53 protein-coding genes and 1 other RNA gene (2 of these 54 cut by a window edge) are annotated in these 57,671 nt (G+C 39.5%); 32 read left to right on the top strand and 22 right to left on the bottom strand.

Translation table 11 applies throughout. The features are described from left to right. The 3 genes from BLQ18_RS11305 to BLQ18_RS11295 all read left to right on the top strand — a co-directional run. On the top strand, positions 1–163 hold the final stretch of the coding sequence (locus tag BLQ18_RS11305; RefSeq protein WP_090297560.1) for a MarC family protein. Its footprint begins 452 nt before the window's first position; 163 of the gene's 615 nt are visible here — the last part of the coding sequence; its start codon lies off the left edge, out of view; the stop codon is at positions 161–163. Between the two features lie 201 nt (positions 164–364). Further along, on the top strand, positions 365–1,192 hold the full coding sequence (locus BLQ18_RS11300) for a TolB-like translocation protein (RefSeq protein WP_090295714.1): 828 nt from the start codon (positions 365–367) through the stop codon (positions 1,190–1,192). Between the two features lie 650 nt (positions 1,193–1,842). Then, the gene (locus BLQ18_RS11295) at positions 1,843–2,487 is read left to right on the top strand and encodes a response regulator transcription factor (RefSeq protein ID WP_090295711.1); all 645 of its coding nucleotides are present in this window, start codon (positions 1,843–1,845) and stop codon (positions 2,485–2,487) included. A gap of 75 nt (positions 2,488–2,562) precedes the next feature. Here BLQ18_RS11295 and dnaK read toward each other — a convergent pair whose 3' ends face one another. Further along, the gene (gene dnaK / locus BLQ18_RS11290; RefSeq protein WP_090295707.1) at positions 2,563–4,476 is read right to left on the bottom strand and encodes a molecular chaperone DnaK; all 1,914 of its coding nucleotides are present in this window, start codon (positions 4,474–4,476) and stop codon (positions 2,563–2,565) included. 234 nt (positions 4,477–4,710) lie between these two features. Between dnaK and BLQ18_RS11285 the strand changes: the two genes are divergently transcribed. Further along, positions 4,711–6,135 carry an L-serine ammonia-lyase gene (locus BLQ18_RS11285; RefSeq protein ID WP_090295704.1) on the top strand — a complete coding sequence of 475 codons (1,425 nt, stop codon included), beginning with the start codon at positions 4,711–4,713 and terminating at the stop codon, positions 6,133–6,135. On the opposite strand, the gene BLQ18_RS11280 is transcribed toward BLQ18_RS11285, so the two are convergent. After that, complete coding sequence (locus BLQ18_RS11280) at positions 6,132–6,611, bottom strand: nuclear transport factor 2 family protein (RefSeq protein ID WP_090297557.1); 480 nt, start codon at positions 6,609–6,611, stop codon at positions 6,132–6,134. The genes BLQ18_RS11285 and BLQ18_RS11280 overlap by 4 nt on opposite strands. Before the next feature lie 70 nt (positions 6,612–6,681). Here BLQ18_RS11280 and panB point away from each other — a divergent pair, with 70 nt between their 5' ends. Both panB and BLQ18_RS11270 read left to right on the top strand, forming a co-directional pair. Beyond that, positions 6,682–7,500, top strand: coding sequence for a 3-methyl-2-oxobutanoate hydroxymethyltransferase (gene panB, locus BLQ18_RS11275; RefSeq protein WP_090295699.1), 819 nt, complete (start codon positions 6,682–6,684; stop codon positions 7,498–7,500). A 20-nt stretch (positions 7,501–7,520) separates the two neighbouring features. Next, on the top strand, positions 7,521–8,225 hold the full coding sequence (locus tag BLQ18_RS11270) for an RluA family pseudouridine synthase (protein ID WP_090297555.1): 705 nt from the start codon (positions 7,521–7,523) through the stop codon (positions 8,223–8,225). Here BLQ18_RS11270 and BLQ18_RS11265 read toward each other — a convergent pair. Next, complete coding sequence (locus BLQ18_RS11265) at positions 8,215–9,759, bottom strand: hypothetical protein (protein WP_090295694.1); 1,545 nt, start codon at positions 9,757–9,759, stop codon at positions 8,215–8,217. The genes BLQ18_RS11270 and BLQ18_RS11265 overlap by 11 nt on opposite strands. 146 nt (positions 9,760–9,905) lie before the next feature. On the opposite strand from BLQ18_RS11265, the gene BLQ18_RS11260 reads away from it, so the two are divergent. Together BLQ18_RS11260 and leuB are read left to right on the top strand one after the other, a co-directional pair. Next, the gene (locus BLQ18_RS11260) at positions 9,906–11,078 is read left to right on the top strand and encodes a 2-isopropylmalate synthase (RefSeq protein WP_090295689.1); all 1,173 of its coding nucleotides are present in this window, start codon (positions 9,906–9,908) and stop codon (positions 11,076–11,078) included. 15 nt (positions 11,079–11,093) lie between these two features. After that, complete coding sequence (leuB, locus tag BLQ18_RS11255; protein ID WP_090295685.1) at positions 11,094–12,212, top strand: 3-isopropylmalate dehydrogenase; 1,119 nt, start codon at positions 11,094–11,096, stop codon at positions 12,210–12,212. A 6-nt stretch (positions 12,213–12,218) separates the two neighbouring features. On the opposite strand, the gene BLQ18_RS11250 is transcribed toward leuB, so the two are convergent. Beyond that, positions 12,219–13,454, bottom strand: coding sequence for a peroxiredoxin family protein (locus tag BLQ18_RS11250; protein WP_090295680.1), 1,236 nt, complete (start codon positions 13,452–13,454; stop codon positions 12,219–12,221). 129 nt (positions 13,455–13,583) lie between these two features. On the opposite strand from BLQ18_RS11250, the gene pheT reads away from it, so the two are divergent. Then, positions 13,584–15,989, top strand: a complete 2,406-nt coding sequence (gene pheT, locus BLQ18_RS11245) for a phenylalanine--tRNA ligase subunit beta (protein ID WP_090295677.1) — start codon at positions 13,584–13,586, stop codon at positions 15,987–15,989. A gap of 6 nt (positions 15,990–15,995) precedes the next feature. Here pheT and BLQ18_RS11240 read toward each other — a convergent pair whose 3' ends face one another. Further along, positions 15,996–16,541: a fasciclin domain-containing protein gene (locus BLQ18_RS11240; protein ID WP_090295673.1), complete on the bottom strand. Its 546-nt coding sequence runs from the start codon at positions 16,539–16,541 to the stop codon at positions 15,996–15,998. A gap of 206 nt (positions 16,542–16,747) precedes the next feature. On the opposite strand from BLQ18_RS11240, the gene BLQ18_RS11235 reads away from it, so the two are divergent. After that, the gene (locus tag BLQ18_RS11235; RefSeq protein ID WP_090295670.1) at positions 16,748–17,464 is read left to right on the top strand and encodes a hypothetical protein; all 717 of its coding nucleotides are present in this window, start codon (positions 16,748–16,750) and stop codon (positions 17,462–17,464) included. On the opposite strand, the gene BLQ18_RS11230 is transcribed toward BLQ18_RS11235, so the two are convergent. Then, positions 17,461–19,089 (bottom strand): ABC-F family ATP-binding cassette domain-containing protein, encoded by a 1,629-nt coding sequence (locus tag BLQ18_RS11230; protein ID WP_090295666.1) that lies wholly within the window; start codon positions 19,087–19,089, stop codon positions 17,461–17,463. The genes BLQ18_RS11235 and BLQ18_RS11230 overlap by 4 nt on opposite strands. 173 nt (positions 19,090–19,262) lie before the next feature. Here BLQ18_RS11230 and BLQ18_RS11225 point away from each other — a divergent pair, with 173 nt between their 5' ends. Continuing rightward, positions 19,263–20,651 (top strand): transaldolase, encoded by a 1,389-nt coding sequence (locus tag BLQ18_RS11225; RefSeq protein ID WP_245668110.1) that lies wholly within the window; start codon positions 19,263–19,265, stop codon positions 20,649–20,651. 71 nt (positions 20,652–20,722) lie between these two features. Here the strand turns inward: BLQ18_RS11225 and fsa are convergent, their stop codons facing one another. The 3 genes from fsa to ffs form a co-directional block, all read right to left on the bottom strand. Next, positions 20,723–21,379 (bottom strand): fructose-6-phosphate aldolase, encoded by a 657-nt coding sequence (gene fsa / locus BLQ18_RS11220; RefSeq protein WP_090295658.1) that lies wholly within the window; start codon positions 21,377–21,379, stop codon positions 20,723–20,725. Between the two features lie 36 nt (positions 21,380–21,415). Next, positions 21,416–22,225, bottom strand: coding sequence for an SDR family oxidoreductase (locus BLQ18_RS11215; protein ID WP_090297552.1), 810 nt, complete (start codon positions 22,223–22,225; stop codon positions 21,416–21,418). A gap of 24 nt (positions 22,226–22,249) precedes the next feature. Continuing rightward, positions 22,250–22,348, bottom strand: an RNA gene (gene ffs, locus BLQ18_RS11210) — signal recognition particle sRNA small type. Positions 22,349–22,446: 98 nt separating this feature from the next. Here ffs and BLQ18_RS11205 point away from each other — a divergent pair. The 7 genes from BLQ18_RS11205 (at position 22,447) to BLQ18_RS11175 (ending at position 29,262) form a co-directional block, all read left to right on the top strand. Further along, positions 22,447–23,490, top strand: coding sequence for a glutaminyl-peptide cyclotransferase (locus tag BLQ18_RS11205; protein ID WP_090295653.1), 1,044 nt, complete (start codon positions 22,447–22,449; stop codon positions 23,488–23,490). Next, a complete protein-coding gene (locus BLQ18_RS11200) occupies positions 23,490–23,882 on the top strand; it encodes an acyl-CoA thioesterase (RefSeq protein ID WP_090295649.1) in 393 nt (130 codons plus the stop codon). Before BLQ18_RS11205 ends, BLQ18_RS11200 begins: the two co-directional genes overlap by 1 nt. Positions 23,883–24,292: 410 nt before the next feature. After that, on the top strand, positions 24,293–25,027 hold the full coding sequence (locus BLQ18_RS11195) for a LytR/AlgR family response regulator transcription factor (protein WP_090295646.1): 735 nt from the start codon (positions 24,293–24,295) through the stop codon (positions 25,025–25,027). Between the two features lie 138 nt (positions 25,028–25,165). Further along, a complete protein-coding gene (locus tag BLQ18_RS17020; protein WP_175443751.1) occupies positions 25,166–25,339 on the top strand; it encodes a hypothetical protein in 174 nt (57 codons plus the stop codon). Positions 25,340–25,650: 311 nt separating this feature from the next. Then, positions 25,651–27,729, top strand: a complete 2,079-nt coding sequence (locus BLQ18_RS11185; protein ID WP_090295640.1) for a tetratricopeptide repeat-containing sensor histidine kinase — start codon at positions 25,651–25,653, stop codon at positions 27,727–27,729. Between the two features lie 29 nt (positions 27,730–27,758). Next, positions 27,759–28,427: a response regulator gene (locus tag BLQ18_RS11180; protein WP_090295636.1), complete on the top strand. Its 669-nt coding sequence runs from the start codon at positions 27,759–27,761 to the stop codon at positions 28,425–28,427. Between the two features lie 148 nt (positions 28,428–28,575). Further along, the gene (locus tag BLQ18_RS11175) at positions 28,576–29,262 is read left to right on the top strand and encodes a hypothetical protein (RefSeq protein WP_139150387.1); all 687 of its coding nucleotides are present in this window, start codon (positions 28,576–28,578) and stop codon (positions 29,260–29,262) included. 20 nt (positions 29,263–29,282) lie between these two features. Here the strand turns inward: BLQ18_RS11175 and glyA are convergent, their stop codons facing one another. Further along, a complete protein-coding gene (gene glyA, locus BLQ18_RS11170) occupies positions 29,283–30,557 on the bottom strand; it encodes a serine hydroxymethyltransferase (protein WP_090295628.1) in 1,275 nt (424 codons plus the stop codon). Between the two features lie 247 nt (positions 30,558–30,804). Here glyA and BLQ18_RS11165 point away from each other — a divergent pair, with 247 nt between their 5' ends. Beyond that, positions 30,805–31,989, top strand: a complete 1,185-nt coding sequence (locus tag BLQ18_RS11165) for a hypothetical protein (RefSeq protein WP_090297549.1) — start codon at positions 30,805–30,807, stop codon at positions 31,987–31,989. Between the two features lie 148 nt (positions 31,990–32,137). Here BLQ18_RS11165 and ytxJ read toward each other — a convergent pair whose 3' ends face one another. Beyond that, on the bottom strand, positions 32,138–32,527 hold the full coding sequence (ytxJ, locus tag BLQ18_RS11160; protein WP_090295625.1) for a bacillithiol system redox-active protein YtxJ: 390 nt from the start codon (positions 32,525–32,527) through the stop codon (positions 32,138–32,140). A 142-nt stretch (positions 32,528–32,669) separates the two neighbouring features. Between ytxJ and clpB the strand changes: the two genes are divergently transcribed. Both clpB and BLQ18_RS11150 read left to right on the top strand, forming a co-directional pair. Next, the gene (gene clpB, locus BLQ18_RS11155; RefSeq protein WP_090295621.1) at positions 32,670–35,270 is read left to right on the top strand and encodes an ATP-dependent chaperone ClpB; all 2,601 of its coding nucleotides are present in this window, start codon (positions 32,670–32,672) and stop codon (positions 35,268–35,270) included. 119 nt (positions 35,271–35,389) lie between these two features. After that, positions 35,390–35,986: a TetR/AcrR family transcriptional regulator gene (locus tag BLQ18_RS11150; protein ID WP_090295618.1), complete on the top strand. Its 597-nt coding sequence runs from the start codon at positions 35,390–35,392 to the stop codon at positions 35,984–35,986. A gap of 576 nt (positions 35,987–36,562) precedes the next feature. Here BLQ18_RS11150 and BLQ18_RS11145 read toward each other — a convergent pair. Then, on the bottom strand, positions 36,563–38,026 hold the full coding sequence (locus BLQ18_RS11145; protein WP_090295615.1) for a PorP/SprF family type IX secretion system membrane protein: 1,464 nt from the start codon (positions 38,024–38,026) through the stop codon (positions 36,563–36,565). A gap of 67 nt (positions 38,027–38,093) precedes the next feature. On the opposite strand from BLQ18_RS11145, the gene BLQ18_RS11140 reads away from it, so the two are divergent. Next, on the top strand, positions 38,094–38,612 hold the full coding sequence (locus tag BLQ18_RS11140; RefSeq protein ID WP_090295612.1) for a SixA phosphatase family protein: 519 nt from the start codon (positions 38,094–38,096) through the stop codon (positions 38,610–38,612). 1 nt (position 38,613) lies between these two features. Here BLQ18_RS11140 and BLQ18_RS11135 read toward each other — a convergent pair whose 3' ends face one another. Beyond that, positions 38,614–39,357 carry a DUF6503 family protein gene (locus tag BLQ18_RS11135; RefSeq protein ID WP_090295609.1) on the bottom strand — a complete coding sequence of 248 codons (744 nt, stop codon included), beginning with the start codon at positions 39,355–39,357 and terminating at the stop codon, positions 38,614–38,616. 82 nt (positions 39,358–39,439) lie between these two features. On the opposite strand from BLQ18_RS11135, the gene smpB reads away from it, so the two are divergent. Next, a complete protein-coding gene (smpB, locus tag BLQ18_RS11130; protein WP_090295606.1) occupies positions 39,440–39,901 on the top strand; it encodes an SsrA-binding protein SmpB in 462 nt (153 codons plus the stop codon). On the opposite strand, the gene BLQ18_RS11125 is transcribed toward smpB, so the two are convergent. Further along, complete coding sequence (locus BLQ18_RS11125) at positions 39,898–40,539, bottom strand: protein-L-isoaspartate(D-aspartate) O-methyltransferase (protein ID WP_090297546.1); 642 nt, start codon at positions 40,537–40,539, stop codon at positions 39,898–39,900. The two genes, smpB and BLQ18_RS11125, sit on opposite strands and share 4 nt — an antisense overlap. A gap of 114 nt (positions 40,540–40,653) precedes the next feature. On the opposite strand from BLQ18_RS11125, the gene BLQ18_RS11120 reads away from it, so the two are divergent. From BLQ18_RS11120 to BLQ18_RS11080, 9 genes are all read left to right on the top strand, one after another. Beyond that, entirely contained in the window at positions 40,654–41,619 is a 966-nt protein-coding gene (locus BLQ18_RS11120; RefSeq protein ID WP_090295603.1) for a Gfo/Idh/MocA family protein, read from the top strand. 94 nt (positions 41,620–41,713) lie between these two features. After that, positions 41,714–42,601: a 3-hydroxybutyryl-CoA dehydrogenase gene (locus tag BLQ18_RS11115; RefSeq protein ID WP_090295600.1), complete on the top strand. Its 888-nt coding sequence runs from the start codon at positions 41,714–41,716 to the stop codon at positions 42,599–42,601. 6 nt (positions 42,602–42,607) lie between these two features. Further along, complete coding sequence (locus BLQ18_RS11110; protein WP_090295596.1) at positions 42,608–43,843, top strand: DUF1015 domain-containing protein; 1,236 nt, start codon at positions 42,608–42,610, stop codon at positions 43,841–43,843. A gap of 3 nt (positions 43,844–43,846) precedes the next feature. Further along, positions 43,847–44,506: a YggS family pyridoxal phosphate-dependent enzyme gene (locus BLQ18_RS11105; protein WP_090295593.1), complete on the top strand. Its 660-nt coding sequence runs from the start codon at positions 43,847–43,849 to the stop codon at positions 44,504–44,506. Positions 44,507–44,519: 13 nt separating this feature from the next. Next, positions 44,520–45,845 carry an exonuclease domain-containing protein gene (locus BLQ18_RS11100; protein WP_090295590.1) on the top strand — a complete coding sequence of 442 codons (1,326 nt, stop codon included), beginning with the start codon at positions 44,520–44,522 and terminating at the stop codon, positions 45,843–45,845. Positions 45,846–45,866: 21 nt separating this feature from the next. Beyond that, on the top strand, positions 45,867–46,703 hold the full coding sequence (locus BLQ18_RS11095) for an ion transporter (protein ID WP_090295587.1): 837 nt from the start codon (positions 45,867–45,869) through the stop codon (positions 46,701–46,703). Beyond that, positions 46,700–47,614 carry a tRNA (adenosine(37)-N6)-dimethylallyltransferase MiaA gene (miaA, locus tag BLQ18_RS11090; protein WP_090295585.1) on the top strand — a complete coding sequence of 305 codons (915 nt, stop codon included), beginning with the start codon at positions 46,700–46,702 and terminating at the stop codon, positions 47,612–47,614. The genes BLQ18_RS11095 and miaA overlap by 4 nt, the downstream gene beginning before the upstream one ends. Continuing rightward, entirely contained in the window at positions 47,614–48,105 is a 492-nt protein-coding gene (locus BLQ18_RS11085; RefSeq protein ID WP_090295581.1) for a gluconokinase, read from the top strand. The genes miaA and BLQ18_RS11085 overlap by 1 nt, the downstream gene beginning before the upstream one ends. A gap of 2 nt (positions 48,106–48,107) precedes the next feature. Further along, positions 48,108–49,439 (top strand): GntP family permease, encoded by a 1,332-nt coding sequence (locus BLQ18_RS11080; RefSeq protein WP_090295577.1) that lies wholly within the window; start codon positions 48,108–48,110, stop codon positions 49,437–49,439. A 46-nt stretch (positions 49,440–49,485) separates the two neighbouring features. Here BLQ18_RS11080 and BLQ18_RS11075 read toward each other — a convergent pair whose 3' ends face one another. The 8 genes from BLQ18_RS11075 to porD all read right to left on the bottom strand — a co-directional run. Next, the gene (locus BLQ18_RS11075) at positions 49,486–50,199 is read right to left on the bottom strand and encodes a response regulator transcription factor (protein ID WP_090295574.1); all 714 of its coding nucleotides are present in this window, start codon (positions 50,197–50,199) and stop codon (positions 49,486–49,488) included. A gap of 8 nt (positions 50,200–50,207) precedes the next feature. Beyond that, positions 50,208–51,791: a sensor histidine kinase gene (locus BLQ18_RS11070; protein WP_090295571.1), complete on the bottom strand. Its 1,584-nt coding sequence runs from the start codon at positions 51,789–51,791 to the stop codon at positions 50,208–50,210. A 64-nt stretch (positions 51,792–51,855) separates the two neighbouring features. Beyond that, positions 51,856–52,449, bottom strand: coding sequence for a dephospho-CoA kinase (coaE, locus tag BLQ18_RS11065; RefSeq protein WP_090295568.1), 594 nt, complete (start codon positions 52,447–52,449; stop codon positions 51,856–51,858). Then, positions 52,446–53,402 (bottom strand): CdaR family protein, encoded by a 957-nt coding sequence (locus BLQ18_RS11060; RefSeq protein ID WP_090295565.1) that lies wholly within the window; start codon positions 53,400–53,402, stop codon positions 52,446–52,448. The genes coaE and BLQ18_RS11060 overlap by 4 nt, the downstream gene beginning before the upstream one ends. 2 nt (positions 53,403–53,404) lie before the next feature. Next, positions 53,405–54,412 (bottom strand): glycosyltransferase family 2 protein, encoded by a 1,008-nt coding sequence (locus BLQ18_RS11055; protein WP_090295562.1) that lies wholly within the window; start codon positions 54,410–54,412, stop codon positions 53,405–53,407. 55 nt (positions 54,413–54,467) lie between these two features. Continuing rightward, positions 54,468–55,280, bottom strand: a complete 813-nt coding sequence (locus tag BLQ18_RS11050; protein WP_090295558.1) for an enoyl-ACP reductase FabI — start codon at positions 55,278–55,280, stop codon at positions 54,468–54,470. A 59-nt stretch (positions 55,281–55,339) separates the two neighbouring features. Beyond that, the gene (gene recN / locus BLQ18_RS11045; RefSeq protein WP_090295554.1) at positions 55,340–56,992 is read right to left on the bottom strand and encodes a DNA repair protein RecN; all 1,653 of its coding nucleotides are present in this window, start codon (positions 56,990–56,992) and stop codon (positions 55,340–55,342) included. 46 nt (positions 56,993–57,038) lie between these two features. Then, on the bottom strand, positions 57,039–57,671 hold the 3' portion of the coding sequence (gene porD / locus BLQ18_RS11040; RefSeq protein WP_090295551.1) for a type IX secretion system protein PorD. Its footprint extends 258 nt past the window's final position; 633 of the gene's 891 nt are visible here — the last part of the coding sequence; the start codon falls outside the window, past its right edge; it ends in the stop codon at positions 57,039–57,041.

Here is a 57,671-nt window from a genome sequence, read left to right as displayed (position 1 = left end):
TCTTATAACCATGTCTATTCTACTTGCAGCCAATTTGGTACAAAAGCGTATCGGAGAATATGGTATTACCGTTATTAGTAAGGTTATGGGGCTGATTTTGGCCGCTTATGCCGTTCAAAGCATCTTAAGTGGTCTCAAGGATTTCTTCGTGGTGCTGAAATAACCCATCTCTATTTTCAAGTTAAAATGCACAAAAAGAGCGTTTAACGGTATTTTCAACACTGACTATGTGTTAATTGCCGAAAAAATATTCGATAAACTGCACTTTTTACTCGTTAAAATCAAAAACCTATGAAAAATTCATAAGTAATCTGGATAAAACTTTTTGATCTTTGACATGTATTAACCCCCAAATCTATACATCATGAAAAGTTCAATTGTTTACAGCTTACTTTTATCAGGAATACTAATGGCCTCTCAATCTGTTTTGGGGCAAATGGCGAAAGAATTGATAGACCCTACCATCAGTGGCAACATTTCAACCACTGAAGGTTATGTACCATCTATGTCAGTTACAAAAGATGGAAAAACGGCTTACTTCAGCAAAGGAACAATGCAAAAACCCTTAACTGGTTTGTTTTCCAAAAAAGAAATGGTTTACGAAATCTACCGAGTGGAAAATATCAACGGAGAATGGAAAAATGAAACCAAATTGGCCGTATGTCCTACGCATTATTCAGCCAAACACCCTACTATTTCTGGGGATGGCACAAGATTGTTCTTTGCTTCCAACATGAAAGGAAGTTATGGAAAATACGATATTTATGTAGCCGATATCAAAGCTGATGGCTCCTTGGGCGTATCCAAAAACTTGGGTCCAAAAGTGAACACCAAAGAAGATGAACTATACCCAAGCATTTATAACGAAACCTTGTTGTTCTTTGCCTCAGAGGGAAGAGATGGATTCGGAGGATTGGACCTTTACGCTACGCAGGTAGTTAAGAACACCCTAACTCCTTCTGTGAACTTGGGCGACCACATAAATAGCAGCAGTAATGAGTATGCTATCCAGTTGAGTCCCGAAAAAAAGATGGGTTTCGTGGTGAGTAACAGAGGTTTTAACAATACCATATCACAATATACTGTAGCCTACGGACGTTCAAAGAAACAGAACGATTACAACAATGTTGCCGAAAGAGATACAGATTTACAATATGAATATGTTGATGCTTCTTTCGAAGATCAACAGTAAAAACTATAATCGGTCAACTACCTGAATTGTCATCAATTTGTTTCATAGCCGAATTTTCGAAACACTAATGACCATGATAAGAAAGACAGGGGGAACTGACAGTCTATCATAAAGCGGGTTGTATTATTTCAATCTGACCGATTTACCAAGAATAGGATGCTGATGGGACGGCATCCTATTTTTTTTGTTTAATAATTTGAAAAACAATTATTTACACCCCACATCTTCTCTTCTACTCTTTTTTCAGGTTTTTTACAAAAGTGCAGTTGAACGAAAATCACTACAAAAACTTCACTCGGTTGGGAAAAAATTCTAATTTGACTCTTGAAATAATACAATCCCAAATCTATTAGTTATGAAACAAACCTACATTTCCCAGAAAAAAAGCGTCCCGATACCCAATTAGACGCATCCTTACATCCGAGGAGACAGACCTCAACTAAACAACAATTTTGTACTTAATCCCAATTTGGGATTAGACCCAGCATGAAGCTATTTCAACTGGAATTCAACACCTATGATTTTGCCCCATCAAGATCTGTTGAATTTCATTAAAAAAATTGGTTTCCTGACTGGGACAAGGGTTCCCATACCCTGTTTTAACCTACTTATAATTATAAAAACTAGTAATCCCCCAAATCTTTCTTATCATGGATACTAACATTTTAAAAATTGCCATCATCGACAACGATGAGGCATTGACCCCTATTTACCGTCAGTATTTTGACGGTGTTGACAACTACGAACTGTACGGAATCTATAAATCCGTACACGCACTTTTATCAGAATTTGGTCGCTCCTACCCCGACATCATTCTTTGTGAATCAGTACTCAATGGCATATCAGGCATTGATGGTCTGGAGTATTTCCACAAGAAGAATCCAAACCTCAAGGTGCTGATGATGAGCCAGAAAAACGATTTTAAATTGATCAAAGAAGCCTTTAAAAAAGGAGCTAGTGGTTATTTATTAAAACCATTGACCAAGGAAAGGCTGTTTCAATCCATAGAGGAAGTGAACCAACACGGAGTAGCTTTGGAATTGGATGTGGCCAAAAAAATCATCAGTTCGTTCCAGACCAAAACGTTTGACTCTTTTTCTAGAAAAGAAAATGAAATCATTGAACTACTCACCCAGGGTTTCACCTACAAAATGATTGCCGATAGGCTTTGTGTGACACCCAGTGCCGTAAACTTTCACATTCAGAACATTTATGTAAAACTCAATGTGAATTCAAAAGCCGAAGCGCTTCAAAAATTAAAGGAAATGGAATTGAGACAGCTCAATGCCGCTTAACACCATTGAACTAAAAATAAAAAGCCCCGACATAAGTCGGGGCTTTTTTGTTGTTGATTATAATTGGAATATCAATTATTTCACTTCTTCAAAGTCAACATCTTCCACATTATCTCCTTCGGCAGCTCCACCTCCAGCAGCACTTTCAGCGCCAGAAGCTGTATCAGCTCCATTCGCTTGAGCCTCTGCTTGGGCTTTGTACATTTCCTCGGAAGCCACTTTCCAAGCTTCGTTGATTTTTTCTAAAGCAGGTTCAATTACTGCAAGGTCCTTGCTTTCAAAAGCTGTTTTCAATTCTGCCAAAGCATCTTCGATTGGCTTTTTCTTGTCATCGGACAATTTATCGCCAAACTCGCTCAATTGCTTTTCCGTTTGGAAAATCATGGCGTCCGCTTCGTTCAATTTATCGGCTGTTTCTTTCGCTTTTTTATCAGATTCCGCATTGGCTTCAGCCTCAGCTTTCATCTTTTTGATTTCCTCTTCGGTCAATCCAGAAGAAGCCTCGATACGGATATCTTGGGATTTTCCAGTGGCTTTGTCCGTAGCCGAAACCTTAATGATACCGTTGGCATCAATATCAAAGGTCACTTCAATTTGAGGCGTACCTCTTGGTGCTGGTGGAATACCATCCAAGTGGAACCTACCAATAGTTTTGTTATCAGCTGCCATTGGGCGCTCTCCTTGCAACACGTGGATTTCAACTGATGGTTGATTATCCGCTGCAGTAGAGAATACCTGTGACTTCTTGGTCGGGATGGTTGTGTTTGACTCAATCAATCGGGTCAATACACCTCCCATAGTTTCAATACCCAAAGAAAGTGGGGTAACATCCAACAAAAGCACATCTTTTACGTCTCCTGTCAATACACCACCTTGAATTGCAGCACCAACGGCCACAACCTCATCTGGGTTAACTCCTTTAGATGGTTTTTTACCGAAGAATTTCTCAACGGCTTCCTGTACCGCAGGGATACGTGTAGAACCACCTACCAAGATGATCTCGTCAATATCGCTTTTTGAAAGACCTGCAGATTTCAATGCAGCCTCACAAGGAGCTATTGTTCTTTTTACCAAATCCTCGATCAATTGCTCAAACTTGGATCTAGACAAAGTTCTTACCAAGTGCTTAGGTCCAGAAGCAGTAGCAGTAACGTATGGCAAGTTAATTTCCGTTTGGGTAGAGGATGAAAGCTCAATTTTGGCTTTTTCAGCAGCTTCTCTCAAACGTTGAAGCGCCATCGCATCTTTACGAAGATCCATATCCTCATCTTTTTGGAACTCTTCAGCCAACCAATCGATAATCTTTTGGTCAACATCATCACCACCCAAGTGGGTATCTCCATCAGTGGCCAATACTTCGAATACACCATCACCCAATTCCAAAATAGAAACGTCGTGCGTACCACCACCAAAGTCAAATACTACGATTTTTTGGTCTGTATCTTTTTTGTCCAAACCGTAAGCCAAAGAGGCAGCGGTTGGCTCGTTGATAATTCTTTCTACAGTAAGACCAGCGATTTCACCAGCTTCTTTGGTAGCTTGTCTTTGTGAATCGTTAAAGTAAGCAGGAACTGTAATTACAGCTCTTGTTACATCCTGACCTAAGTAGTCTTCTGCTGTTTTCTTCATTTTTTGAAGAATCATGGCAGAAAGTTCTTGTGGAGTGTACAAACGACCATCAATATCTACTCTTGGTGTATCGTTATCTCCTTTAACCACTTTATAAGGTACCCTTTCGGCCTCTCTACTGGATTCTGAGTATTTGTTACCCATAAATCTTTTGATAGAGTAAATTGTTTTGTGAGGGTTGGTTACTGCCTGTCTTTTTGCAGGGTCACCGACCTTAATCTCCCCGCCTTCCACAAATGCAATCATGGATGGAGTGGTTCGTTTACCTTCGGCGTTTGGAATTACCACAGGTTCGTTACCTTCCATTACAGAGACACAGGAGTTGGTCGTACCCAAGTCAATACCTATAATCTTGCTCATTGTATCTAAAGTTATATCTGTTTAAAAATCTATTTCGTTTACGGTCTATGAAATGTCAATGATTATGCCATCCGTTAGAATATGACAAGGTGTCAGTGTGTTGAATTTATTTCAAAACAAAAGCCCTTAAAGCCCTGATGTTCAATAAAGCGTTAAAAAAGACATGCACTATTTCGTAAATTCTCAATAAAATAATTCGGCAGGTCGTTATATTTGAAACCATAATTATGTGCCATGGAATGTATCAGCGTTTTTGATATGCTTAAAATTGGAGTTGGTCCTTCCAGCTCCCATACTTTGGGCCCTTGGCGGGCTGCCGAACGTTGGATTACCGAATTGAAGGAACAAGGTGATTTTAATGCCGTACAATCCATTTCCGTATCACTCTACGGCTCCCTTTCATTAACAGGAAAAGGACATGCCACAGATATTGCTGTAGTGATGGGATTGATGGGCACGGACCCAGAAACCGTAGCTATTGACAGTATTGATCCTAGCATTGACCAATTAAAAAAGGACAAGACCCTAAATTTTGGAGGAGAACAAGACATTCCGTTTTCATTTGAATCGGATATCACCTTTAAAAAGGAGTTTTTGCCCTTCCATGCCAACGGAATTCAGTTTGAGGCAAAATTGGAAAGTGGTAAAACAACTACTGAAACCTATTATTCCATCGGAGGTGGTTTTGTGGTAAAAGAGGAACGACTTCATGCCAAAGAAAACAAAGAGACATTTAAAACCTTTCCCCATCCCGTAAAGACTGGGGATGAACTTTTACTGCATTGCAATGCCCAAAACAAAACCATTTCCAAAATTGTCATGGAAAATGAGCTTTCATTACGTTCAGAAGCCGAAATAAATGCAGGGATATCACGTATTTGGAACACCATGCTCGAATGCATGTATGTGGGCTGTCATACCGAAGGAAAATTACCTGGTGGATTGAATGTAAAGCGTCGTGCTTTTGAAATGCACCAAAAATTAAAAGGCGAAGTTCCCTATTCCAATCCGCAAGAATGGTTAGAGAGCATTCGTGACACCGAGGTGAGATTTCGTCAAATTATCAAATGGGTAAGCTGTTTTGCCTTGAGCGTGAACGAGGTTAATGCCTCTTTGGGAAGAGTTGTTACCGCACCGACAAACGGTAGTGCAGGAGTAATTCCTGCCGTTTTAATGTATTATATGGTCATCGAAAACCACGATGCCAATTTTGATGATGTAAAACAATTCTTGTTGGTCGCCAGCGAAGTAGGAAGCATCTTTAAAAAAGGCGCTACGATTTCGGCTGCCATGGGTGGTTGTCAGGCAGAAATTGGGGTTTCTTCAGCCATGGCCGCTGCAGGACTCACCGAATTGATGGGTGGTTCCCCAGAACAAGTTTTGATTGCTGCCGAAATAGCCATGGAACACCATTTAGGGCTGACTTGTGATCCGATTGGTGGATTGGTGCAAGTTCCCTGCATTGAACGCAATGCCATGGGTGCCATTAAAGCTATCAACGCGGCAGAATTGGCATTGGATACCGACCCAAAAGATTGTAAAGTACCATTGGACAAAGTGGTCAATACCATGTGGGAAACCGCAAAGGATATGAATTCCAAATACAAGGAAACTTCCGAAGGTGGTTTGGCCGTAGGTGTATTTTTAAGTGATTGCTAGTCCAAACAGCCCGCTTTACCCCTTGTATCTATTAAATAGATAATCTTCCACTCGCCATCAAAATTCACAAGTTGAAAGGAGTTGATACCGCAATGGCTGAATTCATCATTCAACCAAAACTCGTAGCCTACCCAGGCATTGGCCATGGTTCGATCCACTTGAATCGAAAAAGAAGTAAGTCGTTCCTCAAATTTTGTGGTTTCTGGAATACCTACAATGGATTTTAAAAATCCAGAAAACTCTTCGTTTCTAAATCGGGTTTTGCCCTCCGCATCACGCCCTGTGGTTTGCAGCACAACATGGTCCGCCACTGTTTGTTTGATCAACAATGAATCTTGCTTGTGAAATCCATCAAAAAAAGCTTCGATCACTTTTTTAACGGCTTCCTTTTCTTCTTCCATAGAAGCATTTGGACCTTGAGCATGCACCTGTGCAGCAATGGCTAATAAAAACAAACAACTCAACAATTTTCTCATGGTATTCCTCTTTTGATTGAAGGCCAATTTAAACAAATCTGCTTACTTTTAGCCAGCAAATAATTTTACAATGTCAACAGCTAAAAAAGAATATAAGAGGGTAACGGTAAAATCATTGGTGGAAATGAAGCAGACTGGAGAGAAAATCAGCATGCTCACCGCTTACGATTATTCCATGGCCAAAATTGTGGATGCCGCTAATGTGGATGCCATTTTGGTGGGTGATTCGGCCAGTAATGTGATGGCAGGTCACGAAACTACACTCCCCATAACCCTTGATCAAATGATCTACCATGCCTCCTCAGTTGTTAGAGCCGCCAAACGAGCTTTGGTGGTGGTTGATATTCCTTTTGGGAGTTATCAAGGGGATTCCAAAGAAGCGCTCCGCTCTGCGATACGAATTATGAAAGAAAGTGGTGCTCATGCCGTGAAAGTTGAAGGTGGTGAGGAAATCAAAATTTCCATTAGTAGAATTTTGGAGGCTGGAATTCCTGTGATGGGACACTTGGGACTTACCCCGCAGTCCATTTATAAATTCGGAACCTATACCGTTCGTGCCAAGGAAGAAGAGGAAGCCGATAAACTTAAGTCAGATGCCAAACTTTTGGAAGAATTGGGCTGTTTTGCCATTGTGTTAGAAAAAATCCCAGCCAAATTGGCCAAAGAAGTGGCAGAAAGTGTTTCTATACCTGTAATTGGTATTGGTGCAGGTGGCGGTGTTGATGGTCAAGTTTTGGTGGTACACGATATGTTGGGGATGACCCACGAATTCCACCCTAGATTTTTACGACGCTATTTGAATCTGTATGATGAGATGAGCAATGCCATTTCGCAATATGTGGATGATGTAAAAAGTAGTGATTTTCCGAATGAAGACGAATCGTACTAATTAACAATAAGCAATTGTCAATTACCAATTCCAATCATTCCACACCTACCAATCTTCAAGTTTTATTTGAGGACAATCACCTTATTGCCGTCAACAAACGCGTGGGTGATATTGTCCAAGGCGACAAAACAGGAGATGACCCATTGAGTGAGGTCGTAAAACAATACATCAAGGAGAAATACAACAAACCTGGCAATGTGTATTTGGGTGTGGTGCACAGATTGGACCGTCCTACTTCAGGAATTGTTTTGTTTGCAAAAACTTCAAAAGCACTACCTCGACTCAACAAAATGTTTGCACAAGGCGAAACTAAAAAAATGTATTGGGCGGTGGTCAAAAATGCACCTGAGACCGAAAGCGGTACTTTGACCCATTGGTTGATTCGAAATCCAAAGCAAAATAAATCTTATGCGCATCTAAAAGAGGTTCCCAACAGCAAAAAGGCGGTTTTGGATTATCGAGTGATCAAAAAACTGGATAACTTTTATTTGTTGGAAATCGACCTGAAAACAGGAAGACATCATCAAATTCGGGCGCAATTGGCAGCCATAGGTTGCCACATTAAAGGGGATCTAAAATATGGAGCAGACCGAAGCAACAAAGACGGTGGGATACATTTACATGCCCGAAGTCTAGAGATTGAACATCCTGTAAAAAAGGAAACCATCCAATTTGAAGCCCCCACTCCAAATGACCCAATTTGGAATGCTTGCTCTAACGGGTAAGCGCCAAAGCTTTCTCGCGAATAATTTGTCCCACAGGCTTGTTTTCCAAATGACTTTCAAGCCAAGAAAGAATATCTAAATATAAGAACGCCCTCTTTTCATAGGGATGGTGTTCGTACTTCTTCAGTTCGTTGTACAGCTTCTGGAATTCATTTCTAAGATCCGTCGGATATATTTCTCCAAGATTCCTTAGAAACTTGATCATTTCTTTTTGAACCTCATGTAAGTCGTTCATTTTCAATAAGAACTTGTAGGTGCTTTTAAGCTGTACTTCCAAATGATAATCCATTCCAGCTTCGTAATGCGCCACTAAACTCAATACCCGTGCAAAGCACATTAAGTCCTCGCGCATTTTTAAATTCTTGTTGGAAATAATTTTCTTGAGGTAAAATATACAGTTCTTGTTGTCGCCATTTCCAAAATACAAGCAAGCGATTTTGTAATACAACAACATCACGTGGTGCTCATCAATACGCTGTTTATGTTTTTTAATGCCATACTCGATAATGTTCACCAAATAAATGCCCTTATCAAAAGTGCCCTCCAAAAAGTGGAGGTTCAATCGATTGGTGTTGATGTACAAAAACGCCAAAGATGATATATTGTCATTTTTAGGGAATTCAGAGCTATCCACCACCGTTTCCATTCGCTCCAACGTATCCCTAAATTGAGAGGCATATTTCACAAAAAACAAAGACTCCAATAAATAATGGTTTCCTTTTAGAAAAAATACGGGGTTGAGTGGAATCATCGGCTCGTTTTCATAAAACAAATCCACCCATTTACTCGCATAGCGATAGGCTGACAAAAAGTCTTGAATCAATAAGCTGTACCACAAATAGGCCTTGTACAACCACAATTTTTCACGGAACCCCAGTTTATCGATATCATAATCGGGCAAATGTTTTTCAAAGTAGGTTTTCACCTTGTCCAAATCCTCATCGCTACGGGCATAGCCCACTTTCAACATCATGCTATACAATTGCAATGAAAGGTTGGACAACTTACTCGTCATCACATTTTGCGCAGAAAGTTCTTTGGCCTGTACCGCCAATTCATCGGCGCGATCAGGAATACTTCGGGTAATGTATTGGGTTTCGATAACCTTTTCCAACTCTACGATTTCGTAGGCCACATTCTTTTCTTCATTTTCAATGGCGTAGCTCTTCGCCTTATCCAAAATCTTTAAGCTTTGTTTGTACAAGCCTTTTTGATAAAGTATCGTGGCAAAATCAAGTTGCTCTCGAATCTGAATACGAACATTCTGATTCACGGGATTCAAACGAAGACTCACCAAAATCTGTTTGTACAAATGTGCTTTTAAATTGGAAAGTTGCGCCTTTTTTACAATGCCACTTTCAAGAATTTGACGCTCATCATAATTCTTCATCTTGTCCAATAAATTGAAAAGCGCTAAAAATTTCGCATCCGTGTTCACCCCCAATCGGCCAACATAGAGCTTAAATTGTCGTTTCTCAGATTTGGAAAGCGATTTTACCAATACAAACAAAGCATCCTTATGGGCATTTGTCATCGTAAAAAATATTATTTAAAATGCTGTTTTACAGTGTTTTGTTTTACACCAACAGCTATTTAACGTTGTAACGAATTTCTATTTACCTTTATATTTCCGCTTCACATTTCTATTTTCGTAAGTCATAGAACAAACAGGTAAATATAATGGGTAAAGATAAGGTACAAATTTTTGACACAACACTAAGAGATGGAGAACAAGTCCCAGGATGTAAACTGGACACAGAACAGAAATTGGTAATCGCCAATCGACTGGATGAACTTGGTGTTGATGTTATCGAAGCAGGGTTTCCTATTTCGAGCCCTGGTGACTTTAAATCGGTCCATGAAATCGCAAAATTGGTCAAAAATGCAACGGTTTGTGGATTGACCCGTGCCGTGAAAAAAGACATTGAAGTTGCTGCGGAAGCTATTAAAATTGCCAAAAAACCAAGAATCCACACAGGGATTGGAACTTCAGAATCCCATATTAAATACAAATTCAATTCCACCCAAGATAAAATTATCGAACGAGCCGTTGAGGCCGTTGCTTATGCCAAAACTTTTGTGGAGGATGTTGAGTTCTACGCGGAAGATGCTGGTAGAACCGACAATGAGTTTTTAGCTAGGGTTTGTGAAGCAGTTGTTGCCGCAGGTGCTACCGTTTTGAACATTCCAGATACTACGGGCTATTGTTTGCCTGAAGAGTATGGTGCAAAAATGAAGTACCTAAAGGAAAATGTAAAAGGTATTGACAAAGCCATTCTTTCTTGCCACTGTCATAACGACCTTGGATTGGCCACGGCCAACTCCATTGCAGGTGTTGTGAATGGTGCCCGCCAAATTGAATGTACCATTAATGGTATTGGTGAGCGTGCTGGGAATACTGCTTTGGAAGAAGTGGTAATGATCCTAAGACAACACCCTTACTTGAATTTGGATACCAACATCAACAGTCAATTGTTGTGGGATACAAGTCAGATGGTTTCCCAGAAAATGGGAATGCCCGTTCAGCCGAATAAGGCGATTGTAGGATCCAATGCATTTGCACACAGCTCTGGAATTCACCAAGATGGTGTGATCAAGCAAAGGGAAACTTACGAAATCATCGACCCAAAAGATGTCGGTGTAAGTGAATCTTCTATTGTTTTGACAGCTAGAAGTGGTCGTGCTGCATTGGCGTATCGCGCCAAAAAGGTAGGTTACGAACTGACCAAGATCCAATTGGATTCTGTTTACGAGAACTTTTTGAAATATGCTGACCGCAAAAAAGAAATTGTGGACGAAGATATTCATGAAATTGTGGAGACCAGCAACATCAACATGAAAGATTTGGCTTAAACCTTTATTGCGCGTATGAATCTAAACATTGCATTGCTTGGCGGAGATGGCATTGGACCTGAGGTGTTGAACCAAGCAGTTAAATGTTTACAAGCAGTAGAGGAAACTTTCAATCACAGTTTTGTATTTAAAAAGGCCGATGTAGGGGCCATTGCCATTGATAAAACTGGTATGCCATTACCAGAAAAAACTTTGCGACTGTGCAGAGAGGCTGACGCAGTATTGTTCGGGGCCATTGGCGACCTAAAATATGACAATGATACCAATGCAAAGGTGAGACCAGAGCAAGGATTATTGCAATTGCGGAAAGAATTAGGGCTTTACACCAATATTCGTCCTGTTTTTTCCCATCCTACCCTTTTAAAAAATTCCCCTTTAAAAAAGGAAATTGTTAGAGGAACCGATTTTGTAATTTATCGGGAACTGACCAGCGGAATTTATTTTGGGGAGAAAAAATTGAATGAAGAAGGTACCATTGCTTCTGACCTTTGTGAATATACCGAAGCAGAAATTAGCCGTGTTGCCCATTTGGCCTTTAAGGCCGCCAAATCCCGTAAAAAGAAACTTACTTTAGTAGATCAATCCAATGTGTTGGAATCATCCCGACTTTGGAGAAAAGTGGTTACACGAATCAGCGAAAGTTATCCCGAAGTTACTTTGGATTGTCTGTTTGCGGATAACGCTGCCATGCAAATTATCCTTACCCCTGCAAAGTTTGATGTAATATTGACAGGAAATATGTTCGGTGATATTCTTTCCGATGAAGGAAGTGTGATCAGTGGTTCCATTGGATTATTGCCTTCTGCCTGTATTGGTGATGAAAATGCCCTTTTTGAGCCTATACACGGTTCGTATCCTCAAGCAAAAGGGAAAAACATTGCCAATCCTATCGCTTCCATTCTATCTGCAGCTATGCTATTGGAACATTTTGGTTTGAACGAGGAAGCCTATGCTGTGAAAATGGCTGTGGGTAAATCACTTAGAAAAAAAGTTGTTACTCCAGATTTAAAAAAAGGCAGCAAGTATGGCACGAATGAGGTCGGTGATTTTATAGCCCACAATATTGTGGATATTGAAGATGATTTCAATACCAATGATGAAAACATCGATTTAGGAAGATCAACAATTATCTAGAAACTTCTAACCTATTTCTTGCCCAGTCAATTCTTCGATGGTTTGATTGAATTTCACCTTGAATTCCTCAAATTTTTCACCCGTAGCAGGACCATTGAATCCTGTATGAATCTTACGCACTTCCCCATTTTTATCAATGTAAATGGTAGTTGGATAAGACAAAATGTGATTCAACATGGGCAGTTTATCATTGGCCAATTGCTTGTTTGAAGTTCCGTATTGCGCCAATAATATTGGGTAGGGCACATCTTCCCTTTCTTTAAGTCTTTTAATTCCTTCAAAAGCTTTTTCTTCAGTTTTGGCATATTCAAACGCCAAGCCTACCATTTCCAAATCCAAATCTGGATGCTTTTTTAAATAATCCACATAAAAACGGGTCTCATCCAAACAATTGGTGCACCAGGTGCCCATAATCTGCACCAATACTACCTTATCCTTAAACCTTGGGTTGGACATGTCCATTTTCGTGCCCGAAGGATCAGGGAAAGAAAAGTCGAATTTATCATAGCCCTCCCTTAAAAAGGTCAATTGGTCAGAATCAGGAAGTTCGAATGCCTCGTTTCTGGCACCTAAAAACTCTTGTACACTATGCTTACCAGAGTAAAACTTGCCGTCAAGTGTGCTATCGGTGACTTTAGCTAAGAACAAAAACACATGGGAGCCATCAAAAGCGGAAAGTTTCATGCTGTCGCCAGAAACAACACCGTCCAAGTAGCGGTAATCCCCTGTGTTGGTTCGGAACGTCCCTTTTATTTCATTCCCATTTTGCATAAAAATGCCTTTGGCAGGATATTCCCCTTCTGTGTTTACATTAAAATAGGTTTCCCAAATTCCCGAAATATTCACTTTGGCATCTTCCTTAACCACAAAGCGATCTTTTACACCAAAATTAGCTTCAAAGGGCACTCTTCGCTCTTTTCCTTCCTCAATAAACTCTCCTTTAATTTGGTTTTGAGTAAATGTACCTGAAATATGTCCTTCAAAAATAGGCATCCGAATATCAATGGAATCTCCATTAAATGTAAATTCATCCACGACCACCTCTTCTTCGTCATTGTACATTTTCATAACATAACTTCCTTCGCCTGTTTTGGTCACCGTAAACTGAAAAGGCAACTTTTGAGATTCGGATACTTCTATTTCTCCCAACCAATCCCCTTCGGCCAATTCTATTTTACCTTCATTTTTACATGAGATTAAAACCGTGAATAAACAGGTGATAGCCAACCAAATATGTTTCATATAATGAAAGATTTTTCCTAAAAGTAGCAAATCCGATTTAAAACTAACAAAAGCATACGCCCTAAGGTCGTTTTAAACGTTGAATCTGTTCCCCTATTGTTATATATTTGTCCCCTCTAAAAATGGGGTATGAAGATTTCTTACAACTGGTTGAAGCAATTTTTGCAAATTGATTGGGATGCACAAAAAACAGGTGAACTTTTAACGGATTTAGGTCTGGAAGTTGAAGGCATCACCAATTTTGAATCGGTGAAAGGCGGTTTAAAAGGAATTGTGGTAGGCCATGTATTGACTTGCGAGCAACACCCCAATGCGGACCGATTAAAATTAACCACCGTGGATGTGGGGCAAGAAACCCCGCTGCAAATTGTTTGTGGTGCCCCAAATGTTGCCGCTGGACAAAAAGTACCCGTTGCAACCATCGGAACTACCCTTTATACGGCTGAAGGTGAATCTTGGGTCATTAAAAAAGGGAAAATTCGCGGGGAGGAAAGCCAAGGGATGATTTGTGCCGAGGACGAAATCGGAATTGGTAGCAGTCATGATGGTATTATGGTGCTCAATGAAGAGTTGGTTCCTGGAACACCCTGTTCCAATGTTTTTGATGTTGAAAATGACCAAGTTTTTGAAATAGGGCTTACGCCTAACCGCGCAGACGCCATGAGTCATTTTGGTGTAGCCAGGGATTTGAAAGCTGGATTGGAGCAAAAAGAAATTTCAAAAGAATTAGTTACTCCATCAACAAGTAATTTTTCCATCGATAACCGCTCTTTAAAAATTGATGTAGAGGTAATGGACGCCGATTTGGCGCCAAGATATTGTGGTGTTACCATTAGCAATATTATTGTACAGGATTCTCCAGATTGGTTAAAGAATAGATTAAAAGCGATTGGGTTATCCCCTATTAACAATGTCGTGGATGTAACCAACTACGTGTTGCACGAATTGGGTCAGCCATTGCATGCTTTTGATGCTGCTAAAATAAAAGGAAACAAAGTTGAGGTGAAAACCTTGCCAACGGGCACTAAGTTTACAACATTGGATGATGTGGAACGCGAACTGCACGAAGACGACCTTATGATTTGTGATGCCGAAAAACCCATGTGTATTGCTGGGGTTTTTGGTGGAATCAATAGTGGGGTAACAGAACATACAACGTCCATTTTCTTGGAAAGTGCCTATTTTGACCCAGTATCCATTAGAAAAACAGCCAAGCGCCACGGATTAAATACGGATGCCTCTTTCCGTTTTGAGCGTGGAATTGATATCGATGTAACCAAATATGCCCTTAAAAGGGCAGCTTTGTTGATCAGAGAAATTGCAGGCGGATATGTTACTTCGGAAATCGTGGATCTGTTCCCAGTAAAACCAAAAGAGAGACAAGTCTTTCTAACCTTCGATAAAATAAATTCGTTGATCGGACAAGAAATCCCAAGGGACACCATAAAGTCCATTTTGTCCTCTTTGGAGATCAAAATCAATAATGTAACAGAATCTGGTTTGGGACTTACCATTCCACATTACCGTGTGGATGTTACCCGCGAAGTGGATGTTATCGAAGAGATTCTAAGGGTTTACGGATATAACAATATCGACTTTAAAGAAAAACTGAACGCATCCATTGCCAAAACATCGAGGTTCGAAAACCTGCGTGTGCAGCACGTTACAGGAAACACCTTGGCTGCCATGGGCTTTTTTGAAATCATGACCAATAGTTTAGTGTCTGCTGATTTTAAAACTGAGGATGCCGTTGAAATGTTGAACCCATTAAGTTCCGATTTATCTGTATTGCGAACTTCCATGTTGCAATCAGGTCTTCAATCCGTGAGCTATAACCACAACAGACAGAAAAACGACCTTAAATTGTTTGAATTTGGTAAAACCTACCACAAAAGCAATGAAGGCCATGACGAGAAACAACACCTTTCCGTTTTTATTACAGGTGACCACAACAGTGACAGCTGGACAGTTGCTTCAAGAAAAACAGACTTTTTCTTTTTAAAAGGAATTGTTGAAAATGTTTTGGAGCGCTTGGGTATCAACAATTATGAAACAAGTCCGTTGTCGGATGCTTCTTTTGCCGAAGGCCTACAATGCACCTTGAAGAATAAACCTTTGGTTTCCTTTGGACTAGTAAGCAAAAGTGAACTGAAGAATTTCGATATTAAACAAGAGGTGTTTTTTGCTGATTTTGATTGGGATGCAATTTTAGCTTCCATCAGCACTACCAACGTAGTCTTCAAGGAAATTCCAAAATTCCCTGAAGTAACTCGTGATTTTGCGCTGTTGTTGGATGAGTCAACTTCATTCCAAAAAGTATATGACATTGCTTGGAAAACAGAGAAAAAGCTCTTGAAGAAGGTGAATTTATTCGATGTTTATAAAGGCAAAAACCTTCCTGAAGGTAAAAAATCATATGCCGTAAGTTTCACCTTAATGGACAAAACCAAAACCTTGACAGACAAGCAAATCGATAAGATAATGGGTAAACTGCTTTCCCAATATCAAAACGAATTGGGAGCGGAACTTCGCTAATTATAATTACATCTGAGCAGGTAAAATAACGCTATCTATCTCGTGGATAATGCCGTCATTTTTTAGATTTCGGTCTGCGGTAGTAATCTTTGCCCTGTTTCCAACGGGGTCGGTCAGGACGATATCATAACCTTCCATGTGGGCTGTTAACTTTTTACCTTGAACCGTAGTAAAACTGGCCGTACCATTTCCTCTGCACATGGCGCGAAGTATTCTACTGGCAGTTAGCTGACCTGCAACAATGTGATACGTTAACAGTGTTTTTAATGCGGTCTTGTCTTCGGCATTGATGAGTTCGGTGATTTTATCACTGGAAAAACGCTCAAAAGCAGCATCAGAAGGTGCAAAAATGGTCAAAGGACCAGAGTTGTTCAACAATTCCCCAAGTTCGGAAGCCCTTACTGCCTCTGCCAAAATAGAATGATGGGCAATGTCACCAGACTCGGACAATAACGCCTTATCCGTATTGTTGGACTGCGCAAAAGTGACTACAGAAGAGGTGAAAAATAGGGCAAAAAGTGCCTTGGTAATGAGGGAATTGGTTGGTTTCATGTAATCTTTGGGACCTGACTTTTAGTATAATTATACGATTAACTGCCAAAAACTTCGATAAGATACATCATTTTCTTAAAATCCGACACATATTTTCATTAACAAATTTCTTTTAACAAAACCTTAACATTAAGCTTTTATGACATTTGTCAGGAATGAAAAATTCAATTCATTAAATTTGAGAGAATTACTAAGAAAAAGAAACGATGCTAGGGAAAACAAACATTGAAAATATACTTCGCAAGGCACGGAATAAAAATGGTGATGAGGCAGAAATATTGACTCAGGTTGAGGAAATTCTTCGACAAGACCAGCTTATAGAGGAAAAGATTTCGGAAACTCTTGGTTCAAAAAACAATTCACAGCGCAACAACTTTGATTTTGACCTCTTAGAGACATCCAACATCTTCCATATCGACCAAATCAAACAAATCTGCATCGATTATCGATTACGATTCTTGGACAGCTCTTATTTTAAAGGTGAAATTCCGCAAGAGGCCATTTCCAAAATCAAACATTTAGAAGCTGCCCATAATACAACTGTGCAAGGATTTAAAATTATGGCCCCCTCCCGCCTATTTCGATTGGAAGACAAAGATGACCCTTTGTTGTTTGCGCCTATTGGCAACGATTACTTTTACCTGATCCATAAATGGGGCAACGACCTTCACCCGTTGCGCAGATTGTTTGCCTGGCCCTTTAAAAACATCGTAAACCTCGGACTTGTGGTTCTTGCCATCAGTTATTTGGTAACGCTTATGGTACCTGAAGGGCTTTTCTCCAAAAAAAGCACCACAGCAGAGTTTTGGATCATCTACTTCTTCATGTTCAAATGCTTGGCATCCATAGTAATTTTCTACGGATTCGCATTGGGCAAGAACTTTAATCCCGCTATTTGGAAAAGCAAGTATTTTAATGCCTAGGCTGTAACCGAGTACATTTTTTCGCGCTGCTCCTTAATGGACTTGTCAGACATGTAGTCGTCAAAAGTCAAGTAACGATCGATGGTTCCGTTTGGCGTTAACTCAATGATTCTATTGGCCACCGTGTTCACAAACTCATGATCGTGGGTGGTCAACAATACTGTTCCTTTAAAGTTTTTCAAGGAGTTGTTGAAGGCCGTAATACTTTCCAAGTCCAAGTGGTTGGTAGGCTCGTCCAACAATAATACATTGGCTCTAAGCATCATCATTCGGCTTAGCATACAACGTACCTTTTCACCTCCCGATAGTACCGTACACTTTTTCAATGCCTCTTCCCCACTGAACAACATTTTACCCAAGAATCCACGGATGTACACTTCTTCCCTTTCTTCTTCAGTTTTGGCCCATTGGCGCAGCCAATCCACCAAATTAATATCGTCTTTAAAGTACTCAGCATTATCGGCTGGCAAGTAGGATTGACCTGTGGTTACACCCCATTGATAGGAACCGCTATCTGCTTTTGCTTTTCCATTTACAATATCATAAAAGGCTGTGGTAGCACGGGAATCTTTAGATAAAATAGCCACTTTATCTCCTTTTGCCAAGTTGATATTCACATCTTTAAACAACAAATCGCCATCTTCGGAGGTTGCAGAAAGCTTTTCTACATTTAAAATTTGGTCACCAGCTTCACGATCACGATCAAAAATAATGGCTGGATATCTTCTACTGGATGGTTTAATGTCCTCCACTTTAAGCTTGTCCAACATCTTTTTACGAGAAGTGGCCTGCTTACTCTTTGCAACGTTGGCACTAAATCGCATGATGAACTCTTGTAGTTCCTTTGCTTTTTCCTCTGCCTTTTTGTTTTGTTGCGCTCTCTGGCGGGCAGCCAATTGACTACTCTCATACCAGAATGTATAGTTACCTGAGAACAGGTTAATTTTACCAAAGTCGATATCCGCAATACTGGTACAAACGGCATCTAAAAAGTGCCTGTCGTGAGAAACAACGATTACCGTGTTTTCGTAATTGGCCAAAAAGTTTTCCAACCAGCTTATGGTTTCATAATCCAAGTCGTTGGTAGGCTCATCCATGATCAACACATCTGGATTTCCGAACAAGGCCTGCGCCAAAAGCACACGCACCTTTAATTTGGAATCCATATCGGCCATATTGGTGTAATGTAAGTCTTCGGTAATGCCCAAGTTGGACAACATCGCTGCTGCATTACTATCGGCGTTCCAACCGTTCATTTCTTCAAAAGCAACCTGAAGCTCTCCAATTTTTTCCGCATTTTCATCGGTGTAATCCGCATAAAGTGCATCAATCTCCTTTTTTATCTTGAAAAGAGGCTTGTTACCCATCACCACAGTCTCCAAAACAGGAAATTCATCATAGGCGTTGTGGTTCTGCTCCAAGATGGACATACGCTTACCTGGCTCCAAGTGCACATGACCCGAAGTGGCATCGATTTGTCCAGATAATATTTTTAAGAAAGTAGATTTTCCTGCACCATTGGCGCCAATGATTCCATAACAGTTTCCTTGAGTGAAAGTTACGTTCACTTCATCAAACAAAACCCTTTTGCCAAACTGAACAGATAAATTGGATACTGATAACATGTAAGTTGCTTTATTTTTTTGCAAAAGTAGCTAAATACCTTTCGGATTTCTAATTAATAAGCACATAAATTGGTCGGTGTTTTGTTACGCTTTAACAAGTTTTAACGACCCGTTAACAAAGTTGGCTTAACGGTATGCTTACATTTGGTAGCCTAATGGAAGGTTTCCCTCATATGGTAAGATTATTACTCAGCTTCACCTTACTATCCATTCTTTCTTGCTCTGATCGAACAGCAGAGCAATCATCCGTTGTTTTTGGTGGTGAAATCGTTAATCCGACCAGTGATTATGTGGTACTCTACCACAACGATACTTATGTGGATTCTGTAAAACTGGACAAAAACAATCGCTTTACTTTTGATTTAAAAGGCATTGAGGAAGGACTTTACCATTTTGACCACACTCCTGAACTTCAGTATGTATATTTGAAAGAAGGTGATAGCCTTTTAGCGCGTTTGAATACCGTTGAATTTGATGAATCTTTAGTGTATTCTGGAGAGGGAAGCGATATCAACAACTTCTTGATTGAATTGTTTTTGATTCAAGAGAAAGATGAACCAATTGTACAGGATTTTTACAAATTGGACCCTGAAGTTTTCAGCAAAAAAATAGATTCACTACACGCTATACAAATCAACCATTTAAAAGATTTTGAGCCTGAGAATTTCCTTTCTCCAAAGGAATATACCATGGCCAAAGCATCCATTGATTACAACACTTATATTATTAAGGAAAAGTATCCGTATTACCACAAAAAAGAAACAGGCGAGGAAGCATTCCATAATCTACCCGATTCTTTTTACAGTTATTGGAACGATGTGGATTTCGACAACAGGGACCTTACCTATTTGAAGCCCTATTTCGATTTTATGAAATGGCACTTCGGAAACTTGTCTTATGTGTATTGCTCGGATAATTGTTCGGAAGAACAGAAAAAGGTAGGTGGCGACCGTTTGCACTTCAACAACCACAAATTGGCAATGGTGGACAGCGTAGTGCAACAAACCGAACTTCGCGATATCTTGTTTAGAAACATCGCCATGGATTACTTGCTTAAGGTGCACAATCCAAGCGATGAAGCTATTGTTTTTATAGATAAGTTCCGAAACCTATCCAAAAATGAGGCACACAAAGAGGAAATAGACCTTTTATATAAAGGCATCAAAAACCTGCAGCCGAATACCACCATCCCCAACTTGTCCCTTAGGGATATGGATAACAACGAGCTTTCCATTAAACAGGTGACCAATAAAAAGAAGAATACCGTATTCTATTTTTGGACCGCTGCTCAGGAAAGACACTTCCGCAAGGTGAGCCAGCAAATTGCTGAGTTGGAAAAGAAATATCCAGACTACAACTTTGTGGGCATCAATTTAAGAACCAGTTACCCACAGTGGCAAGATTTGATGAAAGAGTACAGCTTGGATAAAGAAAAGCAGTACTATGGCGAGAATTTCAAAGAAATTCAAATGGCCATGATCATAGACGGGCTCAACAAGTGTGTGATCACTAAAGATTCTGTTGTGGTTGATGGTTTTGCCAACCTTTACACTTCCCTTTAATAGTTAATTTTTAGGCATAAAAAAACCCTGAATTTTCATCCAGGGCTTTCATATTATTTAAAATCCTATTCTTAAGAATTTCCTTTTGCGTAATCTTCCAAGAACTTGGCCAAACCAATATCGGTCAATGGGTGTTTCAACAAACCATCGATAGAAGACAATGGACCTGTCATAACATCTGCACCTAATTTAGCACAATCGATAACGTGCATGGTGTGACGAATGGATGCTGCCAAGATTTGAGTTTCAAATCCGTAGTTGTCATAGATCAATCTGATTTCAGAAATCAAGTTCAAACCGTCAGTTGAAATATCGTCCAATCTACCCAAGAATGGAGACACATAGTTGGCACCAGCTTTAGCTGCCAACAATGCCTGTCCTGGAGAGAATACTAAAGTACAGTTGGTACGAATACCGTTATCTGAAAAATATTTCAATGCTTTTACCCCATCTTTGATCATAGGAACTTTTACAACGATTTGCTCATGCAATTCAGCAAGCTCCTCCCCTTCTTTCACCATTCCAGCAAAATCAGTAGAAACCACTTCAGCAGAAACATCACCATCTACGATGTTACAGATGTCTACATAGTGCTTTAAGATATTATCTTTTCCAGTAATACCTTCTTTTGCCATCAACGATGGGTTGGTTGTTACACCATCCAAAACACCCAACTCCTGAGCTTCTTTAATTTGATCAAGATTGGCTGTATCAATAAAAAACTTCATTTCTAACTATTTAAGTGATTCTTTAGAAGTGTAAAATTACAACTTATAATGGTTGAGGAGCAACTTTTCGTAGACTTTATCGGGTAACAAACTCTTCAATTTTAGTGAAAATTTCTGCATAAAAGCTCCTACTGGGTTATGTACTTTAGGATTGTTTTGCTGAATAATAGCAAAAACCTTTTCCGCGACTTGAATGGGATTTCCACCTGTATCCACATCATTATTGATGGCATCCAAGGTCTGGGCATACTTGTCCTCATAGGCAGAACCATCAAGAACAGGAGCATGATATCGCCCAGCTGCAATATTTGTCACAAAATCTCCAGGGGCAACATTGGTTACTTTCACCCCAAACTCTTTCACTTCCATACGTAGTGCTTCAGTAATCAGGCCCAAAGCACCTTTGGTGGCGGAATAAAACCCACGGTAAGGCAATCCCATATACCCTGCAATAGAAGTCACATTAATAATAAGTCCACTGCCCTGTTTTCGCATTTGGGGCAGAACAGCCTTCATCACATGAATGGGACCATGGAAATTGGTATCAAAAACATTAAGTATCTCTTCGTGTGGTGTTTCTTCAATAGGACCTGTGATACCCACCCCTGCGTTATTGATCAACACATCCAACCTGCCTTCTTTGGCAATAACTTCTGAAACGGCTTTTTGAATGCTTTCTACATCTTTAACATCCAATTGAACCAAATCAAAAGCATCAAAATTGGGGTAGTTTTTTGGGTTTCGCGTAGTACCGTAGACAGTAAATCCTTTTTCGGTCAAAAATGTTCCAATGGATTTACCAATACCTGAAGAACCGCCTGTGATCAGTACAACTTTTTTATCCATGATCATCTGATTTTTGGGTACAAAAAAAGGCAAGCTACCTACATCGCACCGCTACGACCGTATACCCTTGCTGCGTTCCCGCCCTGGGGGATTCTACAGGAGCTGGTCGTGTAGGACTTGCCGACTGCAAATATACGACCTTTTAAATTTGTCGCAATCCCAATTCATTCTTAATTTCACAGATTCATGAACAATCCGTTATGACACAAGCATTACGAACGATGACGAAATTATTTTCTTTTTTAGGACTCTTAATTTTCTTTTTGGGATGCGGTGGCAGTGCCGATCCTGCCAAAAATTTTGCCATTCAATTGGAGAACAAAACCTTACAGCAAAATGATCAGGTAGGAATAGCGTTCCAAAACAAAAAAAATATCGAAATTTCCGACCTACATTATTATATAGATGGAAAGGAATTGCCTGTAAAAAATGGTAAAATCACTATGAATCTACCCACTTTAGGAAACAAAACATTAACTGCTAAGTTCAAAATAGAAGATCAAACGGTAGAAATTGAGAAAAAAATAAAGGTATTGGCCTCCACTTCCCCCGAAGTGTACACTTATGAAGTTATAAACACCTACCCTCACGACCCCAAGGCCTATACGCAAGGATTGGAGTTTCATAATGGAGTACTTTATGAGAGTACAGGAAAAAAGGGAGCTTCCTCTATTCGAAAGGTAAACTTTGAAACTGGTGAAGTACTTCAAAAAATTGATATGGAAAATACCGTTTTTGGAGAAGGCATTACTATAATGAACGATAAACTTTATCAACTCACTTGGCAAAGTGGTTTTGGTTATGTGTATGACATCAACACTTTCGAAAAAATCAAAAACTTCACCTATGGTAAAAGCAAAGAAGGCTGGGGACTCTGCAACGATGGTGAAAAGATTTATAAAAGTGATGGAACCGAAAAAATTTGGTTGCTAGATCCAGAAACTTTGGACGAAAAAGGACATATTGAAACCGTAACCAACAAATCCATATTCAATAAGGCGAACGAACTGGAATATGTTACCGGTAAATTATACGCCAATGTATACCAAAACCAAAGTATGATGATCATTGATGCATCTTCAGGGGTTATTGAAGGTGTAATCAACTTTGGCGGCCTAGAGAGTCAAGTGGACAAAGGTCCTGAATGGGACAAAGTCAATTCGGTGCTCAATGGTGTAGCCTACCACCCAGAACGAGAAACCTTTTTTGTGACAGGTAAAAACTGGAACAAACTTTTTGAGGTGAAAATCAAAAAGAAATATTGATGCATACGTATTCGGAATCCTTTGATGTAGCGCCCTCCGATTTGGACGAACTCAACCATGTAAACAATATAAGGTATGTGGAATGGATTCAGGATATCAGCAAAAAACATTGGCATAAAGCTACCACCGAAGACATAAGACAATCTATGATCTGGGTGGTGCGCAATCACAATATTTCTTACCAAAAATCTGCTGTTTTGGGCGATACCATCCAAATTGAAACCTATATCGCAGAAAACAAGGGGCCTATTTCCACCCGAGTTGTGGAAATCAAGAACAAAAACACGGGGGATTTGTTGGTAAAAGGCACCACGGATTGGTGTTTATTGGACGCCAAAACCTTCCGCCCAAAAAGAGTTCCAGAAGAGGTAGCAGCGCTATTTATGTCATAATCACACAGCTTAAACAGCGCCTAATTAACCGAATTACTGCATTTAATCGAATAATAACCACTTATTCGATGTACGGTCACCCTCCTATTTTGATACTAACCGTGGTTCCATTAATATAGAGGTCAACCGAAAATCAAAAAGCCCAACTAAATGCAGAAAACTTCCCTTTTAACCCTGTCTATTCCTTAATTGGAAAATCTAAGTTGAACTACCTCTCAACTGGTAAATTGGTACGCATATTTTTTAAAACCAGACGGAGTCTCTTTCTTAGATATTGATAGACATTAACGAATTTTTATTAAAAATTGTAGGAAAATCAACTGTTTTCGGGATATTCCCCCAGTTTTTTTAAGGGAAAACTGCAATGAGTTTTTTGGAGGCGTTAGTAACTTGCAATCAGCAAATTGCACATGGATTATAGCTATAACATCATCGACTCCAACGCGACCTCAAAATTACAACTACAGTTGTATTTGGAGGAGTATGAAGATTTGGTGTGTGCAGGTGTGGCATCCAATCCAAATGATGGGTTAAATTCCATTTTAAAGTACAATCCAGATTTGGTTCTGATCAACTTGTCTGAAAATGGCATGGAATATTTTCAGATGGTGACCGAATTGAACCAGTATTTACCAAAGCAACCCCTTATAATAGGGTATGCAAAAACCAAAAGCTACGCCTACAATGCCATTAAAAGCGGCTTTTTCGATTATTGGATTTTGCCTCACAACGAGTTCGATATCCGCAAGACCATTTTCCGTTTGCGCAAAAACCATCCAAAGCAAGATGTTCCATCTACCATTTGTCTTAAATCTTATAATGATTATAGGTATTTGGACACCAAAAACATTCTTTATTTAAAGTCGGACAATAACACTACCGATTTCTTTATGAAAGATGGCAGTGTGATCAGTGCTTTTAAAACCTTGAAATCTTTCGAGAAGAAATTACCCGAAGGATTTATCCGTGTGCACCAAAGTTATATACTTAATAGTAGGTACGTTTCCCGAATCAATTACGGAAAATCCATTTGTACCCTAAACCACGGAAAAGAAGAAGAACTCCCCTTCTCCAAAACCTATAAAGACCGCATCGATGCGCTCAAGGATTTACTCTCCAAAACCGCAGTAAGAGCGGTTAATTAGCAGAATTCTATCAGATTACCGCAAAATTCTTGCAGAATCCATACGAATACTAAAGACTTTTTTCTAGGCTGTTGCACCTTTTAGTGGCTATATACTTTAGCTGCATAAACCAAATAATAACACCCTAAAACTACTATTATGAAAAAAGTATTTACCATTCTTGCCCTAGCCCTTATGACTGTTGGATTCTACTCTTGTGAAGCAGAAACTGATGTACAGGACACTGAAGCAATGTTCGAGCAATTGACCATCGATCAAAATGCCAGTGATGATGATGATTTGGAAGTTGATGGACGTGGTAGTGAGAATTAATCCAAGTAAAACACATTTGAAATCTTTTTTGCCCTTTTTAGTTATTTTGGTACTTCTTTTTAATTTAAAAGATGAGACCAATATTGAATCAACTAATGACAATCTCAAATTGAGTTTACTGGAAGGCATAAAGAATCACACTATTGAAAATCAAATCAAAGTCCGAAGTATAAAAAATAGCTTGTTGCGTTTACAACAAAGCGCAAGTGACACTCGGCAACTTTAAAAACACAACCTTACAGAACACAGCCCCAAACCTATAAGTTTTGGGGCTTTTTTGTTACTTTGGATAAAAAACAAGAAAAGCTTAATTGAAAAAAGGAATTTACATACTTATTCTATGCTGTTTTTGGGCCTGTTCCAAACCAGAAAAAACTGAAGCAGTTGTTGCGGATTCTAAGGTTGATTCCATTCAAGCTTTGATAAAAATTGCCAAAAAAGCCAAAGAATTGTCACTTGAAGATCGGAAAGCCTATTTAATTGAAGCGGAATCAACGGCAAATACCTTAACAAACGACACTCTAAAATTAAAAGGCCTCTCTGAAGTTTCATTGATATATTTCCAATTTAAAGATTCCTCAAATTTTAGACGAAGTAACGCCCGCATAGCAGACTTGGCCGAAAGAGCTAAAATTCCAGAATATTCAGGTTACTCAAATTGGGATTTGGCCACTTTCCTAGAACGCTACGGCGTTATGGATAGCGCCTATTTCAATTATCAAAAAGCCCTAACCCATTTTGAACAAATGCCCATCGATTCCACGTCTAGCTCTTTAAGGGCGCGAATGCTGTATGGAATGGGTCGAATGCAGGACTCCTATCAAGATTATTTAGGGGCCGAAATCAATGTAACTGAAGCAATAAAAATATTTGATGACCTAGAGGACAACTTAAGATTATACAATTCTTATAGCTTAATGGGGGTTCTAGCCAAAGGATTGGGTAATAGTCAAAAATCGCTGGAAGCTTACCAAATAGCTCAAGATTACCTAAATAAATATGACGGCGATAACAAATCAAAAATAATTTGGCAAAATAGGCATAATATAGCCAGTGTGTATTTTAATGAAAAAGATTACGCCCAAGCTAAAATTTTATTTGAAGAAATTATAAAAAACAAAGATTCAAGCAATAAGGCCACCTATGAAAAGGCTTTGGGCAGTTTAGCGTATTCCATTTTAAAATTGGATAACAATGTTGATGGAGCAGAAGCTTTGTTACAAGAGGCTTATTCGGTTAATAAAGAACGAGATGATCACCAGGATTTAGCTCGTATCCATCAGTTTTATGCCGAAGTTTTGGCCGCCAAAGGAGATACGGCCAAAGCTATTGAAGTTGCAAAAGAATCGAAAGCCATTGCCTTGGAAACGTTTAACAATGAAAGATCATTGGAAGCATTAAAATTATTGACCAATTTAGATACGGCCCATGCTGCAGCCTACGCCAATGAATATTATGCACTGGATGCGTTGATCAATGAAGAAGAGCGTACAAAACGGAATAAATTTGCACGAATAAGCTTCGAAACCGATCAGGTAATCGAGGCCAACCAAGCACTTACCGAAGAAACAGAAGCTTGGGCAAGTGCTGTTTCGGGCTTGGTTGTTTTTGGATTGACCTTTACCGTAATCGTCGCCCTTTACATAAATAACAACCGTTTGCGCAACAGGCAAATACAACAGGCCTCCAACCAAGAAATTTATAATTTGCTGCTTTCACAACAAGGAAAGTTTGAGGAAGGCAGACAATTGGAGCAAAAACGCATTTCGGAAGAATTGCACGATGGTATTTTGGGTGAAATGCTCGGTATTCGCCTCATATTGGGCGGTTTGAACGGGCGCACCGATGAAGCATCCATAGACCAACGTGCCGAATTGATCGAAAAATTACGCGGCGTGGAAGAGGAAGTACGGACAATTTCGCACGAGTTGAACAATTCTTCCTACGAAAAATTTCATAATTTTATCGTGTCTTTGGAGGATATGATAGACGATGTTGAAAAGTCTTCTGGTATGAAATGTTCCTTTTCGTACGACAAAAAAGTACCATGGGACCGTTTGCTGGGCGACATTAAAATTAATGCCTATCGGGTAATCCAAGAAGCATTGAAAAATTGTGTAAAACATGCGAAGAGCAAACATGTTTCAATTACATTTTTGGCCATTGGAGACGATTTAAAGTTAACCATTGCCGACGATGGAGTTGGATTTGATGTGAACCGAGGCCGCAAAGGAATTGGTATTCGAAACATTATTTCCAGAACCAAAAAACTGAAAGGTAAATTGGATATTGACAGTGAAAAAGGCAAAGGAACCTCAATTTCAATTTTGATTCCTACCCAATTTGTCAACTCCAATGTTTCAGAAAGCAAAGAACCTATAAATGCCTAATTCTTACTTATAATAACATTACTCAAATCATGGATACACTTAGAATTTTAGCCATTGATGATCATGAAATTACCATGCTCGGTTATAAATTTATTTTGGAGAGTCTGAAAATTGAGGGGTACAATATTATTGTGGATACAGCCAACTCTTATGATGATGGTAAAAAATTGATTGAAGAATCTGCCAACTCCTTTAATTATGACATTTTGTTTTTGGATGTGCAGTTATTCGATCCAAACGAAGACCAGCCCTATACTGGGGAAGATTTAGGCATTCTGGCCCGAAAAATTGTCCCCGAAACCAAAATTGCCTTTATGTCGTCCTTTAGCGACAACTTTAGGATCAACAGTATCTTAAAATCAGTTGACCCAGATGGATATTTGGTTAAAACGGATATAGATCCAAAAACCTTGGAAGATGCGGTGAGAACCATGATCACCACACCACCTTACTACTCCTCAAAAGCATTGGGCGCCATTAGAAAAAAGATGGCCAACGATTTGGAAATCGACGAAAAAGACAAACAAATTCTTTATCATCTTTCCAAAGGAACCAAAAACAAAGATTTGGAAAAATTCATTCGTCTTTCTGCGTCATCTATCGAGAATAGAAAAAGGGCTTTAAAATCGCTTTTTGGCACCGAAAATGAGAATGATATGGCCTTGATCATTGCTGCAAAAAACCGCGGTTTTATTTAAATCCAATCACAAGGAAAGAGGCGAAATTCGATTTTAATAGTAGGTTTTACGCCTATTCTTACTAAAAACCTTACAAACTACTAAAAAACCCCAGAATTTTTAAGGATTGCCTGCAATCCCAAAAAAAAGATTCGTTTTAATTTTATGTGTGAAAAGAAAATTACTATTTATCTCACACATGTCTTCTTTCAACAAAAAAAATAGCAAGCTGGGATTTACCACTCCAAAGACCTTTGAGGCGGCCATCGGATTGGACGAATTTATCAATAGACTGGAACGTGATTTTTTTGGTACTGTACGATTAAATTGCAAATACGATGCATTAAGCAATAAGGTGGATATGGTTATTTATATCCACTTGAACTTTCAGCTATTAGATTGTTTGCGCCATTTTAACAACGGTGATTGGGTAGAAGTTGCTATCCCAAAAGATAATAGTATAGCTTGTAATCTAGATAAATCTCTTCGGGAACTCAATGCGAAAAATGGCATTAAGTTCGACATCTCCGAACTTTCATTGCACTTCGAGGAAACCACGGTAATTGTTTCCAGACTGTACGAAAGGAGTATAGCAAAGCAAATGGGTAAAATAATCTCAGTAATTGGACAGCATTATGTGTATTTCACCAAAGGTCTGACCGAAATGCCATATGAGATTTTCGTACCTGTTTTTGAGGATGATATGCCCATTGCAGGCAACCAACTCAAGAAGAATAAATCAGGGTATTTTGATTATTGGGGCCTTTATTATGATTATGAGCACCAACACCAAGCCATGATCTATTCACTTCGCAAGAAAAAATTATATCAAGAGGATTTATTCCTATTTGAATAAAAATATAGCCAAAAGCAATACTAAGCACTGAACAAAGGTCGCGATTTCATTAAATCGTTGACCTTTTGTTTTATCTCGGCAATTTTTTCCTCGTTCTCAGCATCTTTGATCACCTCGTCGATAAACCCAACAATGGTTTCCATGTCAGCTTCTTTAAGACCTCTAGTGGTGATGGCAGAAGTTCCAAAACGAATACCTGATGTAATAAACGGTGATTTATCATCAAAAGGAACCATATTCTTGTTGGCCGTGATAGCTGCAAGTTCCAATGCTTTTTCTGCATCTTTACCTGTGATGTCCTTATTTCTAAGATCGATCAACATCATGTGGTTATCGGTTCCACCAGAAATTACTTTGTAATCCAAAGCCATAAATGCTTTGGCCATGGCCTCGGCATTTTTCTTCACTTGGATCATATAATGCAAGTAATCATCAGAAAGTGCTTCACCAAAAGCCACAGCTTTGGCTGCGATGATATGCTCCAACGGACCTCCTTGGTTTCCTGGGAAAACAGCCAAATCCAACAAAGCGGACATTTTTCTCAAGTTTCCGTTCTTCAATTTGATGCCAAAAGGATTTTCAAAGTCTTTCCCCATCAAAATAAGACCTCCACGAGGACCTCTCAATGTTTTGTGGGTCGTTGTGGTTACAATATGGCAATGTGGAATTGGATCGCTCAAAATACCCTTGGCAATTAAACCTGCAGGGTGAGAAATATCGGCTACCAATAAAGCTCCTACACTGTCTGCGATTTCACGGAAACGTTTAAAATCCATATCACGTGAATATGCAGAAGCACCCGCAATGATCAATTTTGGTTGTTCCTTTTCGGCAATCTCTTGGATTTTATCGTAGTTCAACATACCAGTCTCCTCTTCTACCCCATAAAAAACAGGATTGTAGAGTTTTCCAGAAAAGTTCACGGGAGAACCGTGTGTCAAGTGTCCTCCATGAGATAGATCAAAACCTAAAATGGTATCTCCAGGTTGCAAACAAGCATGGTACACCGATGCATTGGCTTGGGAACCTGAGTGAGGCTGCACGTTGGCATATTCGGCACCAAAAAGTTCCTTGGCACGATCAATGGCCAACTGCTCCACTTGATCTACAACTTCACAACCACCATAATAGCGTTTTCCAGGATATCCCTCCGCATATTTATTGGTCAAAACAGAGCCTGCGGCTTCCATTACCTGCGGACTGGTAAAGTTTTCCGAAGCTATCAGTTCAATACCTTCAATCTGTCTTTCTTTCTCCTCCGCTATCAGTTCAAAAATCTTGTGGTCTCGTTGCATTCCTTTTTGTTTAATGAGCGGTAAAATTACAAATACAAAGGGGATTTAATGCAATAAATTTTTGATTCAAGCCCAATTTTATCAAACAGAAATTAACAATTATGTGATTGATTAAAAACTTTTTAAACACCCATAAATCAAGGCTTTTCATCCATTATATACTACCAATTGTCTTTTTTCGTTTATAGGATAGGAAAATTTGGCACAGCTATTGAATTCCACAAATCGAACCATAAAATTGACCGTTATGAAAAAACTTCTACTCTTAACCGCAATTGTGATACTTGGCGCCTGTGGTGGCGTTAAGAAAACCCAAGAGGCCATTAACACGGGCAACTATGCCTCGGCCATGAACAAGGCCATTAAGAATTTGGCCGATAACAAGACCAAAAAAGGGAATCAGGAATACATCTACCTTTTGGAAGAGGCCTTTGCCAAGAACACCGAACGTGAGCAACAGCAAATCGCTTTTCTTCAAAATGATGGGAATCCAGCAAATCTGGAAACCATTTACAATAAATATCAGCAATTAAAGCAAACCCAAGAGCGCATTAAGCCTTTGCTTCCACTATATATTGTTGAAGAAGGTAGAAATGCCAATTTCAATTTTGTGAACTACGACAACAAAATTTTGAACACCAAGGACGACCTGTCCGAGCATTTGTATGGCAACGCATTGAATCTTTTGGCTTCAGCTAAATACAAAACCGACTACCGCACAGCTTATGAGGATTTGAAATATTTGCAGGAAATCAATCCTGGTTACCGTGAAACCGTAGCCAAAATGGATGAGGCCTATAATAAAGGTTTGGAGTTTGTGCGTGTTGATATTGCCAACCAGACCCAACAAATTATCCCTGAGCGTTTGGAATCGGAACTTTTGGATTTCAATGCCTTTGGAATTGACAATTTTTGGTTGCAATACCACACCAATCCGTTAGCCAATGTTGATTATGATTACGCAATGAATGTGGATTTTATGGAAATCAACATTTCACCAGAACGTATCAACGAAACCCAAATCATTAAAGAAAGACAGGTGAAAGATGGTTGGGAATACCTGTTGGATGCCAATGGCAATGCCGTAAAAGATAGTTTGGGCAACAATATTAAAGTGGACAAAATGAGAACGGTTCAAGCCAAATTCTATCAGTTTACACAAACCAAAACTGCACAGATTGGTGCTAAGGTGAGTTTTACCGATTTAAGGACCAAACAAGAAATCAACTCCTACCCTTTATCCAGCAATTTTGTGTTCGAACACATCTTTGCCAACTATCAAGGGGATAAAAGAGCATTGGAGAACGACCTTTTATTGTATTTGGATGCAAGGGAAGTGCCCTTTCCATCAAACGAACAAATGGTTTACGATGCAGGAACAGACTTAAAAAATAGACTTAAGAGCATCGTCTCACAATATCAATTTAATTAAGATTGCCTGTTCGAGCGGCGGTTCCTGAGCGGAGTCGAAGGAAGCCGAAAGAGTAGCAAAATGTCATTAGTTCTCGACTGCCTGCCAGCCGTAGGCGGGCATTCCAACTGAAATAAAAATCAAGGCCCTGATGAAAGTCAGGGTTTTTTTATTGGTAGTCTTTTAAATCGACATTGGAAATTGCCCCATGTGAAGTATGGAACACCACTCCCCCATCTTTTACAATCAAAAGTTGAGGAGATTCGTGGATCACATTAAATGTTTCGGCAATAGCACTTGAAATATCTCGATGGTCCTGAATCCTCAAAAAATAAAGGTCACATTCAGTAACCATATCATACGAACCCGTGAACATTTTCAAGACCATGCTACTAATGCCACAGGTGACCGAATGCTTGTAGATCACTTGGGTTCTCTCTTTTGATTTTTCTTTTATTTCTTCCAATTGCTCCAAAGATTCCAATGGAATCCATGGCAATTCGTTCTTTTCTTGTACTGTTTTCTCTTTCTTTCCGAAAACACTGTCAAATATTCCCATAACGCAAATTTACAGGATAAGTCGGGAAGATAAAATAAACTTACAACTGACGAAATGTCTTGTGTTTTAAGGGTTTTAGCGACATTTTGACTGTTACCTGTATATGGTAAGATTGTTGACATTCTAGAGAAAAACAAAGACTATGAACTTTAATAATTTTACCATAAAATCACAGGAGGCCATTCAAAGGGCCCAACAGTTGGCCCAAGAATTTGGGCATCAACAAATAGAGAACGAGCACTTGTTCAAGGCTATTGGAGAAGTAGATGAAAATGTGCTTCCATTCATTCTTAAAAAATTGAATGTAAACACCAACCTGCTCCAACAAATCTTGGATAAAGAACTACAGAGCTTTTCCAAAGTTTCTGGAGGAGACATTATGCTTTCCAGAGAGGCAGGCAAAACCGTAAACGAAGCGAGTATTATTGCCAAAAACCTAGGGGATGAATATGTTTCCATCGAGCATTTGATTATGGCCATATTCAAATCCAAGAGTAAGATTGCGCAAATACTCAAAGACCAAGGTGTTACTGAAAAAGACCTTAAAGCAGCCATTGAAGAACTGCGCAAAGGCGGTAAGGTAACCTCCCAAAGTGCGGAAGAAACTTATAATTCCTTGGATAAATACGCCAACAATCTCAATAGAATGGCCGACAGTGGCAAATTGGACCCAGTAATTGGTCGTGATGAAGAAATTCGTCGAGTGTTGCAAATTTTATCCCGTAGAACTAAGAACAACCCCATGTTGGTAGGTGAACCTGGTGTAGGTAAAACTGCCATAGCCGAGGGCTTGGCACACAGAATTGTGCAAGGTGATGTTCCTGAAAACCTAAAGGATAAAATCATTTATTCTTTGGATATGGGTGCCTTGATCGCTGGTGCCAAGTATAAAGGGGAATTTGAAGAGCGGTTAAAAGCTGTTATCAAAGAAGTAACCTCATCTGATGGAAACATTGTACTGTTTATTGATGAGATTCACACTTTGGTCGGTGCAGGTGGTGGACAAGGTGCCATGGATGCCGCAAACATCCTAAAACCTGCCTTGGCAAGAGGAGAATTGAGAGCCATTGGCGCAACAACTTTGGACGAGTACCAAAAATATTTTGAAAAGGACAAAGCATTGGAGCGTAGGTTTCAAAAAGTAATGGTGGATGAGCCCGATACCGAGAGTGCCATCTCCATTTTGAGAGGTATCAAGGAAAAATATGAGGCCCACCACAAAGTGCGTATTAAAGATGAGGCTGTAATCGGTGCCGTAGAACTTTCACAACGCTACATTACCAACCGATTTTTGCCCGATAAGGCCATTGACCTTATGGACGAAGCCGCTTCCAAACTTCGAATGGAAATCAACTCCAAACCTGAAGAATTGGATGTTTTGGACAGAAGAATAATGCAGTTGGAGATTGAAACAGAGGCCATTAAACGAGAAAATGACAAGGATAAATTGAAAACCTTGAACTTGGATCTGGCTAACCTGAAAGAAGAGCGCAATGAGATCTTTGCAAAGTGGGAAAGTGAAAAAACGGTGGTGGACAATATCCAAAAAACCAAAGAGGATATCGAAAATTACAAGTTGGAAGCTGAACGTGCCGAACGTAACGGTGATTATGGAAAAGTAGCGGAGCTTCGATATGGGAAAATCAAGGAAGCCCAAGAAAACTTGGATAAATTACAGGATGAATTGGCCGCACAGCAAACCGCTGGTACTTTGATCAAAGAAGAAGTAACCTACGAGGATATTGCAGAGGTGGTTGCAAAATGGACAGGAATCCCCGTAAACAAAATGATGCAGAGTGAACGGGAAAAACTGTTGAAATTAGAAAACGTGTTACATCAACGTGTGGTAGGGCAAGATGAGGCCATTATTGCAGTGTCCGATGCTATCCGTAGGAGCCGAGCAGGACTTCAAGATGAGAAAAAACCTATTGGTTCCTTCCTTTTCTTGGGTACAACAGGGGTTGGTAAAACCGAGTTGGCTAAAACCTTGGCCGCATACCTGTTCGATGATGAAAATGCCATCACCAGAATAGATATGAGCGAATACCAAGAGCGTCACTCCGTAAGTCGATTGGTTGGTGCACCTCCAGGATATGTAGGATACGATGAGGGTGGACAGTTGACTGAAGCAGTGCGCAGAAAACCCTACTCCGTGATTCTGTTGGATGAAATTGAAAAAGCCCACCCAGATACCTTCAACATTTTGTTGCAAGTATTGGATGAAGGTCGATTAACAGACAACAAAGGTCGGGTGGCAGATTTCAAAAACTCCATTATTATTATGACCAGCAATATGGGTAGTCACATTATTCAAGAAAAGTTTGAAAACTTGGTGGATATTGAAAGTGCTTCCGAAGCTGCAAGGGTTGAAGTAATGGGCTTATTAAAACAAACCATTCGCCCTGAATTCTTGAACAGGATAGACGACATCATCATGTTTGCTCCATTGAACAAGGAAGATATCAGGAATATTGTGGAACTTCAACTTAACGGATTGAAGAAAATGTTGACCAAACAGCACATTACTCTGGAGGCAACCCAAGAAGCTATAGATTACCTAGCAAAAAAGGGGTATGACCCTCAATATGGTGCAAGGCCTGTGAAACGTTTGATTCAAAAAGAAGTGTTGAACAGTCTGTCCAAAGAGTTGTTGGCGGGCAATATAAAATCCGACAGCATCGTACTCTTGGATTCTTTCGATGATGAATTGGTCTTTAGAAACCAAAGTGAATTGGTAGAATAACGTAAAATCAATACAAATAAAGCCCTTACTGTGTTAAAGTAAGGGCTTTTACTTTTTTTGATACCGTACAGTATCCATTTTTTTTTATATTCGGAAAACCAACACCAACCCTTTTTAAAATGACCAAGAAAGCTGAAAGAACCACGGCTTATATTATTGAAACCGTGGCGCCACTCTTTAACAAGTTTGGCTATGTGGGCACCAGCATGAGCGATCTTACCGAAGCAACTGGTTTAACCAAGGGTGCCATTTACGGAAATTTTGAGAACAAGGAGGCATTGGCGCTTTCTGCCTTTGAATACAATCGCAACCTTTTGCTCAAAACCATCGATACAAAACTTGACATTGGCGTTACTGCCCTCGACAAGCTTTTTTCACTTCTCGAATTTTATAAACAGTACGACATTTTCACACTCCCTTTAGGTGGATGCCCTATTTTAAATGTAGGGGTGGATGCCCAAGCCAATAATACCCAATTGGCTGCGGCAGCAAAAGAAACCATTAAAGATATAGAGGGTAAAATTGCTTTGGTATTGGAAAATGGAGCAAAAGCAAACGAAATCCACCTTTCAGTTCCGCCATTACAGTTTGCCAAACAATTCTACACCATGATCCAAGGAGCAATTGCCATGAGCACCATGACCAGAGACCGAAAGTATTTGATCAACACCATGACGTATTTGGAATATTTGCTCAAGCAGGAGATTAAGAAATAACCTGTGTTTTTGGATTGTTGGATTATTAGATGGCTGGATTTTTAGAGTTTAGATGTCTGATTTTTGAAATTGGTTATTTGTTTTTCGTTGATGGTTGATGCATAGTAGCCAGTAGTCAGTAGTCAGTAGTCAGTAGTCAGTAGTCAGTAGTCAGTAAAAAAAATGATTACTGAACATTGTTAATTGTTTATTGCTCATTGTTAATTGTTTATTCGTTTTTCGTTTATGGATCATAGTTGACAGTTATTCATTCTTCACACTTTGTACCTTGTACTTCCAACTTAAAACTTACCACTTAGGGCTAATAACTTGATTGTTGGATTGTTGGAATTCAGAAGTCTTGTGTCTTGTTTCTTGGTTCTTGGTTCTTGATAATTGTGAATTGCTTATTGAGAAAAGATTCTTCACGTTGTTCAGAATGACATGCGTTTATTGATTCGTTTTTCGTTGATGATTGTTCGCACTTTGCACTTCTCACTTTGTACTTCCCACTTCGTACTTCCCACTTTTAACTTTCCACTTTCACCATAGTAAGATTTCTCGACTGCGCTCGAAATGCCCCAACCTTTCACCTTTTCACTTTTCACTTAATACCCTAAAAATCCAAGTTTTATCAGGATACTTTCCAAAGAATTTGCTATCCCTAGCTTTTCGGGCTTCATCCATGGTGTTATAGCGCTCCAAATACACATAATTGTATTTGTTTAGGCTTCGGTAAAACGATTTAGGCTCCAATCCTTTGTCTTTAAGTGACTTCATGAAGCTCTGGAAATACTTTTGGGTACCATACACATTGGCAATCAAATAAAAACCTGGCGCCAATCCATCCTCACTTTCAACTTCCTCATATTTTTCATTGACCTGAAGTACCACTTTCTCATTTTGCAAAGCTGCAATGCTATCTTGTTTCCGTTGCATTTCCTCCTCCAAAGCCAATTTACGTTGCTCCACTTGTGCTAAAGAATCTTTCTCTCGCTGTAATTGGGTCAATCGTTGTTGTTCCAAAGCTTCTTGTTCGTATCTTGCAGCTTCAGCCTGAGCAAGTCTTTCTTGTTCTGCCTGTGCTTCCGCTTTAGCTAGTTCCTCCGCATCAGTATCTACCTCCACTTCCACTTCCTCCACAACTTCTTTTTCTTTAGGTTTGAAATTATAAGATAGTAGTATTTCAAAGGTTGAATCTTCATCTTTTAAGTCTGCACCTGTGCCAAACTCAATTAATCCACCTATTGAAAATGAATTTGAAATAGTGGCTCCTATTCCTCCAGACATTCCGTAAAAAGAATTATACCCTCCTTGTACCCAAAATTTGGAAGTAGAAAACAACCCGTTCAATCCAAATTGTGTGTCACCAATAGGTACGGATTTCACGTAAACTACTGGTCGAATAAAACTATCCCCGAGTCCGTTAGAAATATAAATGGGGAAATCGTTGCTCAATGTTCCCGTAATCATTTTAAAATACTCGGCAGAATCGTTCTCCAGTCCAGATACATTAAATCCGAATGCATTTTCAAAAGCTAAACCCACATTGAATTGATTGATCAATAATCGAAATCCAGGCGAAAAAGTCACTTTAAAACCCTCATATCCTTCCAATTCTGAATCTGGAATACCATCAATGGGCACAAATTGTTCATCAGCAACAGTTTGCTGAAATGCAAAAAGATTCAGCCCAGCCATTAACTGAACATTTTCATCTAACTGAAAAACATTGGCGAAATTGAAGTTTGCCCCTGAATATAAAAACGTTCCTGTGTTATGTTGTAGAAAACCCAGACCCGCCACAGCACTGGTGTTGAGTTGATGAGTGTAATTGACAAAAGTACTGGTAGGGTCACCATCAATGGATTGCCACTGCCAACGTGTCCAAATAGCAATTGCATTAGGACGATTCCAATCGAGCGCATAGGTCGGATTCCACAAACTGGCATTGAATTGCGTTAAGTTATGTTGCCGAAAATCGGATGGTAAAACTACTTCTTGTCCCCAAATCTTTGCACTAAAGGCTAGTGCACAAATGCATACCAAATACTTTAGCATACGATAAAATGAAAATTAAACGTTACTTTTAAATCAAATTAAACACGGGAACCTTTAGAATAAAACTATGCGAACCATCAAACCTCTAATTGCGCTTGCAATTATACTCGTTGGTAGCGTCAGCTGCAAAAAAGATACGAAAATTGATCCAGTAATATCCACTTTCTATTTTATAAGACATGCTGAAAAGGACCGTACTGACCCCGAAAATCCAGATCCAGAACTAAATCAAGATGGATTGAACCGTGCCATAAAATGGGCCGAAGTATTTGATCCCATTGCATTGGATATGATTTATTCCACCAATTACGAGCGCACCACCATGACAGCTGCTCCTACTTCCATAAAAAAAGATATTGATGTTAAATTCTATGACCCAAGGAATTTTGATGCCGAGGCATTTAAACTGGAGCATGAAGGTCAAAACGTTTTGGTAGTGGGTCACAGCAACACCACTCCAGATGTGGTAAACAAAATGATCGGTATTGAAAAGTACAATTCCATGGACGATAATGACAACGGAAGTTTATTTATCGTTCGGGTGATTGATGGAGTGCCCACCGATATTCGCCTGAAAATAGACTAGATCAATATTTTTCAACTTTAATATCCTCCAATTCAACTTTGGAAAGCAGTTCCAATTCACCTTGGTTGAAAAGCTGACCAATTTCTAGAATTTCTGTACCTTCTGATTTGGGTTTGTAGTTTTCATAATCCACAAAGCGAATACCATTTACAAAGCGCTCATTATAGGCTTTTCGGAATCGTTGACCGCCACCATTCACATGAAAGTCATAGGCCAAGTATTCAGGTTTAAACGATTCCATATCAAACCAATATACATAAGTGTCTTCGAAGTCATCCCCACCACCTTGTTGATCAAATGTCACCTTAACTTTATAAAATTCTTTATCCCCAATAATTTCTTTACCCAATAATTCTTTGTTCACCGCAGCATCGTTCAACCCATAAGGTAAACGGGCAAAATAATGCACCGAGTTTACCGAATTGGAATAACGAACTGCCATTGAATCGGGCACCTCAACTAACGAATCGTTTACGTATCGTTCAAAACCATTGGGCAATTTCACATCTGTAATCGTGGCAGTATCCAAAACGGTAATGCGTCTTAAAACAGTTTTTCCCTCTTCACGACCATAGGTATAAGTCTTATCTCTAAACACAAAAGAAGTTTTGTGCGAACCATAAAGTTTTCCACCACTGTCCGCGATGGAATTATCCACAATTTCTTGCGCCGTCAATACTTTTTCTGCCTTTTCCTTACATGAGAAAATGAGAAGTGCCAAAAGTGCTGTCAATACCTGTTTCATAGTCGAGGGTTTGGTAACTTATTCGTAAAAAGAGTCACAACATTACAAATTTCTTGACGAAGAGTTTATATTTTTGCCCACAATGCAGCAAAATATCAACATAAAAAATAAACGCGCCCGATTCGATTACGAAATTTTGGACACCTACACCGCTGGAATTGTTTTAGGTGGAACTGAAATTAAGTCCATTCGTTTGGGCAAAGCGAACATTTCCCAAAGTTTCTGTGAGTTTAATGATAAAGGTGAGCTGTTTGCAATCAATATGCAGATTGATGAATACAGCCATGGCAGTTACTATAACCACAAACCAAAGGCCGAAAGAAAACTTCTGTTGAACAAACGTGAACTTAAAAAGCTGCTCAAAGAAGTAACCACTTCGGGACTTACCATTGTTCCACTCAACTTATTTATTAATGATAGAGGGTTGGCCAAAGTAAATATTGGATTGGCCAAGGGTAAAAAACTCTACGATAAAAGAGAAACCATCAAGGACAGGGACAACAAGCGAAACCTTTCCCGAATCAAGAAAAGTTTCAATAACTAATTTTTGTCTTCCAATAGCGGAACAAAACGGAAAGCACCCAGCTCTTTTTTCTCAAATTCCTTTTCGGATTTACGTACAAACAAGGTCATGGTCTGTTCGTTTTCACCCACAGGAATCACCAACCTACCTCCTACTTTTAATTGGGATAGCAAAGCTCTTGGTACCTCGGGTGCGCCAGCAGTTACAATGATGCCATCAAAAGGAGCTTCTTCAGGCAATCCCTTGTAGCCATCGCCAAATATCATTTTTTTGGGTCTATAGTACATCTTTTTAAAGAACAAACTGGTAGTCTTGAACAGTTCTTGTTGACGTTCAATGGTATATACTTTAGCTTTTAAATGCAATAAAACTGCGGTTTGATAGCCACTCCCCGTGCCTATTTCCAATATTTTTTGCCCAGGCTTTACTTGCAATAATTCGGATTGAAAAGCAACGGTATAAGGCTGTGAAATGGTCTGGTCAGCACCAATCGGGAACGCTTTATCTTGATACGCATGATCTTCAAAACTACTGTCCAAAAACAAATGTCTGGGTATTGTTTTTATGGCTTCCAACACTTGTTTGTCGGTAATCCCCTTGGCCGCAACAACTTCGGCCAATTTATTGCGCATTCCTCTATGCTTGAGCGTATCTTTCATGGACATTGGTCTGGGCTACGAAGTTAAAAAGTTCCGTAAAAATTTACAGCCACTTCAAACCTATTTTTTATGGAGGAGTGCCATCATATCCGTATTTTTGAAAAAAACTAGAATATGCTAAAAGTTGGTGTCCTTGGTGCTGGACATTTAGGTAAAATTCACCTTAGGCTCTTAAATCAATCGGACAAATACGAACTAGTTGGGTTTTACGATCCAGACGAAATCAATGCCAAAAAAGCGGCAGCAGAATTCGGTTACACCTATTTTGAAAATCTAAATGCGTTGATTGACGCTGTGGATGTGGTTGATATCGTTACTCCTACCCTTTCCCATTTTGATTGCGCCAAAAAAGCCATTGAAAAGGGAAAACACATTTTTATAGAAAAACCCATCACCAATACCTTGGACGAAGCAGAGCAATTGCTTGAGCTAACCCAAAAACATAAAGTTAAAGGACAAGTAGGGCATGTAGAGCGCTTTAATCCAGCCTTTTTGGCGGTAAAGCACAAGATTGAGAACCCTATGTTCATTGAAACCCACCGTTTAGCTGAATTCAATCCACGAGGAACGGATGTACCTGTGGTTTTGGACCTTATGATTCATGATATTGATGCTATTTTGAGTGTGGTTCCATCCGAAGTAAAGCAAATCAATGCCAGTGGTGTTTCCGTGATCAGTAGCTCACCCGATATTGCAAATGCAAGGATTGAATTTGAAAATGGATGTGTCGCCAACCTGACTTCGAGCCGTATTTCTTTGAAAAACATGCGGAAATCCCGCTTTTTTCAACGTGACGCCTACATTTCAGTAGACTTTTTGGAGAAAAAAGTGGAAGTGGTCAAAATGAAAGACGCTCCAGAACAACCTGGCGATTTTGACATGATTTTACAGAATGCTGATGGGGAGAAAAAACAGATTTATTTTGAAAACCCCGAAATAGAGATCAACAATGCCATTTTGGATGAATTGGAGACTTTTGCGGATGCCATTAATAATGACACCACTCCAGTTGTAACCTTGGAGCAAGGCACCAAGGCATTAAGGGTAGCGCTTCAGATCATCGAATCGTTTAAAAAATAAGTATTGTCAGTTTGAACTGTCATCCTGAGATGTTTCCTGAGCGGAGTCGAAGGAAGTCGAAAGAACAGTCAAGAACGACAAAATTCAACATACTATGAAAAACATAGCCGTAATCGGTGCTGGAACCATGGGCAATGGTATTGCTCACGTTTTTGCACAAAATGGATTCAACGTTAACCTAATCGATATTTCCCAAGCTTCTTTAGATAAGGGAGTGGCCACCATCACCAAAAATTTGGACAGAATGTTGTCCAAAGAGGTGATAGATGAGGCAAAAAAAACAGCAACACTTAGCAATATTTCAACCTATACCGAAATGGCCAAAGGTGTTGCCGATGTGGATTTAGTGGTGGAAGCTGCCACCGAAAACTTGGACATCAAACTACAAATCTTCAAAGATTTGGATGCTGTCTGCACAGCAGAAACAGTTTTGGCCACCAACACTTCCTCTATTTCGATCACCCAAATCGCTGCGGCCACCAATCGACCCGAAAAAGTGATTGGCATGCACTTTATGAATCCCGTTCCAATCATGAAATTGGTTGAAATCATACGCGGATACAGCACCTCGGACGAAGTTACGACCACTATTATGGAGCTTTCCAAGCAATTGGGAAAAACGCCGACAGAGGTGAACGATTACCCTGGTTTTGTTGCGAACAGAATCTTAATGCCCATGATCAACGAGGCCATAGAAACCTTATTCAATGGCGTTGCTGGCGTAAACGAAATTGATACCGTTATGAAATTGGGTATGGCACATCCCATGGGTCCGTTGCTATTGGCCGATTTTATTGGTTTGGACGTTTGCCTTTCCATCCTCAATGTGATGTATGATGGCTTTAAAAACCCAAAATATGCCCCTTGCCCCCTACTTGTAAATATGGTAATGGCAGGAAAATTGGGCGTAAAATCTGGTGAGGGCTTCTACGATTACTCCGAATCCAGAAAAGCGGAAAAGGTTTCATCCCAATTCAATTAAGACCTCATGGCAACAGTAAAACCTTTTAAGGCCATTCGCCCCACAAAGGACAAAGCTTTTTATGTAGCCTCAAGGTCCTACGAAGAGTATTCCAAAGATGAGCTTCAAGCGGTTTTGAAGTACAATCCATTTTCATTTTTGCACATTATCAACCCAGGATTTAAGTTCGAAAAGCATATTACGGGTCAAGAACGTTTTCATTTGGTGCGAAATCGTTATTTGGAATTTCTGGAGGAGAACATCTTTCAAAAAGATGATGCGCCAAGTTTCTATCTCTATCAAATCGTAAAAGAAGACTTTAAAAGCCTTGGATTTTTTTGTGCGTGCAGTGTGGAGGATTACCGAAACGATGTGATAAAAAAACACGAGGATACCCTGCAGGAGCGCGAAGAGCTATTTGCCGATTATTTGGATACCGTAGGTTTTAATGCGGAACCTGTTTTGATGACCTATGCGGACAATGACGAAGTGAATGCCATTTTCCAGCGAAAAATCAAACGGGTTCCAGAGTACGATTTCACTACAGTAGACCGCGTTAATCATAAGCTTTGGAAAATATCCTATCCTGAAGGCATTGAAAAATTAGAAAAGGCCTTTGCTCAAATGGATGCGCTTTATATTGCGGATGGGCACCACAGAAGTGCTTCTTCCGACCTTTTGGCCAAACATTTGGAAAAAGAAAACTCCTCTCATAATGGACAGGAGCCCTATAATTATTTTATGGCCTACCTCATTCCTGAATCTCAAATGCGAATCTACGAGTTCAACCGAATGGTGAAAGATTTAAATGGATTTTCGAAAAAGGAGTTCTTGATCCAATTGGACGAATACTTCATGATCGAGAAAGAAACCAGTGGTTTGTGCAGGCCCACCAAAAAGCATGAGTTTTGTATGTACCTGAAAGATGAGTTTTACAAATTGCATCTTCGGAAAACCAACTACCAATTTACCGATGCCTTAAGTGAATTGGATACACAAATTCTGTTCAAGACCATTTTGGAGCCGATATTGGGTATTAAAGATTTACGAAACGACAAACGAATTTCATACGGCTACGGCAAGCACAACCTCATTAAAATGAAGGAGGATGTGGATAAAGGTAAATTTGAAGTGGGTTTTAGTTTGGTTCCAACCACCGTTGAGGAAATTAAAGCGATTGCTGATGCTGGTTTGGTAATGCCCCCAAAAAGCACGTATATTGAACCTAAGCTACGTAGTGGCTTGGCTATTTATGAATTGTAACCTATGTCGATAAAAGAAAATCTTCTTGAAATAAAATCCGAACTCCCCGACGGAGTGACTTTGGTCGCTGTGTCCAAAACCAAGCCCAATGAGGCTATTTTGGAAGCCTACGAAGCAGGGCAGCGCGTTTTTGGCGAAAATAAGGTGCAAGAAATGGTTGCCAAATGGGAAGTGTTGCCTAAAGACATCGAATGGCATATGATAGGCCATTTACAGCGTAACAAGGTCAAATACATGGCCGAATTTGTGTCCTTGATTCATGGAGTTGACAGTTTAAAACTCCTCAAGGAAATAGATAAACAGGCCCAAAAGCACAATCGGGTGATTTCATGCCTACTTCAAATGCATATCGCAGAGGAAGACACCAAGTTTGGTCTGGACCAATCTGAACTGAACGAACTTATCCATTCAGATGAATTCAAAGCCATGGAAAACATTAAAATTGTTGGGTTAATGGGCATGGCAACATTTACCGACAACGAAACCCAAATTCATAAAGAATTCGCCCAATTAAAATCTATTTTTGATTCTCTAAAGAGTGAATTACCTGAAATTTCTATTCTATCCATGGGCATGAGTGGCGATTACAACATTGCCATTGAGGAAGGCAGTACCATGGTGCGTATTGGAAGTAGTATATTTGGAGCTAGAAACTATTCATAACCAGTAATTTTCCATGTACGCGATACTTGACATTGAAAGCACGGGAGGAAAATACAATGAGGAAGGCATTACCGAAATAGCCATCCATAAATTTGATGGCCACCAAGTAGTAGATCAGTTTATTTGCCTGATCAATCCCGAACGGGAAATTCAACCTTTCGTGGCCAAACTCACAGGTATCAACAATAAAATGCTGCGTTCTGCTCCTAAATTTCATGAGGTGGCCAAACGTATCGTGGAAATTACTGAGGGAACGGTTTTGGTTGCTCACAATGCCCAATTTGATTACCGAATTTTACGAACCGAATTCAGGCGATTGGGATACGATTTTCAACGTAAAACCCTTTGTACCGTAGATTTATCCAAACAATTGATTCCCGATGCGGAATCGCATAGCCTTGGAAAATTGGCCAGGTCCTTGGGCATTCCAATGAGCGATAGACACAGAGCCAATGGAGACGCTTTGGCAACTTTAAAGTTGTTTAAACTGCTTTTGAATAAAGATTCCGACAAGACAATTATCACCGAAGTGATTCGGGAGGAGACACATGGAGAACTATCCCCAACCCAACTGGATATGGTTACGGGTCTTCCAACCTCTACTGGTGTGTATTATATGCACGACAAGGATGGGGAAATTATTTTCATTGGTAAATCAAAGAATATCCAAAAAAGGGTGAACCAACATTTTACCAATGTGGGGAATCAGGCCAGAAAACTTCAAAAAACAACAAAAAGGGTCACTTACGAAAACACAGGAAGCGAATTATTGGCTATTTTAAAGGAATACCAAGAACAAAAGAAGAACAGGCCAAAGTTCAACCATGCTCTCAAGAAAAAACTATTCTCACACACCATTGATTTTAGCTTGAATGGCAGTGCTCATATTGTTTTGAAAGTTAAAAATGATAGAGAACTCACCGAAAATAAAATGGGATTCAGCAGCCCTTCATCAGCTCATAATTTTATAAATAAAATCACCTCCGAATTTGAATTGTGCCCCAGTTCCAAAGACACAAAAGAATCTTGCATTTCAGATGAAAATCCTGCAACCAATTGCAACGAAAAAGTGAACGCAGCTTTTGAAAAATATAGTATTGAAGGTAAAAGTATAGCCTTATTGGATCAAGGTCGCGAAACGGGTGAACGCAGTTTTCTATTGATCAAAAATGGTCAACTACAAGGTTTTGGCTTTGTGGAACTCAACCATCAAATCAATAATATTCATATCTTAGAATCAATAATGACCCAGATGCAGGGCGATGAAAACACAAAATTCATTATTGAATCCTATTTGAGAAAAAACAATCGACTCAAAAGTATTCCACTAACCAACTAAACTTTGAAGCCGAACAATTCAATGCCAAAATGGAAAAACACCCTTCATGAAGTTATTTATGAGGCGGACACTCCTGCTGGCAAAATGTTCGATATCATTCTTTTTATCCTGATCATATTCAGTGTGATTTTGGTGATGCTGGAAAGTATTGATGATTTTAATGAACATTATCACGGCATTTTATTGACTTTGGAATGGGCTGTCACCATCTTCTTCACGCTGGAATATATCGCAAGACTGGTGAGTATAAAAAAACCATTGCGGTATGTGTTCAGCTTTTATGGTATTATAGATTTCTTGTCCACAATTCCATTATACCTATCCTATATATTGGCTGGTTCTCAAGTATTATTGGCGGTTAGGGCATTTCGATTGCTTCGAATATTCCGAATTTTAAAGTTGGTGAAATTTATCGGTGAAGCTTCCCAACTACAATCTGCTTTAAAAGCAAGCAAGACCAAAATTGCCGTTTTCATCTATGTAGTTCTGATACTTTCTGTCATTTTGGGCACTTTAATGTACATCGTGGAGGGCGATGACGCAGGTTTTACTAGTATTCCACGCAGTATTTATTGGACCATCGTGACCTTGACCACTGTTGGATACGGAGATATTGCTCCACAATCCAATTTAGGGCAGTTTTTAGCAACAGTTATCATGATTTTGGGTTACGGGATTATAGCTGTTCCAACTGGGATAGTAACTGCCGAATTTGCTCGCAGTAAAAAAAGTCATGAAGAAGAAGATGAAGAGAACACCCATTACGTGCACATCAATACGCAAGCATGCCCTAATTGCGGCATTGAAGGCCATAGGGACGATGCTACCCATTGTTTTAACTGTGGACACGTATTATGAGTGATGCAGTTGTTTTGGCTGTAGTGGGACCTACAGCTATTGGAAAAACCGCCTTGGGCATTCATTTGGCACAGCATTTTCAAACAGAGGTAATCTCCGCTGATTCTCGACAATTCTTCAAAGAAATGGAAATTGGCACGGCTGTTCCTTCCAAAGAAGAGCTTCAACAAGCCAAACATCATTTTATTCAACATAAAAGCATTCTTGAGCCGTATTCGGTTGGTGATTTTGAACGAGACACCATAGATCTGTTGGAACAATTGTTCAAAGAACATAAAATTATAGTGATGGTTGGTGGCAGTGGACTGTATGTGGATGCCGTTATCAATGGCCTCGACAAATTCCCTGATGTAGATCCAAAAATCAGGGAATCCCTTAACAAACAACTGGAACAAGAAGGGTTGGAGAACTTGCAGAAAGACTTACAGCAACGCGACCCTGATTATTTCAAAATAGTTGATGTGGACAACCCGCATAGATTGATTCGAGCATTGGAAGTTTGCATTGCCTCAAATCAACCATATTCCTCTTTCCTAAACCAAGAAAAATTACAAAGACCTTTTAAATCTCTATACGTTGGCATTAATGCACCCAGGGAAATTATTTATGAGCGCATCAACAAACGTGTGGACCTAATGATGGAGCAGGGTTTACTGGATGAAGCAAAAAAACTCCACCCACACAAACAACTGAATGCATTGCAAACTGTTGGTTACAAAGAACTTTTTGAATATCTTGACGGGCAATGTACTTTGGAATTCGCAGTATCGGAGATTAAAAAGAATACGCGACGCTTTGCCAAACGCCAGTTGACTTGGTTACGCAAAAACGAAGATATCCTTTGGGTGGACTTTGACGAAGACAAGAACCAAGTCATTGCTAAAATTAACGACCGACTAAACAAAATTTAATGCCGCACAGTAAGACCGTTCTTGTGGTCATGGGTGTTAGTGGCTGTGGTAAAACGGCCATTGGACAGTTATTGTCAAAAAAATTGAATCGTCCTTTTTTTGATGGGGATGATTTTCACCCTGAATCCAACGTTAAAAAAATGAAATCGGGTTCCCCTCTGAATGATGAAGATAGAAAGGATTGGTTAATCGCGCTTAACCAACTTTGCATTGAACATCGTGAAAGCGGCGCCGTAATAGCTTGTTCCGCACTTAAAAAGAATTACAGAAGCCTACTACGTGCAGGTATGGGCAATTGTATTGCCTTTGTTTACCTCGAAGGCTCTTTTGATTTGATAAAATCAAGATTGGAACAGCGAAAAGGACATTTTATGCCCATTGAATTATTAAAATCACAATTTGACACTTTAGAACCACCCTCAAGAGAGATTACCGTCTCTATTGATCAAACCCCGAAGAAAATCGTATCTGAAGTCCTTAAACACCTATAACCATGGAAATACAGCTGTTCTCGGCCGTAATATTGGGCATTGCCGTGCTCTTATTTCTTATTTTAAAATTAAGGGTCCACGCGTTTATCGCTTTACTTATTGGTAGTATTATAGCAGGACTTGTAGCGGGTTTGGATGGTAAGGAAATTATTGACACCGTTCAAAAAGGAATGGGTGGAACCTTGGGTTTTGTCGCTACCGTAGTTGGATTGGGAGCCATTTTTGGCGGAATTCTGGAAGCTTCTGGTGGAGCCAAAACCATTGCTGACTTTATGATCAATAAATTCGGTTTAAAAAGAGCGCCTTTGGCCATGGTCATTTCAGGTTTTTTAATTGCCATTCCTGTATTTTTTGATGTGGCCTTTATCATTCTAGTGCCTATGATCTATGCCTTGCAACGTAAAACAGGAAAATCATTATTACTTTACGGAATACCACTTTTGGCGGGTCTGGCGATTACCCATGCTTTTATTCCTCCCACTCCTGGCCCTATTGCCGTTGCTGATATTATCGGAGTTGATCTAGGCTGGGTAATTCTGATGGGGTTTATTGCAGGAATCCCAACTGCATTGATAGCAGGATTGGCTTTTGGAAAATATATCGCCAATAAAATTGATGTAGCCGCTCCAGAAGAAATTGAAGATGGTGAAATTCAGGCTTTACCACCCATTGGGCAAACTTTGGCCATCATCGGACTTCCAATTGTACTTATTCTTTTGAATACTATTATTTCCTCAGGAGGTTTTTCGGTGAATCCCACCATTTTAAACTTAATTAGTTTGATAGGCCATCCCTTTTCCGCTTTGATCATAGCGAATCTATTGGCATGGTATTTTTTTGGCATCCGAAAAGGCTTTACCAAAAAACAATTGCTTCAAATTTCCTCTAAATCTTTGGCGCCTGCAGGCACCATTATTTTATTGACAGGTGCAGGAGGAGTTTTTAAACAAGTATTGACCGATACAGGTGCTGGTGAGTTGTTGGCAACATCGCTGAGCAATGCAGGAATTCCAATTTTAGCATTTGCGTTTATCAGCGCCGCTATAGTTCGGGTGGTTCAAGGCTCATCTACCGTCGCTATGATCACAGCCGCAGGATTGGTATCCCCTTTATTGATTGGAACAGGCCTCAGCTCCATTAAATTGGCGTGTATAGTGATTGCCATTGCCTCAGGAGCAAGTATCTTTTCCCATGTGAACGACAGTGGATTCTGGTTGGTTGGTCAGTATTTGGGCATAAGTGAAAAACAGACCTTTAAATCCTGGACGGTTATGACCACTATTTTGGCTTTTGTAGGATTGACAACGGTTTCAATTGTCTACATATTCGCATAAAAAAAGCCACCTAAAGGTGGCCTTCATATTTTGATATTGATAGTTCTTACTGATTTTCAGCTTTTACCACCAATCTAAATCCTTCTCCGTGAATGTTCAATATTTCTACCAAATCATCCTTTTTAAGGTATTTTCTCAATTTAGCGATATACACATCCATACTACGTGATGTGAAGTAATTATCGTCTCTCCAGATTTTGGTCAATGCCAATTCACGTGGCATCAAATCATTTTCATGAAGGGCCAACAATCTCAAAAGCTCATTTTCCTTTGGTGAAAGTTTAATAGGCTCTTCCTCCATGTATTTAAGAAAACGCAACTTGGAGTTCAAGTGGAAATTACCAATCTGGAACTCGAACTGCTTGCTGTCTGCCAATGAACTGGAAGCTTTACGTTGAATTATCGCTTTAAGTTTCATCAACAATACTTCTGAATCGAAAGGCTTGTTCAAATAATCATCCGCACCTGCTTTGTATCCTTTCAAAACATCTTCTTTCATGGTCTTGGCAGTCAAGAAAATAATTGGAATGTTTTCGTTTTTCTCACGGATTTCCTTTGCCAAGGTAAAACCATCTTTATAAGGCATCATCACGTCCAAAATACAAACGTCATAATTGTCCTTTTTAAATTTTTCAAAACCTTCCATTCCATTTTTGGCCAGAACCACATCAAAATCGTTCATGGACAAATAATCTTTGAGGACGATTCCAAAATTTGGGTCATCTTCTACGAGTAGTATCTTCTTTTTTTCTGTTTCCATAGTCTATTTTAAATTAAAGGGAGTTTAATGAAGAAGGTGCTTCCTTTGTCTTTTTCACTTTCTGCATAAACCTCACCTTGGTGATCATCTATAATTCTTTTTACGTAGGCCAATCCTAAACCATGACCTTTCACGTTATGTATGTCGCCGGTATGTTCCCGGTAAAACTTCTCAAATACTTTTTTAAGCACGACCTTGCTCATTCCAGCACCTTGATCCTGTATTTTTATAATGATGTTGTTTTTCACCACTTCGGTATACACATCAATTTTTGGGGTTTCGGGTGAATATTTCACCGCGTTGTCCAAAATATTTACGACCACGTTGGTCAAGTGCATATCATTTGCTAAAACCTCTGAACGTTCCGCGTCCAAATGGGCATTTACGTAACCTCCTCGATCTTGCACAATCAATTCAACATGAGTAATGGCATCATGAATAATATCATGCACATCTACCCTATCTTTGGTGATATCCAATTGATTTTTCTCCAATTTGGATATTCGCAATACGTTCTCTACCTGTGCATGCATTCTTTTGTTCTCATCCCTGATCATGCCCAAATAGCGCAACACCTTTTCCTTATCATCAATGGTAGCGGGATTCTTAATGGCCTCAACTGCCAAGTTTATGGTAGCAATAGGGGTTTTGAACTCATGCGTCATATTATTGATAAAGTCGGATTTGATTTCCGAGATTCGCTTTTGCTTGATCAATTGGTAAATGGCACTGGAATATGCCAAAATGATGATTAAAGTGAATATCAATGACAACAATGCCATACCCATCAATGACCTAAACAGATACTTTTTCATACCAGGAAAAGTCAACAACAATGAAAAAGAAGTCATCCCTTCAGCATCCCTAAAAATGGGGGCCTTATACATTTTGTCTCCTGAAAACTTAAATTTTCTGGATCTTATTTTGGTAGGATATCCTTGGCTATAAACGCCGTATTCGTAATCCAAATCAATGTTACGATTGCTAAGCTCTTGGCTCAACAACAATTCCAATTCTTGTTTGGACACTCTTTTATGAATCGGCTGGGTTTTGGCATGTTCCATAAAAACATCTTCCCATGCCGCTTTATCAACGCTACTTAGTTTTCCTATACTGGTTACTTTTTCAATGGGTGTTAGGCTATAACTTCGCCCATCCAAGCCACCTTCCCGCTTAAAAACCTGTTTGGTTCTCCTGCTGGTGAAATTTTTGAGCAATGTGGTGTCTTCCGCACCTAAAGTATTATCAAAGAACGTTGATGTTATATTGTAATCCTCTTCAAGAATTCCATGCGAATAAAAAAGTATCTCATCAGAATCGAGATCTCTTTCCACGAACATGAAATTTTTGAATTGAGCACTTTTTGGCTCTCCAATGCTATCCGCCATCATGGCCAAACGATCGGAATATTCATTCATCTCCCTCTTCTCTACCCGCTCTGAAACCTTGTCGAGTATATCCGTAACCGTACGTGAAAATTGTTCTTCTTTGTCGTTAATGGAGGTCCTAATCCAATACACCTGAACCAATATAATCCCAACAAGGGACAAGCTCATGAGAACCACCAGAAGAACGAATAGCTTCTTGTTCATTAGCGTAAAATTAAAAATTTAACATTTAGAAATTTTAGCGTTTAACCTAACCTTAACAAAAATGTTAAAATTTAGAAGCTTTCGCTAAAAGTTTGAGATGTAGCGCCTTAACCAACTCTTCTGTTTTTGTTATGTCAAGGTTTTCGATATGGAAATCGGCACGTTTTAGTTTTTCGCCGTCTTCCATCTGGTTTTTGGTGCGGTCCACTACCGCCTTTTCATCCACTTGGTCCCGTGCCATTACACGCTGTAAACGAACAACTAAGGGTGCAGTTACCAATATGGTGAAATCATATTTGTCTTGGGCGTTATTTTCAAAAATCAATGCTGTTTCTTGAATCACATAGGGTGAATCTTGGGCCGCTGTCCATTCCAAAAAATGCTCTCGAACCGCTGGATGCACAATACCATTCAATTTTTCCAACAATATTGGATCCGTAAACACCTTGCCAGCAATATATTTTCTATTCAAAGTACCATCTTCGTAAGATGCTTCGCCCAATAGATCAATAATTTCTTGTTTTACCTTAGTGGAAGTTGTCATCAATTGCTTGGCTTCCCTATCCGAATCGTAAACAGGAACTCCCAATTCCTCGAACATTTTGGCGACGGTACTTTTACCGCTACCAATCCCTCCTGTTAACCCCACTATCATCATGGCTGTTCCAAAACAAAGTTTACTGTATTTTCTTCCATTCGAAGATCGTACACATTTTCTGGTTTTTGGGAAAGTTCCAAAAACAAAGTACTGTTCGTAGACCCATTCAATTGCGAATAATCTGCCACAATTTCAAAATCGGTGGCTGATATCTCCTTTAAACGATCTATGGTTGCTTTGCAAAGGACCGTAACCGAGTTCGGAAAGATTTTAACTTGATATCCTTCTGGAAAATTCAACCCTTTAATGGGCACCTCAAACACCTTTTCGGAGAATTTGGATACTTTACCTGATACTTTCACTTGGGCCACTGAAAAAATAGTGTTGTCCAAGCCTTTCGGGAATACCAACGCTGCATCATTGGAAAAATCGCTGTTGACGTTGGTCAACTGAATTGGTACTGTTTTAATCGATTGTATGGTATCAATTTCATTTTTTGGCCCTTTCACTTGAACCGAATCTGGTGAAATTCGAAGTTTTCCATCCAAAATAAAGTTCTGCTGTAATCGTAAATCCAATTTTGCTTCAACTGGTATTATTTTGGTATCCACCTGGTACAAATCGACTGCTAATTGGCGTCGGTCTAATTCTATTAAAGAAATATTTTGCGACAGTTGTTGCTCCATTTGCCTTTTTAAGGGCGCTTCATCCAAAACATATCGACCATTTTGATAAGCAACTTGAGATATATCGATATCCATTCGTTGCTTAAAAAAATTGTAGTACAAAAACTGGAAACCGTTGGCCCTAAGCTTTGCTTCTATCTGTTCTTCTGAATGGGTTCCCAACAAAAGGGAATCAGGCAAGTTTCTGTAGTTAATGCTAAAATTAGCCCTTGACTCATAAGATTCAGATAAATTACTGATAAGCCAAGCCAAAGATGAGCACAACAAAAACAGTGAAAACACCTTCACCTTTTTCTGATTGAGGCCTGATAAAAGCTTTTTGAGCACGGTTACTTCTTCTTGAAAAATAATTTTGGAAACAGTTCCTCTGGTTCCTTTTTACTAAAGTTAAGCAACATTGTGGACTTGATAAAACCAATTCCATATCCTGTAAACTGTGTCAAAGCCGCGAAGAGTGATAAAACGGCCACAGCCACGTTTTTTGTTTTCAAAAAAGCGTCAACAAATAGCAAAACAAAATAGCATCCATACAGCCATAAAGGCAACCCAATTCCGACCAAGGCCAAAAGTAGGGCCATAATCAATCCTAGCATAAACAAAGTCGGAAACCAATAGGTTGGTTTTGCTGTTCCTTTATGCCAACGGTTTAAAATAGGACGCACCATGCCAAACTTGTTCACTTGAATGTAAAATTTGTTCCAGTCTATACGTCTTTTATGGTAAACAAAAGCATTGGGAAACAATCGGGTTTCAAAACCAGCTTTCCAAATGCGAAAGGTAAGGTCGGGGTCCTCCCCTGGGTGAATCCTTCCAAAGCCACCTGCTTTTTCAAAGGCTTCTTTAGAAATTCCCATATTGAAACTACGGGGTTGGAACTTTCCAACAGCCTTCTTTCCTCCACGAATCCCTCCTGTGGTAAAAAAAGAGGTCATTACATAATTGATGGCCTTTTGTACGGTGGTAAATGACTGATCAGCTGCATCTGGACCTCCAAAGCAATACACGAATTCTCTCTGCAACTCCTTTTCCACTTCAGATAAATATTGTGGTGGAAGTATGCAATCGGAATCCAAAATAATATAGTAATCACCTTTGGCCTTCTCCATCCCAAAATTGCGTGAATCACCTGGCCCTGAGTTGGCTTTAAAGTAATATGAAATCTGAAGGGTATTTTGATATGATTTTACAACCTCTTCAGAGCTTTCCGAAGAACCGTCTTCCACAATTACCACCTCAAACTCCTTTTGGAAATCTTGCTTTTGCAGACTTTCCAATAGCTCTCGAACTTCGTCGGGTCTATTGTAAACAGGAACAACAATGGAGAAATATCTATTCATATCAAAAAAAGAAAGCCACCCAAAAACGGATGGCTTTTATTAAAATATGTTTTTCTTATTCTGAAAACTCGTCAATCACCTCTTGGCTAACCCCAGTGTTGGAGAAACCACCATCGTGAAACAAGTTCTGCATGGTTACCTTTTTGGTTAAATCGGAGAACAAAGAAATAGTGTAATTGGCGCAATCATCTGCGGTGGCGTTTCCTAGTGGAGACATTTTCTCAGCATAATTGATGAATCCACCAAAACCTTTAACACCTTGACCTGCTGTGGTTGGTGTTGGCGATTGGGAAATAGTGTTCACTCTTACTTTTTGTTCTTTTCCGAAGAAATACCCAAAACTTCTGGCCACAGATTCCAAATAAGCCTTATTATCGGCCATATCGTTATAATCAGGGAATGTACGCTGAGCCGCCATATAGGTCAAGGCAACAATACTACCCCATTCGTTCATAGCTTCAGCTTTGTACAAAGATTGCATTACCTTATGGAAAGATAGTGCGGAAACATCCCAACCTTTCTCAGTAAAACTGTAGTTCTCATCGGTATAATGCCTTCCCTTTCTCACGTTTACGGACATACCAATGGAGTGAAGTACAAAATCGAGTTTACCTCCTAAAATTTCCATGGATTTCTCCACCAAGTTTTTCAAATCTTCCTCGTTGGTAGCATCTGCAGGAATAATTTCTGAGTTGGTCTTTTCTGCAAGTTCCTTAATTTGACCCATTCGCATAGCGATAGGTGCATTGGTCAATACAAATGTACCTCCCTCTTCGTGAACTCTTTCCGCAGTTTTCCAAGCAATTGAATTTTCATCCAATGCTCCAAAAATGATTCCTTTTTTACCTTTTAAAAGATTGTATGCCATATTTTCTATGAGTTGTTGATTGTATTGCAAAGATATTTAAACTAATTGAAGTTTGCATTTTACTGCAATAATTCCTTTGCATGTGCCAAAGCAGATTCTGATAGCGTTTTGCCTCCAAGCATTTCCGCTAACTCCCGAACACGTTCATCTGTGCTCAATTGTTTAATGTGGGTACTAGTTCCTGCTTCACCTTCCTCCTTATATACCTTAAATTGATATTTTCCTTTGGATGCCACTTGAGGCAAATGTGTAATGGAAAATACTTGCATGGAATTTCCCATTTGCTGCATGATTTCGCCCATTCGGTTTGAAATCTCGCCCGATACTCCAGTGTCAATTTCGTCGAACATCATGGTCGGAAGGTTTTCGTATTCCGCCAAAATGGATTTGATGACCAACATAATTCTTGATAATTCCCCTCCTGAAGCCACTTTTTTTAATTCTCCGTAATTGGAGCCTTTGTTAGCAGAAAACAAGAAGGTCAATTCATCTTTTCCATTGGTTTTAAAGGAATTGGACGGGTCGATTTCAATTGAAAAACTAGCTGAAGGCATTCCCAACAAGGCCAATTGCTCTTGAAGCATTCCTTTTAACTTTGGAATCACTTTGGTTCTATTGTCACTTATTTTCTTTGCCCACCCATTTACTTCTTGAGTGATTTTTTCAACTTCCGATTTCTTGGCTAAAATGTTGGCTTCCATATTGGCGACCACATCCACTTTTTCGGTCAATGTTTCTCGAATTTGAATCAATTCGTTAACAGAATCGGTATGATGTTTTTTCTGAAGGTCATACAATTGTTGCAATTGACCATTCACGGTTTCCAATCTATCTGGATTGGCCTCTACCCCATCTTTTAATTGCTCAATTTCGGAGGCTACATCATCCATTTCAATCAAAACGGATTGAATCCTATCGCTCAATGCCTTGTAATCTGTGCCAAAATCCGTCAAGCCTTGAAACTCACGCTTTAAATCACCCAATCTACCAACAACACCCAACTGTTCATCATTCAACAATTGATGACTGGCAGCCAATTTTTCCATGATTTGCTCCACATTGCTCAACTGCTCATACTCCTCTTCCAGTTCTTCCTGCATCCCTTCTTTAAGTTTTGCATCTTGGAGTTCTTTCAACAAAAAGGTATTGTAGTCGTGTTCCTTGTCAGCTTCAGCTTGAAAATCTTCTAAATCTTTTAATTCCTTGGATGCTTTTCTCAATTTGGAAAGTTCTCCAACGTATCCCAAAAGAAGTTCTGCATTCCCTCCTAGCGCATCCAACACCTTCATCTGAAAATCATTTTCTGTAAGTCGCAAGGTTTGGTGCTGTGAGTGCACATCTACCAAGCGATCACCCAAAGAACGCATCACATCCAAAGTCACAGGGGAATCATTTATAAAAGCACGAGATTTTCCGCTGGGCAAAATTTCCCTTCTCAGAATGGTGACATCTTCATAATCAAGGTCATTCTTCTTGAAAAATGATCTTAAATCATAGTTTGAAATATCGAACTCAGCTTCTATAACACATTTTTGTTCGGTATTTTTAAGAGAGGATAAATCAGCCCGATTTCCCAAAACCAAGGAAAGACCACCTAAAAGAATCGATTTTCCTGCTCCAGTTTCACCAGTAATAGTGGTGAAGCCTTTGGAAAAACCAACGCTTACGTCGTCAATCAATGCATAATTTTGAATGGATAGATTTACTAGCAATTCTGAAGATTTTATCCGTAAAGATAAATTTCTTTGGAGAACTGCACTAGTAATTTATTTGATTCCAAGTGCTGGAATAAAATGGGGCTACTTTGTTCAGGGTTTCCTTGAGTTTTACCACATCGACCTTGGGGCCATCGGAGAAGATATTTTGAATTTCTTCTGATTTGGCATCGAAAAACGTCTGAATCAAAAAGGCATTGGGCCTACGATTGATCAAGGTTTCGAACAAACGAAGACTTCCTGCTATAATTTGCTTGCCCGTGCTATTGTTGTCCGCCAATACATCCAACCCTTTACGGTGGTAATTGTACATGGCTATACGATATTCCCTAAAAGAGTTGCTCAAAAGATTGTCCACCAATTCAAATCGGGTACGGTCTCCCGTATCTTGACTCCAACCACTATAACTTGAACTTTGAGCTTGGGCCACTATATTTTGCGCTCTGCGATAGTAATCATTACCGCCTTCCAAAGAGAATGTGTCGGCATCTAGCCCCAAAATGATATAAACGTAGTACGAAATTACTCCAACCAAATTGGAGTCGAAGGAATTTGGGTTGTACACCAATGGCTGAAACTCTTGGTAAATAAAATTAAAAGCGTTATCCTTATAATTGAAAACGGGACTTTCGTATGAGGTATTAAAAACTGGGCGAGCTGATTGAATTTGAATATT

Origin of the sequence: Flagellimonas zhangzhouensis (assembly GCF_900102925.1) — a bacterium.
Taxonomy (GTDB): Bacteria; Bacteroidota; Bacteroidia; order Flavobacteriales; family Flavobacteriaceae; genus Flagellimonas; species Flagellimonas zhangzhouensis.
The sequence above is the reverse complement of the archived record's forward strand: the minus strand, read 5'-3'. Positions and strand labels throughout refer to the sequence as shown.

What these genes read in the sequence shown, in the direction of transcription:
- BLQ18_RS11205 (WP_090295653.1), top strand. Translation starts at nt 22,447, where the DNA reads ATGACGAAATTATTTTCTTTTTTAGGACTCTTAATTTTCTTTTTGGGA.
- BLQ18_RS11085 (WP_090295581.1), top strand. Translation starts at nt 47,614, where the DNA reads ATGCCGCACAGTAAGACCGTTCTTGTGGTCATGGGTGTTAGTGGCTGT.
- BLQ18_RS11140 (WP_090295612.1), top strand. Translation starts at nt 38,094, where the DNA reads ATGCGAACCATCAAACCTCTAATTGCGCTTGCAATTATACTCGTTGGT.
- pheT (WP_090295677.1), top strand. Translation starts at nt 13,584, where the DNA reads ATGAAGATTTCTTACAACTGGTTGAAGCAATTTTTGCAAATTGATTGG.
- BLQ18_RS11235 (WP_090295670.1), top strand. Translation starts at nt 16,748, where the DNA reads ATGCTAGGGAAAACAAACATTGAAAATATACTTCGCAAGGCACGGAAT.
- BLQ18_RS11225 (WP_245668110.1), top strand. Translation starts at nt 19,263, where the DNA reads ATGGTAAGATTATTACTCAGCTTCACCTTACTATCCATTCTTTCTTGC.
- BLQ18_RS11080 (WP_090295577.1), top strand. Translation starts at nt 48,108, where the DNA reads ATGGAAATACAGCTGTTCTCGGCCGTAATATTGGGCATTGCCGTGCTC.
- BLQ18_RS11250 (WP_090295680.1), bottom strand. Translation starts at nt 13,454, where the DNA reads ATGAAACATATTTGGTTGGCTATCACCTGTTTATTCACGGTTTTAATC.
- BLQ18_RS11165 (WP_090297549.1), top strand. Translation starts at nt 30,805, where the DNA reads ATGAAAAAACTTCTACTCTTAACCGCAATTGTGATACTTGGCGCCTGT.
- dnaK (WP_090295707.1), bottom strand. Translation starts at nt 4,476, where the DNA reads ATGAGCAAGATTATAGGTATTGACTTGGGTACGACCAACTCCTGTGTC.
- fsa (WP_090295658.1), bottom strand. Translation starts at nt 21,379, where the DNA reads ATGAAGTTTTTTATTGATACAGCCAATCTTGATCAAATTAAAGAAGCT.
- BLQ18_RS11265 (WP_090295694.1), bottom strand. Translation starts at nt 9,759, where the DNA reads ATGACAAATGCCCATAAGGATGCTTTGTTTGTATTGGTAAAATCGCTT.
- BLQ18_RS11230 (WP_090295666.1), bottom strand. Translation starts at nt 19,089, where the DNA reads ATGTTATCAGTATCCAATTTATCTGTTCAGTTTGGCAAAAGGGTTTTG.
- BLQ18_RS11180 (WP_090295636.1), top strand. Translation starts at nt 27,759, where the DNA reads ATGGATACACTTAGAATTTTAGCCATTGATGATCATGAAATTACCATG.
- BLQ18_RS11200 (WP_090295649.1), top strand. Translation starts at nt 23,490, where the DNA reads ATGCATACGTATTCGGAATCCTTTGATGTAGCGCCCTCCGATTTGGAC.
- BLQ18_RS11300 (WP_090295714.1), top strand. Translation starts at nt 365, where the DNA reads ATGAAAAGTTCAATTGTTTACAGCTTACTTTTATCAGGAATACTAATG.
- clpB (WP_090295621.1), top strand. Translation starts at nt 32,670, where the DNA reads ATGAACTTTAATAATTTTACCATAAAATCACAGGAGGCCATTCAAAGG.
- coaE (WP_090295568.1), bottom strand. Translation starts at nt 52,449, where the DNA reads ATGATGATAGTGGGGTTAACAGGAGGGATTGGTAGCGGTAAAAGTACC.
- BLQ18_RS11195 (WP_090295646.1), top strand. Translation starts at nt 24,293, where the DNA reads ATGGATTATAGCTATAACATCATCGACTCCAACGCGACCTCAAAATTA.
- BLQ18_RS11280 (WP_090297557.1), bottom strand. Translation starts at nt 6,611, where the DNA reads ATGAGAAAATTGTTGAGTTGTTTGTTTTTATTAGCCATTGCTGCACAG.
- BLQ18_RS11135 (WP_090295609.1), bottom strand. Translation starts at nt 39,357, where the DNA reads ATGAAACAGGTATTGACAGCACTTTTGGCACTTCTCATTTTCTCATGT.
- BLQ18_RS11075 (WP_090295574.1), bottom strand. Translation starts at nt 50,199, where the DNA reads ATGGAAACAGAAAAAAAGAAGATACTACTCGTAGAAGATGACCCAAAT.
- BLQ18_RS11055 (WP_090295562.1), bottom strand. Translation starts at nt 54,412, where the DNA reads ATGAATAGATATTTCTCCATTGTTGTTCCTGTTTACAATAGACCCGAC.
- smpB (WP_090295606.1), top strand. Translation starts at nt 39,440, where the DNA reads ATGCAGCAAAATATCAACATAAAAAATAAACGCGCCCGATTCGATTAC.
- BLQ18_RS11070 (WP_090295571.1), bottom strand. Translation starts at nt 51,791, where the DNA reads ATGAACAAGAAGCTATTCGTTCTTCTGGTGGTTCTCATGAGCTTGTCC.
- BLQ18_RS11145 (WP_090295615.1), bottom strand. Translation starts at nt 38,026, where the DNA reads ATGCTAAAGTATTTGGTATGCATTTGTGCACTAGCCTTTAGTGCAAAG.
- BLQ18_RS11295 (WP_090295711.1), top strand. Translation starts at nt 1,843, where the DNA reads ATGGATACTAACATTTTAAAAATTGCCATCATCGACAACGATGAGGCA.
- BLQ18_RS11100 (WP_090295590.1), top strand. Translation starts at nt 44,520, where the DNA reads ATGTACGCGATACTTGACATTGAAAGCACGGGAGGAAAATACAATGAG.
- BLQ18_RS11050 (WP_090295558.1), bottom strand. Translation starts at nt 55,280, where the DNA reads ATGGCATACAATCTTTTAAAAGGTAAAAAAGGAATCATTTTTGGAGCA.
- BLQ18_RS17020 (WP_175443751.1), top strand. Translation starts at nt 25,166, where the DNA reads ATGAAAAAAGTATTTACCATTCTTGCCCTAGCCCTTATGACTGTTGGA.
- BLQ18_RS11105 (WP_090295593.1), top strand. Translation starts at nt 43,847, where the DNA reads ATGTCGATAAAAGAAAATCTTCTTGAAATAAAATCCGAACTCCCCGAC.
- BLQ18_RS11285 (WP_090295704.1), top strand. Translation starts at nt 4,711, where the DNA reads ATGGAATGTATCAGCGTTTTTGATATGCTTAAAATTGGAGTTGGTCCT.
- BLQ18_RS11125 (WP_090297546.1), bottom strand. Translation starts at nt 40,539, where the DNA reads ATGAAAGATACGCTCAAGCATAGAGGAATGCGCAATAAATTGGCCGAA.
- BLQ18_RS11215 (WP_090297552.1), bottom strand. Translation starts at nt 22,225, where the DNA reads ATGGATAAAAAAGTTGTACTGATCACAGGCGGTTCTTCAGGTATTGGT.
- BLQ18_RS11150 (WP_090295618.1), top strand. Translation starts at nt 35,390, where the DNA reads ATGACCAAGAAAGCTGAAAGAACCACGGCTTATATTATTGAAACCGTG.
- glyA (WP_090295628.1), bottom strand. Translation starts at nt 30,557, where the DNA reads ATGCAACGAGACCACAAGATTTTTGAACTGATAGCGGAGGAGAAAGAA.
- miaA (WP_090295585.1), top strand. Translation starts at nt 46,700, where the DNA reads ATGAGTGATGCAGTTGTTTTGGCTGTAGTGGGACCTACAGCTATTGGA.
- panB (WP_090295699.1), top strand. Translation starts at nt 6,682, where the DNA reads ATGTCAACAGCTAAAAAAGAATATAAGAGGGTAACGGTAAAATCATTG.
- leuB (WP_090295685.1), top strand. Translation starts at nt 11,094, where the DNA reads ATGAATCTAAACATTGCATTGCTTGGCGGAGATGGCATTGGACCTGAG.
- BLQ18_RS11095 (WP_090295587.1), top strand. Translation starts at nt 45,867, where the DNA reads ATGCCAAAATGGAAAAACACCCTTCATGAAGTTATTTATGAGGCGGAC.
- BLQ18_RS11260 (WP_090295689.1), top strand. Translation starts at nt 9,906, where the DNA reads ATGGGTAAAGATAAGGTACAAATTTTTGACACAACACTAAGAGATGGA.
- BLQ18_RS11120 (WP_090295603.1), top strand. Translation starts at nt 40,654, where the DNA reads ATGCTAAAAGTTGGTGTCCTTGGTGCTGGACATTTAGGTAAAATTCAC.
- BLQ18_RS11110 (WP_090295596.1), top strand. Translation starts at nt 42,608, where the DNA reads ATGGCAACAGTAAAACCTTTTAAGGCCATTCGCCCCACAAAGGACAAA.
- ytxJ (WP_090295625.1), bottom strand. Translation starts at nt 32,527, where the DNA reads ATGGGAATATTTGACAGTGTTTTCGGAAAGAAAGAGAAAACAGTACAA.
- BLQ18_RS11240 (WP_090295673.1), bottom strand. Translation starts at nt 16,541, where the DNA reads ATGAAACCAACCAATTCCCTCATTACCAAGGCACTTTTTGCCCTATTT.
- BLQ18_RS11115 (WP_090295600.1), top strand. Translation starts at nt 41,714, where the DNA reads ATGAAAAACATAGCCGTAATCGGTGCTGGAACCATGGGCAATGGTATT.